The following is a 55169-nucleotide window of genomic DNA, read 5'->3' as shown; positions in this document are numbered from 1 at the left end:
GCTACTGGGTGACCGAGATGCATGTCGACGGGTTCCGCTTCGACCTCGCCGCCACGCTGGCCCGGCAGTTCCACGAGGTCGACCGGCTCTCGGCGTTCTTCGACCTGATCCAGCAGGACCCGGTGATCAGCCGCGTCAAGCTGATCGCCGAGCCGTGGGACGTCGGCGAGGGCGGCTACCAGGTCGGCAACTTCCCGCCCCTGTGGTCGGAGTGGAACGGCAGATACCGCGACGCCGTACGGGACTTCTGGCGCGGTGAGGAGCACACCCTCGGCGAGTTCGCCTCCCGGCTGACCGGTTCCTCCGACCTCTACCAGCACAGCCGGCGCCGCCCCCGCGCCAGCGTCAACTTCGTCACCGCGCACGACGGGTTCACCCTGCGCGACCTGGTGTCGTACAACGACAAGCACAACGAGGCCAACGGCGAGGACAACCGGGACGGCGAGAGCCACAACCGGTCCTGGAACTGCGGCGCCGAGGGCAGCACGAAGGACCGGGCCGTCCTGCGGCTGCGCGCCCGGCAGCACCGCAACTTCCTGGCCACGCTGATGCTGTCGCAGGGCATCCCGATGCTCCTGCACGGCGACGAACTGGGCCGCACCCAGCGCGGCAACAACAACGCCTACTGCCAGGACAACGAGATCTCCTGGATCGACTGGCGGACCGACGGGGAACAGCGCGCCCTGCTGGACTTCACCCGGCGGCTGATCGCCCTGCGCGCCGCCCACCCGGTGCTGCGCCGGCGCCGCTACTTCCGTGGCGAGACCGCGACCAACGCCGACCAGCCGCTGCCCGACCTGGTGTGGCTGCGGCCGGACGCACGGGAGATGACCGACGAGGACTGGCAGCGCTCCGACGCGCGCGCCGTCGGTGTCTTTCTCAACGGCGACGCCATCGCCGAGCCCGACCCGTGCGGCCGTCCGGTCGTGGACGACTCCTTCCTGCTGCTGCTCAACAGCCACTGGGAACCCGCCCGCTTCCGGCTGCCGGACGTCGCCTACGGCGAGCGCTGGACCACCCTGATCGACACCGCCGAACCGGACGACGCACCCGACGAGACGGAGCACAAGGCGGGCACGCCCCGCACCGTCGAGCCGCGCAGCCTGGTCCTGCTGTCCCGGCCGTGCCGCAGCGGCCGGCCCGCCCGGTGAGGTCAGGGGGTCCGGCGTGAGGTCACCGTGAACTGCGCGCCGTCCCGGTCGCGGAGCACCGCCTCGTCGGCGTTCTCGGAGAGCACGCTGCCGCCGTTCAGCTCCGCAGCCCGGGCGCAGGCCTCGACGTCGTCGGTGTAGAAGTGCACCTGCCAGTGCGGCCGGATGGTCGGGTCGGGCGCCGACTCCAGCGCGCCCGACTCGATCCGCGCCACCACGTCGCCCCGGCTGCGCAGCACCACCTCGTTGCCCTCGTAGTGGACCTCGCAGCAGCCCGGCAGATCCGAGGCCCAGTCGAGCACCTCCCCGTAGAAGATCGCGGAGTCGAACGCGTCGCGGGTGTGCAGCCGGATGAAGGCCGGCTGGGCCCGCCGCCAGGTCTCCCAGTCGGTGAACAGCTCGCCCTCCCAGACGCCGAAGGTGGCGCCGTCCCGGTCGGCCAGCAGTGCCGCGCGCCCGGGCGGCAGGGAGATCGGCCCGACCGCCGCCGTGCCGCCGCGCTCGGACACCCGGGCCGCCGCCTGGTCCGCGCTGATCACGGCGAAGTACGGCGTCCATGCCACCGCCATCTGCCACATCGCGGCGACCGCGGCGATCCCGGCGACCGGCGCGCCGTCGGCCAGTGCGATGCGGAACCGGTCGCCGAGCCGGGCCGGCCGCCAGCGCCAGCCCAGCACGGCCGAGTAGAACTCCTCGGTGGCCGTCAGGTCGCGGCTGGTCAGGCTCACCCAGCAGGGGGCGCCGAACACGGACCGAGTGGAGAGGACGTTCTTCGTCCTGGAGCCGGCGGGTGAGGTCATGTCGTCGTTCATCACTGTCGCGTCCTGGTCTCGTCCACCGGCAGCCACCGGTTCCCCACCAGTGTCCGGCCGGAAGGGCCGCGGGCGCCTGCCGAGTACCCCGACGGCACCAGCGAAACGGCGGCGGAACGGCCCGGACGGCCCAGTGCCGGGCCCCGTGCACGGCCCGGCCGGCGTACCCGGTGGCAGGCGGCGCGGGAAGTGACGACGATGGATGCGACGGGGCGACACCCGCGCGGCACAGGCAGCGGCGCCACGCCGCACCCGGAGGTGACCATGCCCAGGGACGGGGGCTCGGACGAGCTCGTGGAGCTGCAGGAGCAGGTGCGGCAGCTGAAGGAGGCGGTGGTCTCGCACGCCGTCGTGGACCAGGCCATCGGCATGATCGTCGCCCTCGGCCGGGTCGCACCGGACCAGGCGTGGGCGGTGTTGAAGGACGTGTCCCAGCACACCAACGTCAAGCTGCGCAGTGTCGCGGAGCTGATCGTCGTCTGGGGCCGCACCGGACTGATGCCGGCGGAGATCCGGACCGAACTGGAGGACGCCCTGGACCGCCACGGCCCCACCCAGATCCCCGGTGTCCCGCCGGACCGCTCCTGAACCAGGCGGGTGCGGACCCGGCGGACCCGGCGGGTGCGGCGGTCAGCGGGACTCGGTGAGGATCTCCTCGCGCAGCTGGGCGAAGCAACCGCTGAGCAGCCGGGAGACGTGCATCTGGGAGATGCCCAGCTGCCGGGCGATGGTGCTCTGCGTCATGCCTCGGAAGAACCGCAGGTAGAGGATCATGCGCTCGCGCTCGGGCAGCGCCTCCAGACAGGGCCGTACGGCCACGCGGTCCACGACGGTGTCGAACGCCGGGTCCGGCCCGCCCAGCGCGTCTCCGAGCGCGTAGCCGTCGGTGCCAGGCATCTCCGCCTCCAGCGACAGGGCGGAGAAGCACTCCAGTGCCTCCATGCCGGTGCGCACCTCGAGCGGGGTCAGATGGGCGTGCTCGGCGATCTCCTCGACCGTGGGGGCACGGCCCGGCGTGGTCTGGGCCAGCTCCTTCGTGGCCCGCCGCACCCGGTTGCGCAGGTCCTGGATCCGGCGCGGCACGTGCAGCGTCCACATGTGGTCGCGGAAGTGCCGCTTGATCTCACCGGTCACCGTCGGCACCGCGTAGGCCTCGAAGGCGTGCCCGCGGGCCGGGTCGTAGTGGTCGACGGCCTTGACCAGGCCGAGGGCGGCCACCTGGTACAGGTCCTCCAGGTTCTCACCGCGCCCCCGGAAGCGGACCGCTATGCGCTCGGCCATGGGCAGCCACAGCCGGATCAGTTCGTCCCGCAGCGCAGTGCGCTCCGGGCCCTCGGGCAGCCGCGCCAGCCGTTCGAAGGCCTCGGCCGTGTCCGGGGCGTCGTCGTGCGGGTGCTGCCTGGTTCTGCCGGCGATACGCATGAGGCGCACCTCCCTCAGCAGGGGTGCTGGACGGCCAGACGCCATAGGAGGCGGGGGACGCGGAGCACGCGGAGGGCACCGGGGCCCGGGTTCGCCGGCTCCCACGGACGTGCCTCCGGTCCGAAGCACGTTCCTGCCCTTCCGGGCAGGACGATGTCACAGCAGTCCTCAATATACCTGGACGAACCCCGCAAAGAACCCTCAGAGGAATGATCCCGGCGCTGTGGAACCGGGCGGTCACGGTGCGGAACGTGATGTGCGGCACGCCCCGGAAAGGGGTGCCGCAGGACCCCGGCGGATTCCCGCTGCGCATCGCTTGATCACCGGTCGACGGGGGTGAACGCCCTGGCCATCGCCCATTCTGCTCATTTGACAGTGCACTGAGCACACAGATAGGAAGCAGCTCTCAGAGGTCGAGAGGTGCAGAGTGTACGAGCCGAACGTGGTCGGGGACTGGCAGGAGTACGACGAACACGCCGGTCTGCGGGTCCGCGTCCACCGGGTCGAGCCCGCCGAGCCGCCCCGCGGACGGGACGACGCCGCCGAACAGCTCACGTACTTCAGCCTCCGGGTGACCGTGGAGAACCGCGGGGACCGGCGCGTCTGTGTCCATCTGGAGGACGGCCAGATCGACGTACGGATCGGTCCGGACGGCGAGGGGGCCTTCCTCGACTGGCGCAACTCCCAGTTCATCGAGGGGTTCGAGATCTATCCGCTGCGCCGTGCCACCGCCGTGCTCTACGCGGCCGGTCCCCAGGCCCAGCTGGACCAGGTGGACGTGCAGGTGCAGCTGCGGGTCGACGACGAGTGGACCGAGCGGCGGCTGTGGGCGGGCGGTACCGGGCTGGACGAGCCGGCGGCGGGCGGCGCCCAGGGCGGATGCCGGGAGAACGGCCTGGCGCACCAGGTGAGCGTCTTCCTGCGGGACCAGGCGGGCGAGGGCACCGTCTGAGCGCAGCCTCGCGCGCAGTGCGGGACGGCTGCGCGGTGCGAACTGCGGCTCGGTGCGGGACGGAGTCGATGATCTCGCGGGCGCCCTGCCGCGGCAGCGCGACGGCCACCGAGGTGCCCGGCGTCTCCGGGTGGAGCCGGCCGGCCCACTGGCGGGCGTTCGGCCGGGTCTTGCCGTCGGGGTGAACACACAGCCGCGCAGCGAGAGTTCGCCGCTCGGGTCCACCCGTCGGTAGCCGGCGATCGGGCTGGTGCAGTGGCCCTGCAGCACATGCAGGAACATCCGCTCGGCGGCGGCCTCCCGGTGGGTGTCCGGATGGCCGAGGGCGCTGACCGTGTCGATGGTCCGGGTGTCGTCGTCGATGGTCCGGGTGTCGTCCGCGCGGCACTGCAGGGCCAGGACGCCCGCGCCGGCCGGCGGCGTCATCACCTCGGGGGAGAGGATCCCGCTGATCACGTCGGTGCGGCCGAGGCGTGCCGGCCCGCAGGCCGTGAGCAGCAGGACGTCCGCCTCGCCGGCCGCCGGCCCGCGTCGCCGCGGAACGGCAGGCGCTCGAGGTGCGGGTGGGTGGCGGCCAGTCGGGCGATGCGGCGTACCGGGAGGTGCCGACCCGGGTGCCCGGCGGCAGCTCGTCCAGGGCGCGGCCGGCCGGGCGACGAGCGCGTCGCAGATGTCGTCCCGCTCCAGGAACGCCGCGAACACGGTGCCGGCGGGCAGCGGCCGGTCGGCGGGCACGTCCTTGAGACAGTGCACCGCGAGATCGGCCCGGCCGGCTGGGAGCGCGGCGTCCACCTCCTTGGTGAACTGCGCCCTTGCCCTCCACCCGGGACAGCTTGCCCAGCCACCGGTCCCCGGCCGTCCGCACCGGCACCACCTCGGTACGCAGGGCGGGGTGAAGGGCGGTCAGCCCGGCGCGGCCCCGCTCCGCCTGCGCGAGGGCATCGGCGAGTCGTGGGAGACGATGCGGATCGTTTCCGGGGCGGCGGACATGCGCACACCCTGGTGCCGCGCAGGCCCGCCGAAGTGCCGTTCCCGGGTCAGGCGTAGGGGTCGAACGGGATGCCGGCGGGCTTCGCGGACGCCAGGTGGGAGGTGAAGCTGCCGTCCTTCAGGCCGAAGTGGGCGCTGCCGAAGTCGTGCCCGCTCAGCTTCTCGCGCAGCCCGCCCGGGTAGCCGTTCCAGCCGACCAGCGTCGGGTACTGCCAGTGGCCCTCGTGGTTCTCCGGCGGCTCGTCGCCCGCGCCCGCCAGGCGGAAGCAGTGGGTGCCGATGCCGTCCTTGTGGTAGACGACCTTCGGGTGGGTGCCCTCGAACCGGACCGACGACCGCGGGTGCACCGCGAACGAGCCGTGCTCGGAGGTCGACACGTACCGGACGGTGCCGTCCTGCACCCACACCACGACGTGCTCCCAGTCGTGCCGGTGGCCGCCGAGGCCGATGCCGGGCAGCGCCTGGTCCTTCTCGAAGTACAGGCCGTACAGGTACGCGCACCAGCCGTTGCTGCACTTGGTGCGGGAGTAGCTGTTGGTGTTGGCCAGATCGGAGGCGTCCCGGCAGTTGCCGTTGAGGGCGCCGGTCGGCTTCAGGCCGCCGTTGACGGCGCCGTCCGGGCCGATGGCCGGTGTGGGGTAGCAGCCGTCGGTGTCGTAGTCGAAAGCTGGCTGGTACGCCCGCTCCCGGGCGTCGGCGTTGCCGGGCAGGGCCGGGGGAGGGGCGGCGAAGGCCGGGGTGGCGAAGGCGACGACGAGCGCGAGGGCGGCCGGCGGCACGGCGAGCCATCTGCGGCGGCGGGTTCGGGACGGGCGTGACGGCACTGCGTCCTCCTGGGGGTCCGGAAGCAGCCCAACGGCTGTGAGAGGCAGGGGAGTTCAGCTTCCCCGCCGATCCCCTCCGGGCCAAGGGGGCACGGGCGTCCCGGTGGTGAAGGACGACCCGATACTTGACGTCACGTCACGTCACGTCACGTCATGCCACGCCACGCCACGGCGCGGCGGACGGCCGCGCGCCGGTCACACCAGGTCGTCCGGGATGTCCGCGGCCGACTCCTCGGGGGCCAGATCCGGGCGCAGCCGCAGCCAGGAGGGCTGGCGCAGCATCCCCTCCCGGGTGCGGGTGCTGAAGCGGACCTCGCCGACCAGCCGGGGCACCACCCAGTGCGCCCCGGGCGCGGTGGGCACCGGATCGAACGGGCAGACGTCGCTGGCGGCGCCCCGCAGCAGCGCGGCCAGCTCGGTGCGCTCGGCGGCGCTCCAGCCGGTGCCCACCCCGCCGACATATCTCAGGCGTCCCGCAGCGCGCTGCCCCATGAGCACCGCCCCCGGCAGCCCGGCCAGGCGTCCCCTGCCGGGCAGCCAGCCGCCGACCACGACATCCTCCGTGCGCATATTGCGGATCTTGATCCAGGAGCGGGAGCGCACCCCCGGCTCGTACACCGAGTCCAGCCGCTTGCACACCAGGCCCTCCAGGCCGTGCTCGCGGGTGGCCCGCAGCGCCTGCGGACCGTGGCCGACCAGCGCCGCCGGCGTCGACCAGTGCGGTCCGTCGAGGCCGAGCCCCTCCAGCCGGCCGCGACGCCGGGTGTAGGAGAGCGGCACCAGGGACTGCCCGGCCAGGTGCAGGGCGTCGAACAGCACCAGGTGGACCGGGACCCTCGCGGCCCGGTGCGCGGCCCGGGCCGGGGCGTGGGCCAGGCCCATCCGGGACTGCAGCAGCTGGAAGTCGGCGCGGCCACGCTCGTCGAGGGCCAGGATCTCCCCGTCCAGCACCGCCGCGGTGGAGCCGAGCGCGGTGGCCAGCGGGCCGAGTTCCGGATAGGCGGCCGTGATGTCCTGCCCGGACCGGGCGCGCAGCCGCAGGCTGCCGTCACCGGGCAGGTAGACCACCACGCGCTGGCCGTCCTGCTTGGTCTCGTACGCCCAGCGCGCGTCCTGCGCGGCGGGCGGCAGCCGGCCGGGTGTGGCCAGCATGGGCGGGATCAGCGGCAGCTCCACGGGTCAGTTGTCGACGCGTCCGGCTGCCCTCACGCACCCCGCACGCAAGGTTCGCCTGAACGGCGCGCCGGTCCGGGCCCTGAGCGGAACCGCCGCTTGCGGGGCCGACGGGGGCCGCCTGCCGGAGTCGCGCAAAGGGACAGTAAAGTGACGGCATGTCCACCTCATCGCGTCGGGAGGGTGCCGCTCCCGCCGCTTCCCCGGAAGTGACGGAGATCGAGCGCGCGCTCGCCCGCATCACCTATCTGCGCGCCCGGCACCGGCAGCACGACCGCCTGATGGCCCTGGCGGAGGTGTCGCTGGACCGGGCCGCCGTGGCGCTGCTGCGGCAGGTGGCCGACTGCGACGCGGTGCGCCCGGGGGAGCTGGCGGCCCGGCTGGGTGTGGAGGCCTCCCATGTCACCCGCATGGTCCAGCACCTGCAGCGGTCGGGGTACGTGACCCGGGTTCCGGACCCCGACGACCGCCGTGCCCGGCGCATCGGGCTCACCGAGGCGGGCCGGTCGGCCGTCGAGCGGGTCCGGGCCGCGAGCGCGCGGAGCATGCAGGCCGCCCTGGCGGACTGGTCGCCCGAGGAGCTGCAACAGCTGGCGACCCTGTTCCACCGCATGGTGGACGACTTCTCCGCCCAGGCGGCCGAGCGGGAGACGGCCCGCGCCTGACCCTGGCCCCACGTGGCTACCGTCCAGTAACATCGCTGGCCCCGCCCCCGGAGGAGGAACCGTGACCCGCTCCGCCCGCCCGTCCCTGCCGCCTGCCGGTCCGCCGTCCGGCGTGGGTCCCGCCCCTGCCGCCGAGGACCGCCGGTGAGCGGGGGCCCGGCCGTCGGCGACACCGTGGACGACTTCGCGCTGCCCGACGAGACCGGTACCGTGCGCCGACTGTCCGGACTGCTCGCCGACGGACCCGTCGTGCTGTTCTTCTACCCCGCCGCCCTCACGCCCGGATGCACCGCCGAGGCCTGCCACTTCCGCGACCTGGCCGCCGAGTTCGCCGCGGTCGGCGCCCGGCCCGTCGGCATCAGCGGCGACCCCGTCGAACGGCAGAGCGAGTTCGCCGGGCGGCACCGTCTCGGCATGCCCCTGCTGTCCGACGCGGACGGCACGGTCCGGGAGCGGTTCGGGGTGAGACGGGGAATCGCCCTGGCGCCCACCAAGCGGGTCACCTTCGTCGTGGACCCGGACCGCACCGTCCTGGAGATCGTCCGCAGTGAGCTGCGGATGGCCGCCCACGCCGACCGCGCCATCGCCGCGCTGCACGCCCGCCGGCGGTGAGACCGCTGCCGCGGGCCGTGGGACGGTCGCCCCGTTCCGCAGCATTTGATACCGGAACGTAAACGGATAATCCTGGACGACATGGAGCACGCCTCCGCTGCGGCGATCCTGGATGCCCACGGCACGGTGACGGGGTGGAGCGAGGGCGCCCGGAGGCTGACCGGATTCCCGGCCGAGGAAGCGGTGGGCCGGCCGGGCCGCGAGCTGCTCGCCGAGGACCTGTCGTCCGCCGTCCGGTCCGCGCTGACCGGTACCGCGGTGCTCCGGCACCGGGACGGCTCCGCCGTCCCCGTGCACCTGACGGCCTGCCCGCTGCTCACCGCAGACGGCGCACCGGACGGCTATGCGGTGACCGCCCGGGCACCCGGCGGACCGGAGCCCACCATGGCGGGCCAGGCCTTCGCCCAGGCCTCGATGTCGATGTCGGTCTTCGACACCGAGCAGCGCTACACACGCGTCAACGACGTGGGCTGCGAGGTGATGGGCGTACCCGAGGAGGCACTGCTCGGGCGGCACTTCCCCGACACCGTCGACGACGCCGCACCCCACGGCGGCTTCCTGGACCACCTGCGCCAGGTCGCCGAGACCGGCCGGCCCGTCCACTACGAGAGCTTCACCCGCGCCCCCTCCGGGAGCCGCTACCACGCCTGGAGCATCGAGATGTGGCCGGTGCGCGCCCCCTCCGGTGCAGTCCTCGGCACTGCCCTCGCCGCGTTCGACAACACCGAGCAGCACTGGGCCCGGCAGCGGCTGGCCGTGCTCAACGAGGCGGCCGCCGCCATCGGCACCACCCTGGACGTGGTGCACACCGCCGAGGAACTGGTCGAACTGCTGGTGCCGCGGTTCGCCGACTTCGCCGGTGTCGACCTGCTCGACTGGGTGCTGGGCGCGGACGAACCGCTGATCGTCCCCTCCGAGGACGTCGAACTGCGCCGGGTGGCCCACGGCACCGCCACCGAGGGCACCCCGCGCCCCGCCGTCCACCTCGGCGAGAGCGACATCTATCCGCCGTACTCCGCTCCGGCCCGCGCGCTGCGGGAGGGACACGCGGTGCTCCTCGGCCCCGGCGACCCCGACTTCGACCGGTGGATGCGCGAGCGCGACGCACTGACCCCGCACAACCGCGCCTACCGCGCCCGCGTCCGCTCCACCCTGGCGGTGCCGCTGCGGGCCCGCGGCACCACCCTGGGCGTGGTCGTCGCCGTCCGCGCAGCGCCGCAGGAACCGTATGTCGCCGAGGACGTGGTACTGCTGGAGGAACTGGCCAGCCGGGCCGCCGTCTGCGTCGACAACGCCCGCCGCTTCGCCCGCGAGCGCACCACCGCACTCACCCTGCAGCAGAGCCTGCTGCCCCGTGGCCTGCCCGGCCAGGCCGCCGTCGAGGTCGCCCACCGGTACCTGCCCTCCGGATCGGCGGCCGGCATCGGCGGCGACTGGTTCGACGTCATCCCGCTCTCCGGCAGCCGCGTCGCCCTCGTGGTCGGCGACGTCGTCGGCCACGGCATCCCGTCCTCGGCGACGATGGGCAGGCTGTGCACGGCCGTACGCACCCTCGCCGATGTGGACCTGCCGCCCGAGGAACTGCTCACCCATCTCGACGACCTGGTCACCCATCTCGCCGCCGACGAGCTCGGCGACGAGGTCGCCGAGCTCGGCGCCACCTGCCTCTACGCCGTCTACGACCCCGTCACGCGCGGCCTCACCGTGGCCGCCGCGGGTCACCCGCCGCCCGTCCTCGTCCTGCCCGACGGCACCGCCCGGCTGGTCACCATGGCCACGGGACCGCCGCTCGGCGTCGGCGGACTGCCGTTCGAGGCCACGGAGCTCACCCTGCCCGAGGGCTGTGTCGTCGCCCTGTACACCGACGGGCTCGTCGAGGACCGCGTCCGCGACCACGACCTCGACCACGCCATCGACGAACTCTGCCGTGCGCTCACCGCCCCGGCGGGCTCCCTCGAGGCCCTGTGCGACTCGGTGGTCAAGGCCGTGATGCCCGAGGACCCCAGCGACGACGTGGCCCTGCTGCTGGCCCGCACCCACGCCCTGGGCGACGGACAGGTCGCCACCTGGGACGTCCCGCACGACCCCGCACAGGTCGCCGCCACCCGGCAGTCCGCCGCCGAACAGCTCCAGGCCTGGGGCCTGGACGAGTCCGCGTTCGTCACCGAACTCGTCGTCAGCGAACTGGTCACCAACGCCATCCGCTACGGCGAACCGCCCGTCCAGCTCCGCCTCATCCGCGACCACAGCCTGATCTGCGAGGTCTCCGACGGCAGCTCCACCTCACCGCATCTGCGCCGGGCGAACGCCTATGACGAGGGCGGCCGCGGACTGATGCTGGTCGCCCAGCTCACTCGGCGCTGGGGCAGCCGGCAGACCTCCGAGGGCAAGATCATCTGGGCCGAGCAGCCGCTGCCCCCGGGATGATCCGGACCGCCACGCCCCGAGGGACCCGGGCCCAGCGGCCCCGCTATTCCCGGCTGCCGGCCGCCGCCACCTGGGCGAGCGTGCGCCCGGTCCGGGCCGAGCGCGCCCGGCGCGGATCCGGGGTGCCGTGCCCGCTCCCGGCAGTACCCGCCCTGACCAGCAGCCACGCCTCCTCGCCCGCCCCGTCGTCCGTGCCGCGGAACCGGGTCAGGGCGTACTCCCCGTGCAGCTTCGCGCCGTGCAGCCGGAAGGTGGCGTGCCCGCGGTCCAGCGACTCGGCGAAGCCGACCGGCCGCCTCCTGCGGTCGTGGCTGAGCGGCTCGTAGGTGCCGCGGTCCCACACGATCACCGTGCCGCCGCCGTACTCGCCGGCCGGGATCACGCCCTCGAACTGCTCGTACTCCAGCGGATGGTCCTCGGTGGGCAGCGCCAGCCGCTTGTCCCGCGGATCGCCGGACGGCCCCTTCGGCACCGACCAGGACCGCAGCACGTCGTCCACCTGCAGCCGGAAGTCGAAGTGCAGGGTGCTCGCGTCATGGATCTGCACCACGAACCGGGGCGCCCCGTCCCGCCCGGCCGGATCCCCGCGCCCCTCGGGCTCCGCGGTCCGGCCGAAGTCCCGCTTGCCGCGGTACTCCCGCAGCCCGCTCCGCTCACTCACCGTGGGCTCCTCTCCGCGGCGAGCCCCGCCGCCGCCCGTGCCGTCGCGGTCCGGGTACCCCGCTCAGAACTCCTCGTGCACTCGCGGATCCCCGCCGAGCCGTCGCGGTGTGCGGTCGGCGAGGGCCCGCATCTGGGCGTCGTCCAGCACGAAGCCGAACACCTCGAGATTGGCGCGCTGCCGCCCCGGGTCCGCGGACTTCGGGATGGGCACCGCGCCCAGCTGGGTGTGCCAGCGCAGCACGGCCTGCGCGGGCGTCACACCGTGTGCCGCGGCGACGGCGGCGACGTCCGCGTCGTCGAGCAGGTCGCTGCCGCGGCCCAGCGGACTCCAGCTCTCGGTGCGGATGCCTTTGCGCTCGTGGAAGGCGCGCAGCTCGTCCTGCGGCAGCAGGGGGTGCAGCTCGATCTGGTTGACCGACGGCAGGACTCCGGTCTCCTTCTCCAGCCGTTCGATGTGCTCGGCGGTGAAGTTCGACACTCCGATCGACCGGACCAGGCCGTCCTCGCGCAGCCGGATCATCGCCTTCCAGGAGTCGACGTACCTGTCGAGGCGGGGCAGCGGCCAGTGGATCAGGTACAGGTCGACGTAGTCCAGGCCGAGCCGGGCGCGGGACCCCTCGAAGGAGGCGAGCGTCTCCTCGTAGCCGTGGTGCCGGCCGGGCAGCTTGGTGGTGACGACGAGCTCCTCGCGGGGCACGCCGCCGCCGGCCACGCCCCGGCCCACACCGGTCTCGTTGCGGTAGTTGGCGGCGGTGTCGATCAGGCGGTAGCCGGTCTCCAGGGCCGTGCGGACCGCCTGCTCGGCGGCGGTGTCGTCCAGCGGCCAGGTGCCCAGCCCCAGGGCGGGCAGCGTCGTTCCGTCGTTGAGTCCATGCGTCGGGATGCTGATCACGGGCGGACCTTCCCTCGACCGAGTGCGACTGTGTGCCGTCCCTCCAGCGTCACGGACGGGCGCACAGTGATCAACCCGAGCGGCGGGGCGGGCCGGGGGCGGTGAAGGCCCTGTCGCCAGAGGCGTCGAACACTGACACGATCTCCGGTGGAGCCGACCACGGACGACCGACGGAGTACGCATGACGACGGACAGGCCCACGGCGGGGCGGGGGCCACGGAAGGCGGAGCGCGCAGCAGGAGCCGAGGTCAGGCCCGTGGCCGGACACATCGGGGCCGAGATCACCGGCGTCGACCTGGCCGCCGGGCTCGACGAGGCGCAGGTCGCCGCGGTCCGCGCGGCCGTCCTGCGCTGGAAGGTGGTGTTCTTCCGGGACCAGCGCCTGGACCACACCACCCAGGTCGCCCTCGCCCGGCGGTTCGGCGAACCGGTCGTCCTCCGGCGGCGCGGCTCGGCGTCCCCGCCCGGTGTCCCCGAGATCGAGACCACCGCCGACCGGCTGGAGCTCGGCGGACGGTTCGGGATGGAGCACGACGAGTGGCTGCGGCGCCGCCGCCACACCCTGCTGCGCGGCTGGCACTGCGACCACGGCGCCCGCGTCGACCCGCCGGCCGCGACGATCCTGCGCGCCGACACCGTCCCGCCGTACGGCGGCGACACCACCTGGGCCAACCTCGCGGCCGCGTACGCCGGACTCTCCCGCCCGGTACGGGACTTCGTCGACGGACTGCGCGCCGAACACCGGCTGGGCGTCGGCTACCAGCCCCGGCCGGGCGAGGACGCCTACCTCCGGCATCTGCTGGAGCATCAGATCGCCACCGTGCACCCGCTGGTGCGGGTCCATCCGGAGACGGGGGAGCGGCTGCTGTTCGTCAACGGCTACTACCTCGAGCAGATCGAAGGCCTGTCCCGCCCGGAGAGCCGTGCGGTCCTCGACATGCTGCTGGAGCAGGCGACCCGGCCCGAGTACACGGTGCGCTTCCGCTGGGAGCCGGGCAGCGTGGCCTTCTGGGACAACCGGGCCACCGTCCACCTCGCCCCGGGCGACACCGCGCACCTCGACCACCCGCGGATCATGCACCGGGTGATGCTCGCCGGGGACGTGCCGGTCGGCATCGACGGCAGCCCCTCGGAACCGGTCACGGGCAGCGCGCCGGGACTCTGGTGAGGCGCCCCGGCTACTCGAAGCGCGAGGTGTCGCCCGCCCCGTGGCGCACGATCTCGGCCTCCCCTCCGGAGAAGTCGACGACGGTCGTCGGCTCGGTGCCGCAGTCCCCCGAGTCGACGACCGCGTCCAGCACATGGTCGAGCCGGTCCTTGATCTCCCAGCCCTGCGTCATCGGTTCCTCCTCGCCGGGCAGCAGCAGCGTGCTGGACAGCAGCGGCTCACCGAGCTCGGCGAGCAGGGCCTGGGCGACCACATGGTCGGGGATACGCACACCGACGGTCTTCTTCCTCGGGTGCTGCAGCATCCGCGGCACCTCGCGGGTGGCGGGCAGGATGAAGGTGTACCGGCCGGGTGTCGAGGCCTTGATCGCCCGGAACACGTCGTTGTCGATCCGCACGAACTGGCCGAGCTGCGCGAAGTCCTGGCAGACCAGCGTGAAGTGGTGCCGGTCGTCCAGCTGACGGATCGTCCGGATGCGGTCGACACCGCCGCGGCTGCCCAGTCGGCAGCCCAGGGCGTAGCAGGAGTCCGTCGGGTACGCGATCAGCGCGTCCGCGCGGACGCCCGCCGCGACCTGGGCGATGCTGCGCGGCTGCGGGTTGTCGGGGTGCACGTCGTAATACTTCGCCATTGGCCGAGCCTATGCCCGGCCGGGCGGCGGCGGGGTGCAGGGCGGCGGCGGGGCGCCGGCCGGGGAGGACGCCGTCGCGGGCGCGCCGCGCCCGGGCGGGTGAGGTAACGTCCCGGGCCGGGGCCGGCGGTGAGGCCGGTGAGCGAGCGCGAGGAGCGGGCCGACGTGGCGGGCCGAGCGGACGGGACACGACGGGGAACGGCGACGGAGACCGGACAGGACGCGGCGTGGGCGGCCGAACTGCTCGGCCGGCTGCGGCCGGCCGACGGAGACATGCACCGGGTGGTCGGCTGGCTCGGCGACGCGGTCGACGCCACCGTGACCCTGCAGGACGGCACCGGGCGGCTGCTGGCCGGTGACCGCACCCCGCTGGACGAGGAACTCGTCCGGGCCGTCACGGACGGCCGCATCGCCTCCGCAGCCTGCCAGGAAGCCGGGCTCCACGTGCGCCTGGTCCGGGTGGACCGGGCCCGGCCGGCCGCACCCGCGGTACTGGCGGTGGCCCGCACCAGCCCCTTCGACCGGGCGGCCGGGGACATCGTCACACACACCGCCCAGGTCCTGGCCCTCCTGCTGGCCGTGCACGGATCGACCGCCGCCGAGCGACGGCTGCGGCGGGCCGCCGCCGACCTGCGGCTGGCCATCCTGCAGCTGCTGATGGTCGAGGACACCGTCTCCGCGCGCCGCGTCGCCGCCGGACTGTGGCCGGGACTGCTCGACACCGACACCGCCGGGGTGTACGTGGTCGAGACCCGCCCCGAGGACCGCGACCGGCTCGCCGAGGAGTGCCTGGCCGCGACGGACGAACGGGCCCTGGTCGTACGGTGCCCCGCCATGGACGGACACGTGATCGTCCTGGCGCCGGCCGAGTCCACCGGCGAGACCCTGCGGGCCCTGGTCGCCCGGCGGCCCGGCACGTTCCTCGGCGGCAGCGCCCGGCACGGCCTCGCCCGGACCGCCACCGCCTACGGGCAGGCCGTGAGCGCCCTGGCCGTCGCCCGGTTCCGCCCCGACCGGGCGTCCCGGTACGCCGAGCGCACCGGCCCCGAGCGGCTGATGGACCCGGCGGCGCTGCACGGCTGGACCGCCCGGCTGCTGGGCCCGCTGGACACGCTGCCGCACCACACCGCCGCCGAACTCCTTGCCACCACGCGGCTGGGCCTGGAGTTCACCGCCGTCAGCGCGGCCCGGATCCTCGGCGTCAGCCGCAACACGGTCCGCGCCCGGATGGACCGGGTCCAGGACCTGCTGCGCACCGACTTCGCCGACCTCGGCGCCCGCGCCGCCGTCCACCTCGCCCTGAGCGCCCAGGCGGGCCTGGACCGGAGACCGGCCGGTGCGGCGCCCGGCCGTCCGTCCGGCGTCCCCCTGGCCGACCTGCTGGCCGGGCCACCGCTGCGCACCTGGGCCCACGACCTGCTCGGACGGCTGGAGGACGACGCCCGTGACCTGCGCGGCACACTCCGCGCCTGGCTGGCGGCCGGGGGCAACGCCCAGCGGGCCGCGCAGACCCTCGGAGTCCACGCCCAGACGGTGCGCGAGCATGTGCGCAGCGCGGAACCCGTCCTCGAACGCCGGCTCCTCGACACCGGCGGCGACCTGTACGAGGTGGTCCTGGCCCATCTGGCGCTGGGAGAGCTGGACCAGCCGGTCCTGCACGGGACGTAACCGGGCCATCCGGACGCACCTGTGCACCGGTGAGTCCGGACGGCCCGGCAGCGGGCACCGGCACGATTCACAGCCGCCGGGCCGTCCGCATACCTTCGTCGGGCCGCGGGGGCACGACCGGAACGGGGGACCGGTCGCGCCCCCGACGGGCGACGGACGCGGGGGCTGTGTGTGCCCCCTCGCCCCGCGGGTACCCGACCGCTCCGAAGAGACCGAGCACCGCGAGGCGAAGGAGGCGGCCCGGATGACCAGCGCCACGGAGACCGGCGGCGTGACCGGCACGCGAGACATGAGCTACGACCTGATCTGGTACGTCGAGTCGTGCCTGGACAATGCGCTGCGCCTGGAGACCTACATCCAGGACGCCGAACGCGAGAGCGACAACGAGGTCGTCGAACTGTTCCGCAAGGCTCAGGCGGACAGCCGCAAGGGAGCCGAACTGGGCAAGGGGCTGCTGCGCTCCCGGCTGGACGGCGGCTGACGACCACGTGCCACAGGCCCGGACACCGTGACGTACCGGTGTCCGGGCCTGTACGTCGGAGGGCGGCGCCCCCGGCCCTCACCGCTGCGGAGACAGCTCCGCCATCGGCCCCCACCCCTGCTGGTCCGGGACGTTGACGTTGATGATCTCCGGCGTCGCCGCGATCGCACCGGCCATCGTGACCAGCCCCGCCCGGAAATGCTCGGACTGCACATGGGCCGCGCCCGCGGCGTCGTCGGCGAAGGCCTCCAGCAGGGTGAACCGGTTGGGGTCGTCGACGTCGCGGGACCAGTCGAAGAAGAGGTTGCCCGGTTCGGCCCGGGTCGCCTCGGTGAACGGGCGCACCAGGGACAGCCAGTCCTCGGCGCGCTCGGGACGGACGGTGAAGCGTACGGCGATGAAGATCATGGCTCCACGATGCGCTGCGCGCCCGGCCGCGGCCAGTCGCGCCCACCGTGATTCCGGCCCTGCCGGAAAACCCGGCCGCGGACCGGCGGCTACCGCGCGGCGGCGAGCGAGGCCGCGGCCAGGGTGAGGAGCGTGCCGGTCTCGTCCCGGCGGCGCCGGAACGCCTCCAGGGGCAGGGACACCGACAGCGCCCGGCCGGGGAGATGCGGCAGCGGCACGGCCAGGCAGGTGTACGCCGGGTCGGCCTCGCCGACGGAGACCGCGAGACCCCGGTCCCGGACCACGGACAGCTCGGCCTCGAACCGCTCCTCGTCGGTGATCGTGCGCTCGGTGAACCGGGCCATGCCGTGGTCGGCGAGATACCGCCGTCGCGCACCCCGTTCCAGCCCCGCCAGCAGCGCCTTGCCGTGGGCGGTGGCGTGTGCCCGGGTCTCCGGGCCCGGTGGGAAGGGATGGGCGGTGTCGGCGAGCGGAGCGGTGGTGTCGACGACGGTGATCCGGCCGTCCCGGTACGCCGTGAAGTACGCCTCGCCGCCGGTGGCCCGCCGCAGCTGCGGCAGCAGTGCGGCCACCTCGGCCCCGGCGTCCAGATGCCGCCGTACCGCCCGGTGCAGTGCGGGCACCCGCGGACCCGGGCCGTAGCCACGGGGCCCCCGCACCACGTATCCGCGGGCGGTCAGCGGCCCCAGCAGGTGGTACACGGTGGACAGCGAGCACCCCACCCGCCGGGCGAGCGCCTTGGCACTGAGCGGCCCCGGCGCGTCCGCCACCGCGTCCAGCACGGCCAGCGCACGGTCCACGGACTGGGGGCCGGACATGGGGCATCCTTTCGGGCGGCTGTCGGACCTGGCGCCGGTTCGGGCGCGCAGCCGAGGGTACCGCCCGCCCGGGCGGCCCCCGACCGGCCTCCGCCACCTCGCGCCGCGCACGACCGCGGGCCTCACCGGCTTCACCGGCGGCGTGCGGGATGCAGGGCCGCCCGGACGGCCCCGGCAGCGAGCCGGGCGAGTCGTCGCCGGGTGGCGGCGGCGTGGGCCCGGGCGGCTGACCGGCCTTCGTCACGCCGCGCCGTGCCGCTCGGCGGTCCCTGCGCCACCCGGTCGACGACCAGTCGGTGCGGATCGTCTCCGTACACCGACGGCAGCCGGACGGCTCCGGCACCGGCGAGCCGGCGCAGCTCCGCCGCCTCGGCGCGGGCGGCGCCGTCGCCGTCGCCGCGTTTGACCATCACCACCCGGCGGTCGTCCAGGGTCACCTCGGTGAGTCCCGCAGACAGCCGGCGCTCACCAGCGACCGCCCGGCCGGTCAGCCGGGCCGCCGCGGCAGCGGGCGTCTCGCCGTCGCCGCAGGGGGAGTTCGTGGCACACACGGCGCCCAGCCTACGGGTCCCGCCGGCCACTGCTCCCGGTCCGTCAGCGCCACGACCGCATCCCGCCGACCCGGTGAAAAAGCGGGGTCGGGCCGAGGGAGTCCCGGCGTGCCGGGGGACCGATGGGAACATGAACAGTTCTGCGTTCCACCGCACCATCACCCTCCCCGCCCCGGTGTGCGAACAGGCCGCACAGCACCTCGAGCGCGCGGTGCAACGGGCCATCGACGGCGCCGCCGCCCCCTGGCGCGCGTTCCGCGGGGCCTCGGGCGACGACATCGCCCTCCCCCTCCCCGTCGTCGAAGAGGCCGCCGCCTGCCTGCTGGTGCTGGCCGCCGACAGCGCGCAGAGCCTGCGCCCCTCCGCGCTGCGCGCCCTCATCGGCGTCGCCCTGCACCTGAGGGACGCAGCCGAGGCCGTCCGCCGTCCCACCGTCCCCGTCCCGGCCTGGTGACACCGGGGAGGCCCCCGCCCGGAGACGTCCTCCGGTTACCGGGAAAAGGACGTGCTGAGCAGGCGGGGACTGTGCTGCACTCTCCGGCATGGATTTCCCGCGTCTGCTCGACCGTCTGGCCGCCGACTTCGCCCGGCTGCGCTCCACCGCCGCGACCGATCCGACCGCGCCGGTGCCGACCTGCCCCGGCTGGACCGTCGCCGACCTGGCCCGGCACGTGGGCGAGGTGTACGTCCACAAGACCGTCGCCATGCGGGACGGCATCGAACCCGAGCCGTGGCCGCCCGCGGAGTTCGCCCGGGAGGAACCCCTGGCCCTCCTCGACCGCGGATACGCCGGGCTGCGCGAGGAGTTCGCCGTCCGCGCCCCCGAGGACCCGGCAGCCGCCTGGTACGCCCCTGACCAGAGCGTCGGCTTCTGGATCCGGCGCATGGCGCAGGAGACGGTCGTCCACCGCATCGACGCCGAGCTGGCCACCGGGCAGCCCGTCGCGCCCGTACCGGCCGACCTGGCCGTGGACGGCATCGACGAGCTGCTGAAGGTGTTCGTCGCGTTCTCCGTCGCCGAGTGGGCCGAGGAGTTCACCGATGTCCTCGCAGCCTCGCCCGGCCGTGACTTCCTGGTGCGGACCGACGGCGCCGCCTGGCGGGTGCGGACCGGCCCGGACCGGTTCACCGTCACCGACGGCCCCGGCGACGGACCGGCCGACGTGACCGTGAGCGGCCCGCCGCAGACCGTGCTGCGATGGCTGTGGAACCGCGGCGGCGACCCCGCCGTGCAGGGCCCCCAGGAGGCGGTGGAGGAGCTGCGGCGCTGCGTCGTCGTGGCGACCTGGTGAGCGGCCCGGCGGGCCGGACGGTCGGCCGGGCAGGCGGCAGCACACCCGTACCGGCCCGTGGACGCCCCGCCGTCGACGAGGACTGCATCCGCACCGCACCCGCAGGGCGGGACGACCGGCCCGGCTGCACCGACCCCGCCGTCCTGCCCGCGGTCTTCGCGGCGCCCCGCCTCCACCTCGACCCGGGCCGGCCTTCGTCCCGGACGACGGACACGGCCGGGCGGTCGGACAGGCCCCGGCACGGCCGACACCCCGCGGTCGGCCGCGGAGTTCCGCACCCGCCTGCTGCCCACGGCCGCCGGCCGTCACCCGGCACCCACCGGCCCGCCGGGCACCCCGGACGAGGCGATGCGGGCGCTGCCGCACCGCCCCTGACACCACAGGGGAGTGACGGCCGGATCCGGGCACCCGGGAGATATGGACACGCACCGCACACAGCAGACCGGCGCCGAGGAGCGCGGCACCGTCGAGCGGCTGGTGGCGGCCTGGCTGGCGGAGACCGAACGATACGACCGGGCCGCGGCCGGCGAGGCCCGGGCCGGCTGGGAACGCGGCTCGCTGTCACCCCGGGCCGCCGAGGAGCTGGCCATCTGGGTCACCGCCCGGGTCACCGACACCGGCTTCAACGAGGACGAGGGCCGGCAGGTCGAGGCGCCGGTGCGGATCACCCCGGCCGACAAGGACACCGTGCACGGCTGGCTGCGGGCGCAGGGACACCGGGTGTGAGGCCCGCCCACACCTCCTCCCGGGGGTGCCACTCCGGCTCCGATCCGCTCAGCCTGCGTGGACGCTCCGCCTGAGCGGTGGTTCATGGCGGGTGGGGCCGTGATCATCCTCGCTGGCGGCGTGCTGGCCTTGGTGCATGCCGGGAACCCGGCTCTCAGGTACCTGCCGCTGGTGACGAGTCTGACGGGTGCACTGATCACCGTGACGGGTGCGAAAGGCCGCCGGAGATCCACGGGAGGCCGCCGTGGCCGGGTCGACGTCCAGGAGGGCGCCCGCCCACGTCCACGGCATCCACACCCGGACGGGCTGGGGGGCGACTTCCGGCACGCACCGGTCGCCGACTTCGAGGCGACCACCGTCCGGGCCGTCGAGAAACTCCACGGAGCCACGCACCCGGGGTGAGGGCCGGGCGGCCGAACCGGGGCCGAACGGCGCAGTGTTCCCAGCTGCCCGGTGCCCGTACCGAAAGCGCAGGTGAACCGGGTCGCCGTCACCCGAATGGCCGTCGAACGGTACGGGTGACCGGCCGGCGCGGTGTCTCCTGGAGAGTGACAGCGGCGTCCACTCCGGGAGGCCGGAATGTACGAGATGTGCGTGGGCCCGGAAAGGCCGGGCGGAGCATTGGTGTGGCATGTCATGGCGAAACAGGCAGCGGCCACGTTGTGCGGACAGAAGCTGCGCGAACGGGTCGCCTCGACCGAAGGCGAGCGGGCACGGCACTGCCCTGACTGCATGGCGTCGTTCGAGAAACTCATGGCCACGACTCCCTGCTGACGGGTGTCGGGCAACCGGGGCCGCCCCGCCGCACCCGACGGCGGGGCGGCCCCCGGCCGTGCGGTCGGGGTGACGGTCGGCCGGGTGCGTGGTCCTAGGGCTGCGCTGTCCCGGTGATCTTTCGCACGGGGGTGCGCCGCGGCTTCTCCGCGGGGCGCTGCTGCCGATTGACCGGCGCAGCGGCCGGCACGGCGCGGACCCCTGCCGCCGGTCCCCCTGCCGCCGGTCCCCGCCGGACGCCGACGAGCGACGGGTCCTGCTGAACGAGCCGCCGGAGTCGCCGCCCTCGGCGCAGACGCTGGTCCTGGTCGTCTGGTGCATCGCGCCCTGGCGGTAGTTGACGGGCTCGTTCCTGGCGAGCACCGTGCCGCAGCCCCAGTGGGTGGTGGAACCCGAGCGGCAGACCGAGGTGCCGGCGGGGGCCTCGGCCGGGCCCCGCGCCAGCCGGTCCGGCACGGTGCCCCAGCCGCTGCACTGTCACGCAACTCCGTCGCGTCGCGCACGGGTCCGGCCGCCCCTCCGTCCTGTGGGGTGGTGAAGGAGCGGCCGGCGTCGGCGGGGCGTCCGGTCAGGGCTGGAAGGGCATCGTCCAGCAGTTGGATCCGGCGCGCTTCCCGGTGAGACGGTCGGTGAGCCAGTCCAGGGCCTCGCCCTGGTCGGCCAGGAGCGGGGCGAAGTGGTTGAGCAGTCCGTTGCCGACGCTCGGGACGAGCACCGCGTCGTAGGTCACCCGGGCGCCCTTGCGGCACCAGTCGACGGCCAGCCGGCGGGACTGGGCGTGCGGGACCAGGTCGTCGGCCACCCCGGTGGCCACCCGCACGGGGCTCGCGGGCTTCCGGTCGCCGATGCGCTGCCGGTCGAGGAAGGACTGCAGCGCCGGTTCGGAGCGGATGATCTCGGTCACCGACTGTCCGGTGGTGGTCCAGTCCGTGCTGCGCGTCGAGCGGTAGGAGAACAGTGCGTCGGCGACGCACATGGTGGACAGGTCCTGCAGCGCCTCGCGGCCGGCCTGGTTGAGATACCGGTCGGCGACCGGGCGCAGGGCCGGGTCCGTCTGCAGGAAGCCGTTGAGCGACCAGCCCAGCGCGCCGGCCAGGTCGCTGCCGTCGATCGCCTTGGTGACCTCGGTCAGATCGGCGGGCGGGGCGCCGGCATAGGTGCCCGCCAGCCGGACGTCGGGGGCGTAGGACGGCTGGAGCTCGGCCGCGGCGGCCGTCGCACCGCCGCCCTGGCTGTAACCGAAGAGCCCCACCGGGGAGGCGTCGGTGACGGACGCCTGCTCCAGCGCCCGGGCGGCGCGCACGGCGTCCAGCACCGCGTGGGCGCCGTCGACGCGGTTGACGTACGTGTGCAGCCGGTCGGTGGTGCCGAGGCCGGCGTAGTCGGTGACGACGACCGCGATGCCGCGGGCCAGCAGCCGGTGGATCACCAGGTCCTCGTAACCGACCGACACCGTCTTGCCGTTGAACAGCAGCGGACGCTCCAGTCCCAGCGAGGCGGCGCACTGGTCGCCCTGGCCCATCGTGCCCGGGGCGACCGCGACCAGCGGGCGCGGTCCGTCGCCGCGCCACCGCGCGGCCGGCTCCAGATAGGCGCCGGTCACCGCGACCGGACCGCCGTTCGCGTCCGTCGACTTGTACATCAGCCGGGTCGCCCGGCCCGGCAGCGGTCCGTCGAGGCCGGGCAGGCTCAGCGCGAGGCGCAGCGGTTCCGTGCGGACGAGCGCACCGTCGGCCGCGGGCAGCGTGGCGGGCGGGGTGTAGAAGGCCGGGATCTCGACACCGCGGGAGACCTCGGTGGCCGTTCCGTCGGAGGCGGCTGCGGGAACGGCCTGGGCGCCGACGGCGAGCACCGCGGCGACAGCCGTGGCGAGCAGACGCGGGCGTACGGGCATGGCGGGACCTCCTGGGGAGGAAGGCGGACCGTCGTCCACGGTCCGGTGGGGTGGTTCGCGCTGCTCCTGTGGGGTTACGGGACGGTAACCGGACAGGAGTTACCCGAGGTAGCGTCATGATGGTTACGGTTCAGTAACTTGACGCTCCGTCTAACAGGCGCCACCGTACGAGGCATGGGAACGGGCGGCTCCTCCGCCCTGAGCGGTCAGTCCGACCGCTCCTGCGGCCAGGCGCCCCGCTCCATCAGGTCCAGCACCAGCGCCGCGACGTTCCAGGCGTCGTCCACGCCGCGGTGGTGCCGCCCCTGCAGCGGCAGCCCGGCGATCTCCAGCGCCTGCGCCATGCCCGGCCGGCGCGGCAGTCCGTACGCCTCGGTGAACACCGCCTTGGCATTGGTGTGCGACCGCTCCGGCGCATGCCCGAACGGCACCGCCACGCCCGTGGCCCGGCACTGGCGCACGAACTGCCGCCGGTCGTAGTCCACCCAGCTCGCCCACGGCCGCGCGCCGGCGTCGTGCTCGCGGGCCAGGACCCGGCAGGCCTCGGCGAAGCCGACGCCGGAGCCGGCCTCCCGGGCGGTGATGCCGGTGAGCTCGGTGCAGAAGGAGCTGACCGCCGACCGGTCCGGCCGCACCAGGATGCGATGCCGGGCCACCCGCTCACGGGCCGTCACGTCGACGACGGCCAGCCCGATCTCGATGATCTCGCTCACCGAGCCCGGCGGCGGCTGCCCCGCCCAGCAGGTGGCCTCCACGTCGATGACGTTGAGCAGCTCCCGATGGCCACCTGCGGCGGCGTGTCCCTCCATGGCCGCACCGTAGAAGGGACACGCGAGCGCCGTCACCCGGTTTTCCGCCGGCCGCGTGGGGCTATCGCCGGGTGCGGACCAGCAGGTACAGGAAGTACGGCGTCCCGATCACCGCGGTCATCAGACCGGCCCCCAGCTGTGCCGGGGCGATCACCGTACGGCCCAGCAGATCGGCCGTGCACACCAGCGTGGCGCCCAGCAGGAGCGCGACCGGGACGACCCGCACATGCCGCCGGCCCACCAGTGCCCGTGCCGCGTGCGGAGCCACGAGCCCGACGAAGCCGATGGTGCCCGCGCAGGCCACCGCCGTCGCGCTGAGCAGCACGCTCAGCACCAGGAAGCCGAGCCGGCCCGCGCCCAGCCGCAGTCCCAGCAGCCGGGGCGTGTCCTCGTCGAGGGAGACCAGGTCCAGCTCGGTGCGCCGGGCCACCGCAACGGCGACCCCCACCGCAAGCACCAGCGCGACCGGCAGCACATCGGGCGTCCTCCGCCCGTAGGTGGAACCGGACAGCCAGGTCAGGGCCTTGGTCGCGTTGAACGGGTCGGTGAGCACGATGAGCAGGCTGATCAGGGCCGTGGACGCGGCGGCGACCCCGATGCCGACCAGGACCAGCCGGTTCTGCCGGAAGCCGCCGCGGGCGGCCAGCCCGAAGACCAGCACCGCGGCCACCCCGGCGCCCCCGAAGGCCGCTCCGGCCACGCTCCAGGTCGCGGCCACCGGCACGGTCGTCACCAGGATCACGGCACCGAGCGCCGCACCCCCGGACACGCCCAGCACGCTGGGCTCGGCCAGCGGATTGCGGGTCACCGCCTGCACCAGCGTGCCCGCCAGCGCGAGCGCCGCACCGGCGCACAGCGCCGCCAGCACCCGCGGCACCCGGGTGTCCAGGACGAACGAGACGGTCTGCCCGGCCTGCCCCCGCGCCCAGTTGACGACATCGCCGAGCAGCAGCTTGGTGTCGCCGACCAGTACCGCGGCGATCACGATGCCGACGAGCGCGGCCACCAGCACGGCGACGGTGGCCACGAACGCCGCCCGGCCCGGGATCCGCAGCCGGTCCGGCGCCGGGACCCCGGCCGTGTCGCGCAGCCGCACGGCCATCACGACCAGGAACGCGGCGCCGACCAGGCTGGTGACGACGCCCGTGGGCACGGCGACCGCGGTGTCCGACGGGACGAGCGCCCGCAGCAGCACGTCCGAGCCGAGCACCAGCGCCGCCCCGGTCAGACCGGCCGCGGGCAGGACCACCCTCGACCGTGCGAAGCCGCGGAACCGGCGGGCGAGCGGGCGCACCAGGGCGGGCGCGCACAGACCCACGAACCCGATGGGCCCGGCCAGGGTGACGGCCGCCGCGGACAGCAGCGCGGCCAGCAGGACCACCGTGACCCGGGTGGTCCGCACCGGGACGCCGAGCCCCCGCGCGGCGTCGTCGCCCAGGGCGAGCGCGTCCACCCGGCGGCCCGTCAGCAGCAGCCCCGTCAGCCCGGTCAGCGCCAGCGGCAGCATCCACAGGACGCCCTCGAAGCCGTTCTGGCCGATGCTGCCCTGGTGCCACTGGTACAGCCCCTGCGTCTCCTCGGGGAAGAGCAGCAGCAGGCCCTCGGTCACCGAGTTCAGGCCCAGCATCAGCGCGGTGCCGGCCAGGACCAGCCGGACGGTGCCGGTGCCGAGCCCGGACAGCCCGAGGACGACGGCCGCCGCCGCGGCCCCGCCCGCGAAGGCCACCCCGGAGGAGGCGAGCACGGGCAGCGACACGCCCGTCGCGGCGACTATGCCGAGCGCCAGATAGGAGCCGGCGTTCACCGCCAGGGTGTCGGGGGAGGCCAGTACGTTGCGGCTGACCGCCTGCAGGACGGCGCCGGCCGCGCCGAGGACGACGCCGACCAGGATGCCGGCGGTCATCCGCGGCAGCCGGGAGGCGATCACGACGGAGGAGTCGGCCGGATCGGCCTGCCCGGTCAGTGCCTTCCACACCTCGGCCGGGCCGACGGCGGCGGTGCCCTGGGTGATGTCGACGACGGCCAGGACGGCGACGAGCAGCACCAGCCCGGCCGTCACCGCGGCCGTGCCCGACCGGGTCGTGACCGCCGACGGGCGGGGGGCGGGCCTGGTCGCGGTGACGGCCATGGCCTCGCTACTTCGTCAGCGCGTCGACGGCGGCGTCGACGTACGCCTCCATCGACTCCGGACCGCCGAACATCCAGACGCCGTCGGGCAGCCGGTGCACCTCGCCGGCCTTCACGAACGGCAGGTTCTTCCAGACGGAGTTCTCCGCCAGGGCGCCGGTGAACGGGTTGCTGTTCTTGTCGCCGTCGTTGCCGATGTAGGCGAACCGCACGTCCTTCGGCAGGTCGGTGAGGCCCTCGACGTCGGTGGAGGCCAGCCCGTAGGCGGCGTCGCCCTCGACCGTCCAGGAGTTCTTCAGACCGAGCTCCTCGTTGACGGCGCCGATCAGGGAGCCGCTGGTGTACGGGCGGATGGAGACCTGGTTGGAGACGACGTAGCCGTCGGCGAAGGCGTACTGCGCACCGGCCAGCCCGGCGTCGGCCAGCGCCTTCCTGCCCTCGGCGACCTTCGCCTCGAAGCCCTCGCGGGCCTTCTCGGCCTTGTCCGTGGTGCCGGTGGCCTTCGCGATGAGGTCGAGGTTGGTGAACATCTGCCCGATCTGGTCGGAGGCGACGGCGGACTTCACCTCCAGGACCGGGGCGACCTCGCGCAGCTGCTTCACGGCGGCGGGCGGCAGGTCGTCGGTGGCGACGATGAGGTCCGGGGCGAGCGAGGCGATGGTGTCCATGCTCGGCTCGCCGCGGGTGCCGATGTCCTTGGGGTCGTTCTTCAGCGGGACGGCGGTGTCCCAGGTCTTGTAGCCCTTGACGTCCGCTACGCCGACCGGGTCGATCCCGAGCGTGATCAGGCTCTCGACGACGTTCCACTCGGTCGCGACCACCTTGGTGGCCGGTCCGTCGAGCTTGACCTCCTTGCCCGCGCCGTCGGTGAGGGTGATGGCCTCGGCGGGCTTCTTCGAGCTGTCGGAGCTGTTGTCGGCGGCGGGTTCGGTGGTGCCGCAGCCGGCCAGGGTGAGTGCCGCGGCGGTGGCGGTCGCGGCGGTGAGCAGGAGGCGTCTCATGAGGTGGTGCCGAGCCTTTCGGGTCGTATGTGATGGCGGCCGATCGCGCGGGTGCGCAGCCGGTCGGTGAGGGGGTCGGTGTCGACCTCGATGCGGATGCCGTAGACGGCGGTGAGGCGTTCCGCGGTGAGCACGTCCTCGGGGCGGCCGTCGGTGACGATCCGTCCCGCTTCGAGCAGCGTGATCCGGTCGGCGACGGCAGCGGCCTGGTCGAGGTCGTGCAGCACGACACCGACGGCGATGCCGTGCACGTCCGCCAGATCGCGGACGAGGTCGAGGAGTTCGATCTGGTAGCGGAGATCCAGGTGGTTGGTCGGCTCGTCGAGGAGCAGGACCCCGGTCTCCTGGGCGAGGCAGCTCGCGAGCCACACCCGCTGCAGCTGGCCGCCGGAGAGGTGGTCCGCGGCGCGGTCGGCGAGGTCCGTGACGCCGGTCAGCGCCAGCGCCCGGTCGACCGCTTCCGGGCCGTGCGGATCGGGTCGGCCCCAGCGGCCCCGGTACGGGTAGCGGCCGAACTCGACGACGTCCCGGACGGTCAGCCCGCCGGGCGTCGGCCGTCCCTGCGTCAGCAGGGCGACACACCGGGAGAACTCACGGGCGGTCAGGGCCAGCCCGTCGGTGTCCCCGTCGATCCTGAGCGCGGCACCGCGGGCCCGCTGCAGCCGCGCCACGGCCCGCAGGAGGGTCGACTTGCCGCTGCCGTTCGGCCCGACCAGGACCGTCACTTCGCCGGGGCGCAGTTCGACCGCCGCGCCGTGCACGACGTCGCTGCCGTCGTAGGCCACGGTCACATCCGTGGCCGACAGCTCATGACCGCGCAGACGGGAGGCCCCGGCCCCTTCTTCACCAGATCTCACGCGACGAAGGTTAGCCTAACCTAAAATCCCCTGGTGAGAGTGGGCCGCTGTGCCGCGCGTCACGTCGATCGCGCCCGGGACGGTCAGGGGATGCGGGCCACCGCCGCGTAGATGCCGCTGTCGTCCGGGGCGGGCGGCTGCTGGTCCGGGGCGTGCCACTCGGTCGTCGTGACCAGCCCGGGCGGCAGCAGTTCCAGCCCGTCGAAGAAGCGGGCCACCTCGGCCCGGCTGCGGAAGGCCAGGTGGATGCCGGCCCGTGCGTACTGCGTGACGGCCTGCTCCGCCAGGTCCGGGAACAGGTCGGCCGTGGCGTGCGTCAGCACCAGATGGCTGCCCGGCGCCAGCGCACCGACCAGTTCCCGGACGATGCCGTGGGCGTCCTGCTCGTCCGGCACGAAGTGCAGCAGGGCGATCAGCGACAGCGCGACCGGCCGGCCGAGGTCCAGCACCTGTCCGGCGTGCCGCACGATCGCCTCCGGCTCGCGCACGTCGGCGTGGACGTAGTCGGTCGCGCCGTCCGGATGACTGACGAGCAGCGCCTCCGCGTGCCGCAGCACGATCGGGTCGTTGTCGGCGTAGACCACCCGGGCCGCCGGAACGGTCCGCTGGACGATCTGGTGCAGATTGGGCTCGGTCGGGATGCCCGCCCCGATGTCCAGGAACTGGTCGACCCCGCACGCGGCCAGATGGGCCGCGGCACGGTGCATGAACGCGCGGTTCTGCCGGGCCCCCGTCCGCGCCTCGGGCGGCAGCTTCTCGCCGACCGCCTCGTCGACCGGGTAGTTGTCCTTGCCGCCCAGCAGCCAGTCGTACACCCGCGCCGGATGCGCCCTGCTGGTGTCGATCACGGGCGGCCGGGAAGGGTCCGTCGTCATGGCAGGCTCCAGCGTCGGCGGGCGGTCGGGTCCTCCGTGCGGTTCCCGATCATCGTACGGTGTCATGTGCGGGCCGGGCCACGGGAGTTGGGCTTCCGCCGCACCCCGACGGGACGGGGCGTCGCGGGGGCTCAGGCGGCCCGGGAGCCGCGGGGCCACCAGTGGTGCTCGCAGAACCAGCACCCGACCAGGGCACCGCCGTACACCACGAACCCGACCCCGATGAACCACGACTCCACCACCAGTACGATGCCGACGGCGCCGTAGCTGATCGCGTTGTCGAGGATGAGCGGCGTGAACACCAGGTGGGAGAAGCCGCGCAGCCCCGCCAGGCCCGCCATGGTGGCCAGCGCCCCCGGCAGCAGGTCGAGCCAGCGGACCTGACCCCCCAGCAGGAAGTGCTGCGCCCACCAGAAGAACAGCAGGCCGGTCACCGTGGACAGCAGGATCCGCAGCGATCCGTGCAGCGCGGTGCGGGTCTGCACCTCCTGGTAGAGATAGGCGGTCAGCGCCGCCACCCAGGTCAGCTGACGCCAGACCCGGTGCCACGGGCCCGAGGGCAGCCCCCAGATCCGCTCGTAGCCGTTCTGCACGCTCGCCGCGAACGCCACGCCGAACACGGCCAGTGCCAGACCGCCCCACACACTGGTCGTTCCGATCACCTCGGGCGGCGGGCTGATGATGTCGGTCAGCACCTGCGCCGACCGGCCCGACAGCCCCATGCCGTCGGCCAGCCAGGACGCGAAGCCGCCGCGGCCGAGCGGATCGGCTGCGGCCACCACGATCAGCAGCGGGGCCAGGGTGACCAGCGCGAGCGTGGCGAACCCCATCGCCCGGTGCATCAGCTCCAGGTCACGCCCGTGCCGGACCAGCGCGGTGCCGGCCAGCCGGGCCCACAGGGTGCGGAGCCTGGGCGGGAACCGGGTCACGGATGCGCTCCTCGGGGCGGTCCTCGGGACGGCTCCTGGACGCGGGTGCGGCGGCCCCGGGCCGGTTGCACCAACGTAGCCCGAGGCCCGGCGGCCCGCGCGCTGCGGACGGTGTGCCGGTCGGCCATGTGCGGTACCCGGGCCGCGGCAGCACCACGGGGGCGGGTGACGGTGACCGGCGCCGGCCGCGTCGCCGGGGTGCGGGGCGGACCCGGGCGGAGGAGTCTGAGGGGCATGCAGGGCAAGGGCACCCGGCGCGGCGGCGCCGCACCGGACGTGGAGGCGATGCTCGACGAGCTCTACACCACGCCGCCGCCCGGCTTCGTCCCCCGCCGCGAGGAACTGGCCGCAGCCGCCAGGACGGCGGGCCGTGCCGAGGACGCACGGCGGATCCACGCGGCCCGCCGGCCCACCCTCGCCGCATGGGCGGCGAACCTGCTGCTGCGGGACCGGCCGGAGGAGGCCGGGCGGCTGCTGGAGCTCGGAGAGTCGCTGCGCGAGGCCTACCGCACTCTGGACGCCGGCGAGCTGAAGTCGCTGTCCGCGCAACGGCGCATCGTCGCCGCGCTGACGGCCCAGGCCGCCCGGCTGGCGGAGGAGGCCGGCCAGCCGCTCTCGGCCGCCGTCCGCCAGGACGTCGAGACCACCCTGCAGGCCGTGCTCGCCGACCGGCACGCGGCCGACCGGTGGGCCACCGGCCGGCTGACGGGCGCCCTGACCCCGCCCTCGGCCTTCCCCGGCACCACCGCCGTCGAGCCCCGGAGGCCGGCGCCCGTACCGGCCCGTCGCACCACCGCACCCCCGCCGAAGGACCAGCTCGCCGAACAGCGCCGCAAACGGCGCGAGCGGCTCGAACAGGCCCGGGCAGCGGCCGGGACCGCCGCCGGCCTGCTCGACGCGCGGCGGACCGAACGGGCCGCCGCGCAGGCGGGCCTGCAGGCGGCCCGCGAGCACCGGGCCGAGGCCGAACAGGCGGTGACCGACGCGGAGCAGCGGCTGCGTCTGGCCCGCGAGGATCTCACCCGGGCCGACCGGGAGCGCCGGGGGGCCGAGGAACGCGACCGGGCGGCCCGGGAAGCCCTCACCACCGCCGAACGTGCGGCCCGCGCGGCGGAACGGGAGGTCGAGCGCCTGACCCGGCGCGACGGATAGCCCGCGGACGCCGCGGACGGGCGATCACCGCGGGCCGGGGATACCGTGTGGATCACTCGGCAGCCCCGAGCGCACGAGGAGTGGACGGCCATGGCACGCGCGATGTGGACCGGCGTGATCAGCTTCGGACTGGTCAGCGTGCCGGTCGGCCTGTTCACCGCGACGGAGGACCACAGCGTCCGCTTCCACCAGTTGCAGCGCGGCACCGCCGACCGGATCCGCAACCGGCGCGTCAACGAACGCACCGGCAAGGAGGTGTCCTCCCAGGACATCGTCAAGGGCTACGAGCTCGCCGAGGGCGAGTACGTCGTCGTGGAGCCCGACGAACTCGACGCGGTCGCGCCGGGCCGCTCCCGGACCGTCGAGATCACCGACTTCGTCGACCTCGCCGACATCGAGCCGGTGTACTTCGACCGCACCTACTACGTCGCCCCCCGCGGCCAGGAGTACGGGAAGGTGTACGAGCTGCTGCGCGCCGCGCTCGCGGAGACCGGCAGGGCCGGCATCGCCACGCTCGTCATGCGCGGCAGGCAGTACCTCACCGCGCTCCGGGCCGAGGACCGGCTGCTGGTCCTGCAGACGCTGCACTGGGCGGACGAGGTGCGCGACCCGGCCGCGGAGCTGCCGGACCTGCCCGGGCGGCGCGCCGGACGCGGGAAGGAACGCACCATGGCGGTGCAGCTGATCGATGCGATGAGCGGCCCCTGGGAGCCCGGCCGGTACCACGACACCTACCAGGAGAAGGTCCGCGAGATGGTGCGGGACAAGGCCGGGGGCAAGGAGATCGCGGCGGCCGGGGAACCCCCGAGCGCCACCGAGGTGGTCGACCTGATGGCCGTCCTGGAGGGCAGCCTCGACGAGGCCCGCGTCAGGAGCCGTGGCAAGGGCCGCGGGAGGTCAGCCGGACGGGGCGGGGAACGGCCGGGGAAGCGGACGGGCCGGCGGAGGGGCGCCGACCGGGACGAACTGCGGCGGCTGAGCAAGACGGAGCTGTACGAGCGCGCCTCCCGGCAGGACGTCCCCGGCCGCTCGAGGATGAGCCGTGACGAACTCGTGGACGCCCTGGTCGGCGGCGGACGGCGCCCGAAGAGGACGAGCGCCGCCTGACCCCCGGACGGTGGCCGCCGTCGCGGCGACCACCGCACCCGGGGGCGGTGCGTGTGTGCGCTAGCGCTGTGCGGACTTCTGCAGCGCCTTGTCCAGGGCCTGGGCGAAGCCGTGGGCCCACAGCTGGTTCACCCGGGCGCGCTCGCGCGCGTCCGGGTAGGGATTGGTGCAGGACGGACCGGGGCCGCCGCCCGACATCAGCTCGCTGCACGGACCCGAGTAGTGATCCGGCAGGCCGAGCACATGACCGGTCTCGTGCGCGGTGACCCGGGTCGAGTCGTACACCTGGTTCTGCCGGTGGTCGAGGAAGATGTAGCCGTTGCCGTGGCCGTCGGTGGACGCGTACGAGCCGCGCGGGTCGTTGCCCTGGTAGTACCTGAAGTCGGCACCCGAGCTCGACTCCTGCAGCCGCACGTTCGACACCGAGCTGTTCCAGATCTGGGTGCTGCGGGCTATCTGGGTGCGGAAGCTGGGCGCGCCCGCGGTGCTGTAGTACACGGTGACGGCCGCCGCGGAGTCCGGGGCCGCGGCGCGCTTCTCCGCGACGGATTCCAGCACCGCCTCGAAGAACGCACGGGTGTCCTGGGCCTCCTGACCCGACGGGTCGGCCGACGGCTGGTAGGCGGCGTACGTGCCCTGGTGCCGGGGAGCGGACTCGGGCTGGGGAGCAGCCGCCGTCGCCGTCGGGCCCGCGCCGAGGGCGGTGGCGGTCAGTCCGAGTCCGACTACGGCGGACAGCATGGGCAGGGACAGTCGCATCGATGACTCCTTGGGTGTGGGGGAGAAGTCGTCACCGGCGAGTCTGCGGTCCGTGCCCCTGTGCTGTGATGATGGCAACCGGCGATAGACCGGGGCTATCGCCGCGGCGTGAAAGCCCCGACCAAAGTGCTTGAACTCGCCCTGTTCCGCAGCCTTTTGTTCACCTGGCGTCGTCCCGCGTTCCGCTCTACGCTCCCCGCATGGAGCTCGAGGTGAGGCATCTGCGCGCGCTGTGCGCCATCGCCGACGCCGGGAGCCTGCACCGCGCGGCACGCCAACTGGGCGTCGCACAACCCACGTTGAGCACTCAGCTGGTGCGGATCGAACAGGCCCTGGGCGGCCCGCTGTTCGTCCGCGAGCGTACCGGCTGCCGGCCCACCCCGCTCGGCAGGACCGTGGTGGGCCGGGCCCGCCCGCTGCTGGCCGACATGCGCGCCCTCGTCCGCGAGGCGCGGGCCGCTGCGGCCGGCGGCGGCAGCCGGCTGCGCATCGGCTCCACCGCCAGCCGCGCGCTGGCCGGCTGGCTGCGCCGGCTCCGGCGCCCGGGCCGGGAACCGACGCTGCAGATGGACGTCTCCGCGAACGCGCTGCTGCGCGGAGTCGCCGCCGGGCAGCTCGACATCGCCTTCGTGCACGAGGTCGAGGGCTGTCCGCTGCGGGTCCCCGAGGGGCTGCGGCTGCGCGTCCTGGTCGAGCGGGAGCCGCAGTTCGTGATGGTGCCCGCCGCCCACCCGGCAGCCGCCCGGCAGGTCGTCCACCTCCGCGACCTGGCCGCCGACCGCTGGATGGTCGACCCCACGGTGGACGGCGAGTGGGACGGCGTCCACCGCATGCTGCGCACGGCCGGCCTGGACCCGCGGGTCCTGCACGGCGACTACCACACCGCCGCCTCCCTGGTGGCCACCGGTGACGTGGTGACCGTCTGCCAGCCCAGTTCCCAGTCCCGCCCCGACACCGCCGTCCGCCGCATCCACGGCGACCCGCTCGGCGTACGCCTGCTGCTGGCCGCCCGAACCCGTGCCGAACTGGACGCGGTCTACCCGGCACTGGAGGAGGCGTACTGGGAGGTGGCCCGGCAGTCCCCCGCCTACCGTGATCTGCTGGAGCCCCCGGGCCCGGCCGCACCGCACCGGCCCCTCGCGGCACCGGCGCCCTGATTCCGGCGGCCCACCCGGGAAGACCCCCTCCACCGCAACACCGGACACGGTCACCCCGACCACGGCCGCCCGCCTCCCCACCCCGCGAGCCACCGCCTCGCCCCCGGGCCCCCGCAGGCCCGACGTGCCCGAACCCGCCCGTCCTGGCGCCGCCGCACCCCTCCGGACACCGTCACGCGGCCACTGCGGCCCGTTGGCTGTCGGCCTGCTCCCCGTTGTGGAAGCCGTCGGCCCGGAAGCCGGCGCCCCGGCAGTCACCGACCCGGAAGTCGCCCGTCCGCGCCCGGGGCCGCCGTCGCGGGCACTGTCAGTCCGACGTGCCCGAGCCCGCGTACCCCTGCCCGACCACCCGGAAGGTCGCCGGGCCGACCGCGAGCACCCCGTCGCTCAGCGGCGTGCACCGCACCCCGCCCCCGCCGCGCAGCGCACGCTGCGCGCCCGGACCGACCGTGACGTCCATCCACGCACAGGGACGGGCGGGACGGTTCACCGCGAGCAGCACCGGACCGTGACCGCAGTCGAGGGCGACCGTCGCGCCGATGTGCGCGTCGATGTCGACACCGCGCAGCAGCACGTTGCGACGCGTGTGCCGCAGATCGGCGTCCGGGGCGATGTCCACCGGCAGCCGCTCCACGGCCATCACGGTCACCGCCGCGTCGCGGTGGGCCGCCCGCCCGAAGTACCGGTCGCCCACCAGTCCGAGACCGGCCCGCACCTCGACCCGCGCCACCCGCTCGTCGGCGGGGCCGGGCGCCGGCCCGTCCGCGGGCCTTCCGGCCAGCCGGTGCACGGCCGAGACCAGCAGCTGCACCACCTCGACCTCGGTCACACGCCCACCCTATGCCGCCCGCCCCGGCCCCGCGGGGCGGTGGTCACACCCCCGGTGGGCACAGGGGAAGATGGGACCGCGAGCCACCTGGACCACCGACGAGGAGGAGCTGGCCCATGCGACACGACCGCGCCGGCAAGCCGGCCGGAGCCGAGGACCTGATCGACGTCGCCCGGCTGGTGACGGCGTACTACGCGCTGCACCCCGACCCGGCCGAGCCGGGGCAGCGAGTGGCGTTCGGCACATCCGGCCACCGCGGATCGTCCCTGGCGGCGGCCTTCAACGACGACCACATCGCCGCGACCAGCCAGGCCATCTGCGAGTACCGCAAGGCACAGGGCACCGACGGGCCGCTCTTCCTCGGCGCGGACACCCACGCCCTGTCCGAGCCCGCCCGGACCACCGCCCTGGAGGTCTTCGCCGCCAACGACGTGACCGTGCTGATCGACACCGCCGACGGCCACACCCCCACCCCGGCGGTCTCGCACGCCGTCCTCACCCACAACCGGGGCCGCGCTTCCGGCCTCGCCGACGGCGTGGTGGTCACCCCCTCGCACAACCCGCCCGCCGACGGCGGCTTCAAGTACAACCCGCCCAGCGGCGGCCCGGCCGGCTCCGAGGCCACCTCCTGGATCCAGGACCGGGCCAACGACATCATCGCGGCCGGTCTGAAGGACGTGCGGCGGGTCCCGTACGCCCGCGCGCTCGCCTCGCCCGGCACCGGGCGGTACGACTTCCTCGACCGCTATGTCTCGGACCTGCCCGGCGTCCTGGACCTCGACGCGGTCCGGGCGGCCGGGGTGCGCATCGGCGCCGATCCGCTGGGCGGGGCGTCCGCCGCCTACTGGGGCCGCATCGCCGAGCAGCACCGCCTCGACCTGACGGTGGTCAATCCGCTCACCGATCCGACCTGGCGGTTCATGACGCTGGACTGGGACGGCAGGATCCGTATGGACTGCTCGTCGCCGCACGCGATGGCCTCCCTCATCGCCCAGCGCGACCGCTTCGACATCGCCACGGGCAACGACGCCGACGCCGACCGGCACGGCATCGTCACCCCCGACGCGGGCCTGATGAACCCCAACCACTACCTCGCCGCCGCCATCTCCTACCTCTACGCCCAGCGCGCCGACTGGCCCGCCGGAGCGGCCGTGGGCAAGACACTGGTCTCCTCCGGCATGATCGACCGGGTCGCCGCCGGACTCGGCCGCCGGCTGGTCGAGGTGCCCGTCGGGTTCAAATGGTTCGTCGACGGGCTGGCCGACGGCTCGCTCGGCTTCGGCGGTGAGGAGTCCGCGGGGGCGTCGTTCCTGCGCCGGGACGGCTCGGTGTGGACCACCGACAAGGACGGCATCGTCCTGGCCCTGCTCGCCTCGGAGATCACCGCCGTCACCGGCCGCACCCCCTCCGAGCACTACGCCGCGCTCACCGAGCGGTTCGGCTCCCCGGCGTACGCCCGTACCGACGCACCCGCCACCCGCGAGGAGAAGGCCCGGCTGGCCAGGCTGTCCCCCGCCCAGGTCACCGCGGACACGCTGGCGGGGGAGGCGGTCACGGCCGTTCTCAGCGAGGCGCCGGGCAACGGCGCCGCCATCGGCGGCATCAAGGTCACCACCGAGAACGCCTGGTTCGCGGCCCGCCCCTCGGGCACCGAGGACGTCTACAAGGTGTACGCCGAGTCGTTCCACGGTCCCGACCACCTCCACCGGGTCCAGGAGGAGGCCCAGCAGGTCGTCCTCGCCGCGCTCGGCGGCTGACCGGCCCGCGCCGCACCCGATCCGCGGGGGCACAGGATGTCGGGTCCGGCGGCTCGCCGCCCGCCTGGCGTGACGGCCGTACGTGGGGCAGGAGACCGGGCCTGCTGGACCGGCTCAACCAGGCCATGGAGCACGTCGAGCGGCATCTCGACCGGACCGGCGACGTCGCCGAACCGGCCCGGACCGCGGCCACCTCGGAGTACCACCTGCGCCGGATGGTCTCGGCACTGGCGGGCATACCGCTGTCCGAGTACATCAGGCGCCGCCGGCTCACCCTGGCGGGCGCCGAGGTCCTCGCCGGGCGCGAGACGCTGCTGGAGATCGCGGTGGGCTTACGGCTACGGCTACGGCTACGGCTACGGCTCGGGCGAGGCGTTCGCGCGGGCGTTCCGCGCCATGCACGGCGTCGGACCGGGCGAGGCCCGGCGCACCGGCGCCGAGATCGCTCCCAGCCCAGGATGGCCTTCCGGCTCACCATCGAAGGGAGCAGCAGTATGCGCTACCGCGTCGTCGACCGGCCGTCCTTCACCCCGGTCGGACCCAAGGCCCGGGTACCCCTGGTGCACGGGGCCCCGAACCAGGCCGTCGTGGACATCCCCCGCGGCCGGACCACGGGTCCTGGAGGACCGGGTCCTGGAGGACCTGGAGAGAGCTGTCCGACCAGGAGCCGCACGGCGTCGTCGCGGTCTGCGACGACCTGGACCCGAGCCGCGCGGAGGGCACCGAACTCGACTACTACCAGGCCGTGATCACCTCCGCGGCGGCCCCCGACGGCGCCACCGCACTGCCCGTCGATGCCGGCACCTGGGCGGTGTTCAAACCTCGGGTCCGGCCCCGCAGGCCATCCAGTACCTGTGGCGGGACGTGTTCACCCAGTGGTTCCGGTCGAACCCCTACCGCAGTCGCCCCGGCCCCGAGCTCCTGCGCACCACACCGTCGCAGGACGGGACCGAGGCCGACGCCGAACTGTGGCTCCCGGTGGAGCGGGAGCAGAGTCCGGCGCCGCACCGACACCGGAACGCCGGGGCGGGCGTCCCGCGGCCGTGGCCGGGACGCCGTGGCTCCGCCCGGCCCTCCGGCCGGTCAGGCCGTGGCCGGGCCGCCCGGCTTGCGGCCCACCCCGCCGAACATCGCCACCTCGGCGGGCGACGGGTCGTCGCCCGGTTCGGGGCGCCACCGGTTGCAGGACACCACGCCAGGGGAGAGCAGCTCCAGGCCGTCGAAGAACCCAGCTACGGCCTGCGGGGTGCGCTGCGTCAGCTTGGGGGTGCCGTGCTCGTTCCAGAACGCCACGGCCGCGTCGACATCGGGCATGTCCGGCCGGGTGATGGTGTGCGACAGCACCAGATGACTGCCCGCCGGGAGGGCGTCGAGCAGGCGCCGCACGATCCCGTACGCCTCGGTGTCGTCGTCGATGAAGATGACGACACCGAGCAGGATCAGCGCGACCGGCCGGCCGAGGTCCAGCGTCCGGGCGGCGTGCTCCAGGATCGCGTCGGCATTGCGCAGATCCTCGTCGAGATAGTCTGTCCGGCCCTCGGGGCTGCTGGTGAGCAGCGCCGCGGCGTGGGCGAGCACGATCGGGTCGTTGTCCACGTACACGATGCGTGATTCGGGCGCGATGCGCTGGGCCACCTCGTGGGTGTTGTCGGCGGTGGGCAGCCCGGTACCGATGTCGAGGAACTGGCGGACCCCGCAGTCGCGGACCAGATGGCGTACGGCGCGCCCGAGGAACTGCCGGTCGGCGAGGGCGTACTCGCCGATGCCGGGGTGCAGTTCGCGTATCCGGTCGCCGGTCTCCTGGTCGACCGGGTAGTGGTCCTTGCCGCCGAGCCAGTAGTTCCAGATCCGGGCCGTGTGCGGCTGGTCCGTCTTGATTCTGTCGCGCAGCTCGCTCGACACGGTGCTGTCGGTCATGCGGTGTCCTCCGGTCCGGGCGTGATCCCTTGCGGAGAACGGTAGTTGACTCCGCGGACGGGCGCGGAGCCCCCGGACAGGACCGGCCCCGCGGAGCCGGGCTCTGCTCCGTCCGGCCTACGGGCGCGACCCTGCGATGCGTACGCTCCGTCAGATCGTGTAACAGTCTGCATATGATTATGTGCCAGAATGATGACAGGACCGGCCGCCTGGGCGGGGCCGGTGGCCTGGGCGGGGCCGGTCGGCGCGGTGTCCGGAGCCGTGCCCTCCGCGCCGCCCTGGTGACCCTGACGGCGGTGGCGGCGCTCGGCGCCCCCGCCGCGGCGGCGCCCGCGGCCCCGCTCGGGCCCGACTGGGACGCCATCGCCCGCTGTGAGTCGGGGGGCAACTGGCGGGCCAACACCGGCAACGGCCACTACGGCGGGCTCCAGTTCTCGCAGTCCAGCTGGATCGCGGCCGGAGGGCGCAGATACGCCCCACGCGCCGATCTGGCCACCCGCAGGGAGCAGATCGCGGTGGCCAGGCGGCTGGCCGCGCTGCAGGGCATGTCGGCCTGGGCCTGCGCCTGAGCCTGCGGCGCGGCGAGCCTGCGGACCCGGCTCAGGGCGCCGGCTGCAGACACCGGGGCGCGGCGCGCCCCGCGGCGGCGGCCCGGTTGGGGACGTCCGGCTTGGCGAGGACGTGCTCGACACGCACCGCACCGGCCACGCCGGCGATCGAGCGCACGGCGGGCGGGGTGAGGCCGAGGGGGAGCGGCGGCCTGGTCATCCTCCCGAAGGCGCAGCCGTGCAGGTGCGCGTCGTTGATGCCGGGCAGCAGCGTGCCGCCGGCGAGGCCGACGATGCGTGTCCCGCGGCCGGCACGGCCGTACCACGTCCGCGTGGTCGCCGACGGCCGTGACGGCACCTCCGGCCACCGCCAGGGCGGAGGCCACGGTGAAGTCCGCGTCGACCGTGAGCACGGAACCGTTGACGAACACGAGATCTGCAGGGCGTACGGCGTCCAGGACGGCGTCCTTTCCGATGGGACGGATGGTGCGGCACGCACTCTGCCCGCCCCGGACCCGGCCGGCATCGGTCATCCGACCGAGGGAGCGCACCCGGTCCCCTCGGTGGCGTCGCGCCTGCGGCATGCCGTCGTACGGGCCGATTGACGGATTCGGCGGCAGGACCGCCGGGCAGCAATGAGCGATATGTCATGTGCACGACTGCCCTTCCCCCACAAGGAGGTCGACCATGCACGTCCGAACGCTCACCGCTGCCGCCGCCGCGGTCCTGGCGGTCGCCGTCCAGACGGCGGGTGCCCAGGCCGTGGCCGCGCCCGCCGAGGCCGACCGCGTGCCGGCGGCCCGGATCCTCACCTACGACGCCCGTGGCGCCGCGGAGTTCCGCACGGCGGTCGACCGCGGCGCGCAGGTCTGGAACGACACCGTCGCCTCCGTCGAACTGCGTCCGGCCGCGGCCGGACGGTGGGCCGACATCCGGGTCCTGGCGGACAACGGCTGGCCCCGCGCCCTGACCACCTCCCTGGGCAACGGCACCGTCTACATGGGACGGCAGGCCGTCCAGCAGGGCTACGACACGGTTCGTATCGCCGCTCACGAGTTCGGACACATCCTCGGTCTGCCGGACCGCAAGCCGGGCCCCTGCTCCAGCCTGATGTCCGGCTCCACGGCCGGGACCGCGTGCACCAACCCCTACCCCGACGCGGTGGAGCGCGCCCGGGTCGAGGCGAACTTCGGCGGTAGCGCCGCGGCAGCTGCGGCCGAGCCGCCGGTCGCCGCGATCGTGGACTGAGTCCGGCCGGGCAGGGCGCGCCCGCGGGCCGACGGCACGGGGCCGCGGTACCCGACCGCGGTCCGATGCCGTCCGGTGCGGCGGAGCGCGGACTGACGTCCACGCCGGTGCCCGTGCATGGTGAGTGCCGAGGGTGGTGCCGGTGCCGGTGCCGGTGCCGGGGGCGCGAGACCGCGGGCCGGCGCCGGACGGTTCCGGACACGCTCACGACCGGGCTGCGAGCTCCGCGACCAGACCCGTGGTGACCGGCACCGGGACGCCGTGCCGTGCGGCGGCCCGCAGCAGTGCCCCGCCGATCGCGTCCAGCTCCAGGGGGCGGCCCGCCTCGGCGTCGCGCTGCATGGAGGACCTGCTCCGGGGCGGGAAGGCGTCGTAGCGCGCCAGCATCTCCGCGGTGCCGGGGGCCGTCCCGCAGGCCGCCCGGCTCACCGCGGCAGCCTCCTCGACCAGAGCGGCCAGCTCCGCCCGCAGCTCGGTGCGCAGCACCCCGACGGGCACCCGGTGATACGTCGTCAGCAGCGCGAACGGCGCGAGAAAGGCCAGTTTGGCCCAGAGCAGGGCGTCCGCGTCCGCCATCACTCGGGTGCTGACGCCGGCCGCCGTCAGCGACTCCACCGTCCGGTCCACCTGCTCGGCCGGGCTGGCCAGGTCGACCTCGGTGAACGGACTGCCGTGCTCGATCAGACCCGGCGCCGTGCGGGCGGACTCGACGCGGATCACCGCCGGGATCACGTTCTCCGCACCGTAACGCGTGCGCAGGGACGGCACGTGGTCGACGCCGTTGAGCAGCGGCAGTACCGGAGCGCCGCCGAGGGCACCGGCCGGGATCCGCCGCAGCGCCGACTCCAGTGCGGTGTGCTTGACCGTCACCAGGCAGAGCCCGACGGCCTCGCGCAGCACCGTGTCGGCCTCGACCCGCGCCGTGAAGTCGCCGTACTGGCGGCTGCGCACCCGCAGCCCGTCCGTACGCAGGGCGCGAACGGTCTCCGCGCCGGCGATGCAGACCACCCGCTGTCCGGACCGGGCCAGCAGGGCGGCGAGCAGACCGCCGACCCCTCCGGGGCCGAGAACGGCGACGGTCCCGCCGCCGGGGGGCGGCGCCGCCGGGGATGCGGCAGCCGGGGCAGGGGCGGCCGTGGCGGCGGTCGCCGCGGAACCGGCAGCGGGTGAGGGGTCGGGACGCATCGTCGGGGGAGTCCTCTCAGGTAGCGGGTCGGCACCCGTCGCCGCCGCCTCCCCCGGGCCCGGACCCGGGGGAGGACGCCGGGACGGGTTGCCGCCCTGGGCCCGAATCGATCATCGTCGGATCGCGAAGGCCCAGTCAATCCTCGGGTTTTCTTGGTGACACCCCAGGAATTGCTTGGATCGGGTCTCGCCTACCGTGTCGCCCGTGCCCATGACCTTCGACGACCTGCGGGTCTTCGTGGCGGTGTGCCGGGCGGGCAGCCTGAGCGCCGTCGCCCGGGACCTGTCCTGCACCCAGTCCGCCGTGAGCCAGCACGTGAGGCGGCTCGAACGCGCCACGGGGGTACGCCTGCTGGAGCGGCGCCCCCGAGGCGTCGTCCCCACCCCGGCCGGCGAGGTGCTGCGCGCGGCGGCCACCGAGGGGCTGGCCGGACTGGACCTCGCCCTGCGCCGGCTCGGCGAACTGGCCTGCGGCGACGCGGGATCGGTGCGCGTGACGACCGGCGCGACGACGGTGCGGCACTTCATGGCGGAGGCCGTCGTCGCCTTCCGCGCCCGGTACCCGGGAGCCACCCTGGACTTCCGCACCGAGACCTCCAGCCGCAACTGCTTCGACGCACTCGCCGACGGCTCCGTCGACCTGGCCTGGGTGACCATGGGCGGCCCCGTCCAAGGCATCGAGCAGCGCCCCGTCGTGGAACTGCCGTGGGTCCTCGCGGTCCGTGCCGACGACCCGCTGGCCCGGCGCTCCCGGGTCGAACCCGCCGACCTGGCCGCGATCCGCCATATCCGGCTGCCGGAGAACTCCTCCTCGCGCGCCCATCTGGACGCCGCCTTCGCCGCCGTGGGCGTCCGCCCCGCCTCCGACACCGGGGTCGCCGACTGGGACACCGCCGTCCTGCTGGCGGAGCTCGGCGTCGGACACGCCGTCGTCCCCGCCCTGCCCGGCCAGGCGTCCACCGGCACCCTGGCGTTCCTGCCGCTGCCGGACCTGCCCCCGCTGCCGGTCGGCTGGGCGGTCCGGCGCTGGAGCGCCCTGTCCCCGCTGGCCCGCACCTTCGCCGCCACCGTGGCCGACGCCCACGGCCCGGCTCCGGCCTGAGGAACTCAGGCTTGCCGTTCGGACGGGCGTCCGCGGACCGGCGGCCGAGCGGCAGTGGGGGACTCGTCATGCGGCTGCTCCCGCGGTGTCCGGATCCGCGGGCCTGCGGCCGGGGTGCCGAGCCGGGCGGCGGGACACGAGAGGTCCGAACGCCCGGTAGATGTGGGCTTCGGGCGTGGGACCTCGGGCCTTCCTGGTCCCCCGGGTCGCGTAGGGCCCCGACCAACGGTTCGTGAAGTAAAGAACGCTTTACATCGTGTCTGGCCTTCTTTACATTGAGGCCATGGCACTGGAAGAGAAGCGCGCCTGGATCATGATGCTCACCGCCGTCGTCTCGTACGCGGTCTACCTGGCCGTCGTCCTCGGCCGGGCCGTGGACGCCACCCCGCTCACGGACGTGTCGTACGTACCGCCGCTGTTGTGGGCGGTCGGTGTCTCGATCGCCGCGTCGATCGTGCTCGGCATCGTGGTGTCGATCGCCGCGCCGAGGTCGGACGGCAGGCGGGACCAGCGGGACAGGGAGATCGGCCGGTTCGCGGAGCACATCGGCCTGAGCTCCGCCGCCGTCGGCGGGGTCGCGGCACTGGTCATGGCGATGGCCGAGACGGACCACTTCTGGATCGCGAACGTGATCTACCTGGGGTTCACCTTGTCGCAGATCGTCAGCTGCGTCGCGAAGGTCGGCTTCTACCGCTGGGGCTTCCAGCCGTGGTGAAGCCGCCGAACAGAATCACCAACTCGATCCGGTCCCTCAGGTTCGCGCACGGAGAGATGACCCAGGCCGAACTGGCCGACCGGATCGGCGTGACCCGCCAGACCGTCATCGCCATCGAGAAGGGCCGCTACTCGCCCTCCCTGCAGATGGCCTTCCAGATCGCCCGGGTGTTCAAGGTGCCGCTCGACGACGTGTTCCAGTACAACGACTGCGAAGGAGAAGCCCCATGAAGGCAATCGTCCAGGACCGGTACGGCACGGCCGACGTCCTGGAGTTCAGGGACATCGGCAAACCGGTGGCCGACGGCGACGAGGACGTGCTCGTACGCGTCCACGCGGCCGGCGTCGACGCGGGTGCCTGGCATCTCATGACGGGCCTGCCCTACCCCGTCCGGCTGATGGGCTTCGGGCTCCGCAGGCCCAAGCACCCGGTGCGGGGCTGGGACTTCGCGGGGACCGTGGAGGCGGTCGGCGGGAGGGTGACCCGATTCCGGCCCGGTGACGAAGTGTTCGGAACATCCGACGGCTCCTGGGCCGAGTACACGTGTACCCGGGCCGACCGGATCGCACCGAAACCGCCCGGCGTCACCTTCGAGCAGGCGGCAGTCCTGCCCGCCTCCGGCTGCACCGCGCTCCAGGCGCTGCGCGACGCGGGAAAGGTGCGCCAGGGTCAGCAGATCCTGGTCATCGGCGCGGGCGGCGGGGTCGGGACGTACGCGGTACAGCTGGCCAAGAACGTCTACGGCGCGACGGTCACCGGGGTGTGCGGCGGCCCGGCGAAGGCCGAACTGGTCCGCTCGCTCGGCGCGGACCACGTCATCGACTACACCCGCGAGGACTTCACCGAGGCCGGCCGGCGCTATGACCTCATCCTCGACACCGCCGGCAACCGCCCGCTGTCGCGCCTGCGCCGCGCCCTCGCCCCCCGCGGCACCGTCGTCCTCGTCGGCGGCGAAGAGGGAGGCAAGCTGCTCGGTGGCATGCAGCGCAACCTGGCGGGGGCGGTGCTGTCGCTCTTCGGCGGCCAGAACTTCCGGGGTCTGATGGCGGCAGCGGCACCGGAGGACCTTCAGTTCCTGGCCGAGCGCACCGCGGTCGGCGAGATCGCCCCGGTCATCACCCGGACGTACCCGCTCAGCGATGCCGCCGACGCCGTCCGCCACTGGGAGAGGGGCCACATGCGGGGCAAACTCGTCATCACTGTCCAGTGACGCCGGTCCGACTCCGCGATCTGCAGGTCTCCGCTCCTGGTCAGGCGCGGTCTCACCGCGGCGAACCGCCGGCACGTCCGTCCCGTGGCCCTGGCTCGGAACCTGGGCTCGGCGAGCGGACCGCACCTGCCGGCCTCTTTCGGCGCGGCCCCCAGCAGTCGTGCGACCGTCGGCACCCGCCCACACCCCGCCCCGGTGCCGAGCGCTTCGCGGGCACCCGCCGGCACCCTTTCGCGGGCAGTCGCCGCCCGGCGCCGGGCGCGCCGCAGCGCAGGGCGCCGTCAGGTGCCGCCGCCGTGCCTACGATGGCGCCATCGCGTCATCCCGGCGCGGCCGGGCGCAGCAGGACCTGGAGGGCCCATGCCGTTCCCCATGCCCCTGCGCGGCGTCGTCCCGCCCGTCCTCACCCCGCTCACCCCGGCGGGAGAGGTGGACCTCCCCTCCGCCCGCCGGCTCACGGAGCACCTCGTGGCAGCCGGCGTGCACGGCCTGTTCGCGCTCGGCTCCAGCGGCGAGGCCGCCTACCTCACCGATGCCCAGCGGCGGACCGTGCTCGAGGCCGTCGTGGACACCGCCGCGGGCCGGGTCCCCGTCCTCGCCGGGGTCATCGACATCACCACCGCCCGGGTACGGGACCGCGCCGCCGACGCCGTCCGTGCGGGCGCCGACGCCCTCGTCGCCACCGCGCCCTTCTACACCCGCACCCACCCGGTCGAGATCGCCGACCACTACCGTCGCGTCCGCGGGGCCGCCGACCTGCCGCTGTTCGCCTACGACATCCCGGCCGCGGTGCACACCAGGCTGCCCCGCGACGTGGTGCTCCGGCTCGCCACCGAGGGCACCCTCGCCGGGCTGAAGGACTCCAGCGGTGACGACGGCTCCATCCGGCGCCTCCTGGTCGAACTGCGCCACCGCTCCCCGGGATTCTGTGTGCTCACCGGATCCGAACTCACCGTCGACGGTGCGCTGCTCGCCGGCGCCGACGGGGTGGTGCCCGGGCTCGGCAACGTCGACGCCCACGGCTACGTCCGGCTGCATGCCGCGGCCCGCGCCGGGGACTGGGCCGCCGCCCGGGCCGAACAGGACCGGCTGGCCACCCTGTTCGAGCTCACCGAGGCCGGTGACCCGGCCGCCATGGGCCCCAGCTCCTCCGCCCTCGGCGCCTTCAAGGCGGCGGTGCATCTGCAGGGCCTCATCGACTGCCCGGCGACCGCCGCGCCGCAGGTCCCGCTCGACGCCGCCGCCGTGGAACGCGTCCGCGCCCGGCTCGTCGGAGCCGGCCTCCTGTGACCCGGCGCCGGATCCGGCGCCCACCCGGTGCCCCGCCCCGCACCCGATCCTGCGACTCCGGGACCATCAGCGATGCCCCCTGCGCACACCGCCCCGCCGACGCCCCCGCCCTGGTACCGCGAGATCGGCCGGGAGAAGTGGAAGTCCTTCTTCGCCGCCTGGCTCGGCTACGTCCTGGACGGATTCGACTTCGTCCTGATCACTCTCGTCCTGACCGAGATCGCCGACGACTTCGGCCTGACCGGTGTCGAGTCGGCCGGCCTGGTCTCCGGCGCCTTCATCACCCGCTGGCTCGGCGGCGCCCTGCTCGGCGCGCTGGGTGACCGCTTCGGCCGCAAGAGCGCCATGGTGGCCAGCATCCTGCTGTACTCCCTGGGCACCTTCGCCTGCGGCTTCGCCTGGGACTACACCAGCCTGTTCACCGCCCGCCTCCTGATCGGCATGGGCATGGCCGGCGAGTACAGCGCCGGCGCCACCTACGTACTGGAGACCTGGCCCACCCGGCTGCGCAACCGCGCCTCCGGATTCCTCATCTCCGGGTTCTCCCTGGGCGGAGTGCTGGCGGCCGAGGTCTACGCCCAGGTCGTTCCCGCGCACGGCTGGCGCTGGCTGTTCTACATCGGGCTCTTCCCGGTGGTCGTGGCACTGTGGATGCGCCGCGCGCTGCCCGAGGCCGACGACTGGGCGGAGCGGGTGAACGCCGGCGGGCCGCGCCCGAACCCGTTCCGGCCACTGTTCGCCGGCCGCACCCGGACATGGGTCAACGCGCTGCTGGCGGTGGTCGCCACCGGGGCCCTGTTCGCGCTGTTCACCCCGCTCGGCACCGGGGCGGTGCCCGCGCTCGCCGCCCTGGCGGCCGGCTGTCTGACCGCGTTCGCCGTCCAGTTGGGCGGGCGCAGGCGCTGGCCGCTCCTGGTCGCGCTGTGCGCCACCGTGTTCTGCGCCTTCCTCTACAGCTGGCCCGTCCAGGCCCTGCTGCCGACCTATCTGAAGACCGAACTCGGCTACACCCCGGCACAGGTCGGCGACGCGCTCTGGTTCGCGGGCTTCGGCACCATGGCCGGCTGCATCGCCACGGGCTTCCTCGGCGACCGGTTCGGCACCCGCCGCGCCTACGCCTGCACCCTGCTGGCCGGCGTCGTCTTCGTCTTCCCGGTCTTCGCCGTCCGGGAAAGCCCGGTCGTCCTCGGCATCCTGCTCTTCCTGATGCTCGCCTGTCTGCAGGGCGTCTCGGGTCTGCTGCCCCGGTTCATCGCCGGGCACTTCCCGACCGAGACCCGTGCCGCCTCGCTGGGCTTCACCTACAACGTCGGCGCGCTGGGCGGCGCCGTCGCCCCGGTGCTCGGCGCGCAGCTGGCCTCGACGATGTCCCTGGGCCGCTCGCTCGCCGTCCTCACCTGCACCCTGACCCTCGCCGTCGTCCTGCTGATCGGCCTCGACGTCCCCAGGCGCCTCAACCGCCTCGTCGACCCGGTGGCGGTACCGGACCACCTCGTCGTCGGGGCGGCGGGCACCGCCCGGGGGTCAGCGGGCAGCGGCGCGCAGGGGCTCGCCGACGCTCCTGAGGTGGCGCAGGGCCTCCCGGTGGGAGGCGAGCAGCCCGGTCTGGTGGTACGGGACGCCCAGCTCGGCGCAGTACCGCTGGGTGATGTCCTGGGCCCGGCGCAGCGCGGGCGTCGGCATGCTCGGGAAGAGATGGTGCTCGATCTGGTAGTTGAGGCCGCCCATGAGGGCGTCGACCAGGACGCCGCCCCGCACATTGCGGGAGGTGAGGACCTGCCGGCGCAGGAAGTCGAGCCGGGTGCCCTCCTCGATCATCGGCATGCCCTTGTGGTTCGGGGCGAAGACCGAGCCGAGGTAGATCCCGAACACGCCCTGGTGCACCGCGACGAAGGCGAGCGCCTTGCCGGGCGACAGCACGCTGAACAGGCCGCCGAAATAGACCAGGAAATGCAGCACGAGCAGCGTGCCCTCCAGAACCGGCCGTTTCACCGAGGGACTGCGCAGCGCCCGGAAGCTGCTGACACTCAGATTGAGCCCCTCGAGGGTCAGCAGCGGGAAGAACAGGACGGCCTGGTGGCGCCCGACGAGGCGCGGCAGGCCCCGGGCCCCGCGGGCCTGGCGCCGGGACCAGACGAGGATGTCGGGGGAGACGTCCGGGTCCTTCCCCTCGTGGTTGGGGTTCGCGTGATGGCGGGTGTGCTTGTTCATCCACCAGCCGTAGCTCATGCCCAGCAGTACGTCGGCGACCAGCAGCCCGACGGCCTCACTGGGGCGCCGGCGGGAGAAGACCTGCCGGTGGGCGAGATCGTGCGCGGCCAGTCCCAGCTGGCCGAAGACCAGCGCCGCGAACACGGCCACGCACAACTGGCCCCAGCTGTCGCCCAGGACCAGGAAGACGGCGACGGCTCCCGCGAGCGCCAGCGCCACCGCCCCGAGGCGCAGGCTGTAGTAAAGCGGACGGCGGCGCATCAGCCCCGCCTCGGAGATCCGGCGGGACAACTCGGCGAAGTCGCTTCCCGACCGCCGGAAGACAGGTGCGGACGGGGGCTGAGAAAGCACGGTGGGATTGGCCATGCACCTCAGTTTCCGAGGGTTGCCCCGCCTGCAGAATGCGGCTTGCACCCCAACCGGGGTGGAGGTACCACCACCCGCCGGAGGGGTGGTGGCCGCCGCTGACGGGTCGGTGCCGGTGCGCCGGCCGGCATCCGCCCCTCCGTCAGTACCGGTACGGCTGCTGCTGCGGCTGCCCGTGGGACGGCCCGCCCGAGCCGTCCGCGGCCTGCGCCTGGAGCCGTGCCGCCTGCTCCGCGCTCACCTGCTGCTCCGCGCCGCAGAACGTGCACTGGGTGGCGTACTTGGTCGAGAACGGGAACAGCGGGACGAAGAACAGCGTGAACTTGGTGACGCGCTTCCTGAGCGTGTGCGCGGCCGGGTTGCCGCACCGGCCGCACACCAGCGTCAGTATCGCGAGCTGGTACAGATACCCCTTGGTACCGAAGATGATCATCTGTTCTCCCCGTCCTTCCCGGTGGGTGCCTGTTCACACAGTGCCAGAGGGCCGCGACACGGCGTCGCGGAGGGCCGGTCGCCGTGCTCCCGGGCCCGGACGTGGCGACAATGGAGTGCGTACCGCGCACCGACCACCTGCACCGCTTTCCGAGCGGCTGTCACCGAGGAGGTCACCGTGGCAGAGGCGCATCCCCCGGAGTACGGGCACCGGACGGTGCGGATCGCCGAGGCCGGCGGGGAGCACGCCGTGCTGGTCCTCTCCGGCGATCTGCGTGGCGCACCCGCGCTGCGCGAACTGGAGGAGCGGCTTCTCGACCAGCGGCTGGGCCGGGCGCGGTCCTGGGTGCTGGAGACGGCCGCCCTCGACCACCTGGACCTGGCGTGCGGCTATGCCCTGCTCCGCGCCGCGACCGGCGGCCCGCAGCCCGTCACGCTCACCGTGCGCGGCGCCCGTCGCGGCGTCCACCGGACACTGCACCAGGCGGGTGTCGACAAGGTGGCGGTCTTCGAGGGATGACCCGCGGTCGCCACCGGACACGCCCGGTCACCGGATCACTCGCACGCCACCGGAATTGAATCCCTCGTTTCCTTGAGTCATTCGGGTTATGGCGTTAGGTTCACTGTCATGAGGGCACCGAAGACGCCGAACCCCGCCGAGGATCTCCGGGGGGCGGGACTGCGGGTCACCGCCGCCCGCGTCGCGTTGCTCGAGACCGTCCGGGAAGGCGACCACCTCGACGCCGAGTCGATCGCCTCCGGGGTGCGCCGCCGCGTCGGTCACATCTCCCTGCAGGCCGTGTACGAGGCCCTGCACGCGCTCACCGCCGCGGGCCTGGTACGCCGGATCGACCCGCCCGGCTCCCCGGCCCGCTTCGAGGGCCGCGTCGGGGACAACCACCACCACGTCGTGTGCCGGTCGTGCGGCGTCCTCGCGGATGTCGACTGCTCCGTCGGCGACGCCCCCTGCCTGACCGCGTCCGACGACCGCGGCTTCGCCATAGACGAGGCCGAGGTCATCTACTGGGGCCTGTGCCCCGACTGTTCCACCGCCCGCAGCACCTGAGCACCGCGACAGCACCAGCAGCAGAGCACGGCGATCCGCCCAGTTGGAAGGAACGGAACCCCATGTCCGAGAACCACGACGCCATCGTCACCGATGACAAGACCGCGGAGGCAGGCGGCTGCCCGGTCGCGCACGGGCGTGCCCCCCACCCCACCCAGGGCGGCGGCAACCGTCAGTGGTGGCCGGATCGGCTCAACCTGAAGATCCTGGCCAAGAACCCGGCCGTGGCCAACCCGCTCGGCGAGGACTTCGACTACGCCGAGGCGTTCCAGGCCCTCGACCTCGCGGCCGTGAAACGCGACGTCGCCGAGGTGCTGACCACCTCGCAGGACTGGTGGCCGGCCGACTTCGGCAACTACGGCCCGCTGATGATCCGGATGGCGTGGCACAGCGCCGGTACCTACCGGATCAGCGACGGCCGCGGCGGCGCGGGCGCGGGCCAGCAGCGCTTCGCCCCGCTGAACAGCTGGCCGGACAACGCCAGCCTGGACAAGGCCCGCCGCCTGCTGTGGCCGGTCAAGAAGAAGTACGGCCGGTCCATCTCCTGGGCCGACCTGATGATCCTCACCGGAAACGTCGCGCTGGAGCAGATGGGCTTCGAGACCTTCGGCTTCGGCGGCGGCCGCGAGGACGTCTGGGAGCCGGAGGAGGACGTCTACTGGGGCCCGGAGACCACCTGGCTCGACGACCAGCGATACAGCGGCGACCGCGAGCTGGAGAACCCGCTCGGCGCCGTCCAGATGGGCCTGATCTACGTCAACCCGGAGGGCCCGAACGGCAACCCGGACCCGATCGCCGCGGCCCGCGACATCCGTGAGACCTTCCGCCGGATGGCGATGAACGACGAGGAGACCGTCGCCCTCATCGCCGGCGGCCACACCTTCGGCAAGACCCACGGCGCGGGCCCCGCGGACGCCGTCGGCCCGGACCCGGAGGCCGCCCCGATGGAGCAGCTGGGCCTCGGCTGGCACAGCACGCACGGCACCGGTGCCGGCAAGGACGCCATCACCAGCGGTCTGGAGGTCACCTGGACCACCACCCCGACCCGGTGGAGCAACGGGTTCTTCAAGAACCTCTTCGAGTACGAGTACGAGCTCACCCAGAGCCCGGCCGGCGCCCACCAGTGGGTGGCCAAGGATGCACCGGAGATCGTCCCGGACGCCTTCGACCCGTCGAAGAAGCGCCGCCCGACGATGCTCACCACCGACCTCTCGCTGCGCTTCGACCCGATCTACGAGCCGATCGCCCGCAGGTTCCACGAGAACCCGGAGGAGTTCGCGGACGCCTTCGCCCGCGCCTGGTACAAGCTGACCCACCGTGACATGGGCCCGAAGTCGCTGTACCTCGGCCCGGAGGTCCCCGAGGAGACCCTGCTGTGGCAGGACCCGCTGCCCGAGGCCGAGGGCGAGACCGTCGACGCCGCTGACATCACGGCGCTCAAGGCCCGGATCCTCGACTCCGGTCTGACCGTCCCGCAGCTGGTGAGCGCCGCGTGGGCGTCGGCGTCCACGTTCCGCGGCAGCGACAAGCGCGGCGGCGCCAACGGCGCCCGGATCCGTCTGGAGCCGCAGCGCGGCTGGGAGGTCAACAACCCCGACGAGCTCGCGCAGGTGCTGCGCACCCTGGAGGGCATCCGGAGCGAGTTCAACAACGGCGCCAGGAAGGTCTCCCTCGCCGACCTGATCGTCCTCGGCGGCAGCGCCGCGGTGGAGAAGGCGGCCAAGGACGCCGGCGTCGACATCGAGGTGCCCTTCGCCCCGGGCCGGGTCGACGCCTCCGAGGAGCACACCGACGCCGAGTCGTTCGCCGCGCTGGAGCCGACCTCCGACGGGTTCCGCAACTACCTCGGCAAGGGCAACCGCCTCCCCGCCGAGTACCTGCTGCTCGACCGGGCCAACCTGCTCACGCTGAGCGCCCCCGAGACGACCGTCCTGGTCGGTGGCCTGCGGGTGCTGGGCGCCAACCACAACGGTTCCAAGCACGGCGTGCTCACCAGGACCCCGGGCCGGCTGACCAACGACTTCTTCGTCAACCTGCTCGACCTGGGCACGACCTGGAAGTCCACCTCCGAGGACCAGACCACCTTCGAGGGCCGCGACGCCGCCACCGGCGAGGTGAAGTGGACCGGCACCCGTGCCGACCTCGTCTTCGGCTCCAACTCCGAGCTGCGGGCGGTCGCGGAGGTCTACGCGAGCGACGACGCGAAGGAGAAGTTCGTGACCGACTTCGTCGACGCATGGGTGAAGGTGATGAACCTGGACCGCTTCGACCTGGTCTGACGCCCGATCCGTCCTTCCCGACCTGCGGTCCCAGGCCGGCCGGCCCCGTTCCGGCCGGCCTGGCGCATGTCCGGAGCTCCATGGTCCGAGCCGCGCTCCAGGCCGGCCGTGATGCTCATTGTTGATTGAAGTCGCTTGTCTCTGAACACATATTGACATGTAAATGGCGATGCCCGCAGAGTCGTGCCTCGACAGGGATGCAGGGCCACCACCCCCATCGAGGAGCGTTGCCGCCATGTCAGAGATCCCCGCTGTCTCCCGCCGGTTGCTCCTGGGCGGCGCCGCCGCGACCGGAGCGCTCGCGACCGGCCTCGCCGGATCCGCCCAGGCCGCCCCGGCCGCGACCGGGCACACCCCCCGCCGCAGACCCGGTCAGCGGTCGATGACCGGCGTCCCTTTCGACGCGCACCGCACCGTCCGCGTCGCCGTGATCGGACTCGGCAACCGCGGCGGCGGCATGGTCCTGGGCTGGGCCGCCGTCCCGGGCTGCACCGTGACCGCCGTCTGCGACATCCGCGGCGACCGCGCCCGCCGCGCCGCCGACCGGCTGGAGAGCAGGGGCGAGCCGCGTCCCGCCGCGTACTCGGGCTCCCCGGACGCCTACGCCCGGATGCTCGAGCGCGACGACATCGACCTGGTGTACGTCGCCACACCCTGGGAGTTCCACCACGAGCAGGGCCGGGCCGCACTGCGCAGCGGCAGACACGCCATGGTCGAACTGCCCGTCGCGACCGGACTGCGGGAACTGTGGGACCTCGTCGACACCTCCGAGCGCACCCGCCGCCACCTGATGCTGGCGGAGAACTGCTCCTACGGCCGCAACGAACTGGCCCTGCTGCGCATGGCGCACGCCGGACTGCTCGGGGACATCACCAACGGCCACGGAGGCTACCTCCACGACCTGCGCGCACTGCTCTTCTCCGACACCTACTACACCGACGCCTGGCGACGGCTGTGGCACACCCGCAGCACCGCCTCCCTCTACCCGATGCACGGCCTGGCCCCGATCGCCGCCGCCATGGACATCAACCGCGGCGACCGCCTGACCACCCTGACCGCCACCGCGTCCGCCCCGAAGGGCCTGGCCGACTACCGGGAACGTTTCGTCCCCCGGGACCACCCGTCCTGGAACGAGACCTACATCAACGGCGACCGGGTCACCTGCATGATCGAAACCGCCCACGGCAGGCTGATCCGCGCCGAGCACGACGTCAGCTCGCCCCGCCCCTACAGCCGCATCAACACCCTCGCCGGAAGCCGCGGCATCGTCGAGGACTACGCCGGACCCGGCCCCACCGGCGCCCGCATCTATGTCGAACCCGACCATGGCGGCCACACCTGGCGCGACTTCGACAGCTACCGCAAGGAATTCGACCACTGGCTGTGGCTCGAGGTCGGCGACGACGCCGCCGGCCACGGCGGCCACGGCGGCATGGACTACGTCCTGCAGTGGCGCACCGTGCAGCTGATGCGCGCCGGTCTGGTGCCCGACATCGACGTCTACGACTCGGCGGCCTGGTGCGCCGCGGTCCCGCTCAGCGCCGCATCCCTGGCCAGGAGGGGCCGCCCCGTCGAGGTGCCCGACTTCACCCGGGGCGCCTGGCGGAAGCCCAGGCCGGGCCTGGACTCGCCGGAGTCCGGGATGCCGCCCGTCGGCTGAGCCCGGCCCGCGCCCGGGACGCGCTCATACTCAGGGGCATGATACTGGGGCCCGACGACTGGCGGGACTGGCGGGAGCTGCGGCCGGCCGCCCTGGCCGATGCGCCGCACGCCTTCGGCTCGCGGCTCGCCGACCGGCAGGGCGAGGGCGACCGCGAGGAGCGCCGGCGGGCCCGGCCGGCGATCCCCGGCTCCTGCAACCTGGTCGCGCGCGTCGACGGGCACCCGGCCGGGATGGCGAGCGGCGTGCCGGACGAGCAGCCGGGCACGGCGGAGCTGATCTCCCCCTGGGTCGGACCCGCCGCCCGCGGCCACGGCGTCGGATCCCGCCTGGTCGCGGAGGTCGAGCGGTGGGCCGTCCACGTCGGAGCCGGCCCACCGCGGCTGTCGGTCAGACCCGGTAACGGGCCGGCCCTCGCGCTGTACGAGCGGCACGGGTTCCGCCCCACCGGCGAGCCGGGCGACCTGTTGTCCGACGGGGTCGGCCGGGAGACGGTCCTGGCCAAGCCGCTCGTCCGGACATGAGACCGGTCGTTCCGTGGCACGGGGGCGCCCGCCGAGGTGCGCACGCAGGAGAGTGCCCGCGGATCCGGATGTGCACAGACCGTGCGACCGGCCGCCGGCGGAGGGACGCTGGAGCTGAGGGGCGGGCGGCCCTCGCCCCGGAGCGGGCCCGCCGGACCCCGGGAGCTTGGGAGGTGCCGCCATGGTGGACCCGGTGGTGGTCGGGGTGGACGGCTCGCCCACCAGCCTGGCGGCGGCGGAGACAGCCGCCCGCGAGGCACAGCTGCGCGGGGCCGGGCTGCGGCTGGTGCACGCCTTCGGCCGGCCCCGGCCGCACCTGCCCCCGCGCCTGCCGCCGTGGAACCGCGCCGCCACGGGGCTGCGCGAGATGGCGGACGGCACCCTCGCCGAGGCCGAACGCCGCGCCCACGAGGTGGCCCCGCAGCTCGCGGTGGAACGGGAGGTCGTGGTCGGCGAACCACTGACCGTGCTGGAGATCGAGTCGCGCACCGCCTCCCTGACCGTGATCGGCAGCCGCGGCCTGGGTGCCTTCACCGGACTGCTGCTCGGCTCGACCGCCGTCCAGCTCAGCGCCCACGGCCGCAGCCCGGTCCTGGTCGTACGGGGCACGCCCGACCCCGCCGGGCCGGTCCTGCTCGCCGCGGACGGTTCCCCTGCCTCCCGGGGCGCCGTCGAGTTCGCCTTCGCGGAGGCGTCCCTGCGCGGGGCGGACCTGATCGCCGTCCATGTATGGAACACCCACACCGAACGGGTCTACGACGGACCCGCCGACCCGCCCTTCGTGACCTACGACGAGAACCACCTCCACGACGAGGAGGAGGGCGCGCTCGCCGAGGCCCTGACCGCCCCCGCGCAGCGGCACGCGGACGTCGTCGTGCACCGGCGGCTGCTGCGCGGCCGGGTCCGTGCGACGCTGATCGGGGAGAGCGCCGGGGTCGCGCTCGTCGTGGTCGGCGCACGCGGCCGGGGCGGCTTCACCGGCCTGCTGCTGGGATCGGTCAGCCAGGCCGTCCTGCACCACGCGCACTGCCCGGTCGCCGTGGTCCGCACCGAGCACCCGTGA

The 55169-nt window shown here is 74.0% G+C and carries 53 protein-coding genes and 4 pseudogenes (1 of these 57 running past the window's edge); 31 read left to right on the top strand and 26 right to left on the bottom strand.

All coding sequences use genetic code 11. The features are described 5' to 3' along the window. Window positions 1-1151: the 3' portion of a glycogen debranching protein GlgX gene (glgX, locus tag V5O46_RS28195; RefSeq protein WP_332887539.1), read on the top strand. It extends 976 nt beyond the left edge of the window; only the last 1151 of its 2127 coding nucleotides appear in the window; the start codon falls outside the window, past its left edge; its stop codon occupies window positions 1149-1151. 2 nt (window positions 1152-1153) lie between these two features. Here glgX and V5O46_RS28190 read toward each other — a convergent pair whose 3' ends face one another. Further along, a complete protein-coding gene (locus V5O46_RS28190) occupies window positions 1154-1963 on the bottom strand; it encodes a VOC family protein (RefSeq protein WP_332887531.1) in 810 nt (269 codons plus the stop codon). Between the two features lie 264 nt (window positions 1964-2227). On the opposite strand from V5O46_RS28190, the gene V5O46_RS28185 reads away from it, so the two are divergent. Beyond that, window positions 2228-2551, top strand: coding sequence for an ANTAR domain-containing protein (locus V5O46_RS28185; protein ID WP_332887530.1), 324 nt, complete (start codon window positions 2228-2230; stop codon window positions 2549-2551). A gap of 42 nt (window positions 2552-2593) precedes the next feature. Here V5O46_RS28185 and V5O46_RS28180 read toward each other — a convergent pair whose 3' ends face one another. Then, window positions 2594-3385 carry an RNA polymerase sigma factor SigF gene (locus tag V5O46_RS28180; RefSeq protein ID WP_332887529.1) on the bottom strand — a complete coding sequence of 264 codons (792 nt, stop codon included), beginning with the start codon at window positions 3383-3385 and terminating at the stop codon, window positions 2594-2596. A gap of 427 nt (window positions 3386-3812) precedes the next feature. Here V5O46_RS28180 and V5O46_RS28175 point away from each other — a divergent pair, with 427 nt between their 5' ends. Further along, on the top strand, window positions 3813-4337 hold the full coding sequence (locus V5O46_RS28175; protein WP_332887528.1) for a hypothetical protein: 525 nt from the start codon (window positions 3813-3815) through the stop codon (window positions 4335-4337). A gap of 234 nt (window positions 4338-4571) precedes the next feature. Here V5O46_RS28175 and V5O46_RS32030 read toward each other — a convergent pair. The 3 genes and pseudogenes from V5O46_RS32030 to V5O46_RS28160 form a co-directional block, all read right to left on the bottom strand. Continuing rightward, window positions 4572-5090 (bottom strand): annotated as a pseudogene (locus tag V5O46_RS32030) (hydroxymethylbilane synthase); the annotation flags it as partial. 284 nt (window positions 5091-5374) lie between these two features. Then, window positions 5375-6151, bottom strand: coding sequence for an NPP1 family protein (locus V5O46_RS28165; protein WP_332887527.1), 777 nt, complete (start codon window positions 6149-6151; stop codon window positions 5375-5377). Between the two features lie 195 nt (window positions 6152-6346). Continuing rightward, the gene (locus V5O46_RS28160; protein WP_332887526.1) at window positions 6347-7327 is read right to left on the bottom strand and encodes an ATP-dependent DNA ligase; all 981 of its coding nucleotides are present in this window, start codon (window positions 7325-7327) and stop codon (window positions 6347-6349) included. A gap of 155 nt (window positions 7328-7482) precedes the next feature. Here V5O46_RS28160 and V5O46_RS28155 point away from each other — a divergent pair, with 155 nt between their 5' ends. The 3 genes from V5O46_RS28155 to V5O46_RS28145 all read left to right on the top strand — a co-directional run bounded on the left by V5O46_RS28155 (window position 7483) and on the right by V5O46_RS28145 (window position 11028). Then, the gene (locus V5O46_RS28155; RefSeq protein WP_332887525.1) at window positions 7483-7989 is read left to right on the top strand and encodes a MarR family winged helix-turn-helix transcriptional regulator; all 507 of its coding nucleotides are present in this window, start codon (window positions 7483-7485) and stop codon (window positions 7987-7989) included. A 144-nt stretch (window positions 7990-8133) separates the two neighbouring features. After that, window positions 8134-8601 carry a peroxiredoxin gene (locus V5O46_RS28150; protein ID WP_332887524.1) on the top strand — a complete coding sequence of 156 codons (468 nt, stop codon included), beginning with the start codon at window positions 8134-8136 and terminating at the stop codon, window positions 8599-8601. An 81-nt stretch (window positions 8602-8682) separates the two neighbouring features. After that, window positions 8683-11028, top strand: a complete 2346-nt coding sequence (locus tag V5O46_RS28145; protein ID WP_332887523.1) for a SpoIIE family protein phosphatase — start codon at window positions 8683-8685, stop codon at window positions 11026-11028. A gap of 43 nt (window positions 11029-11071) precedes the next feature. Here V5O46_RS28145 and V5O46_RS28140 read toward each other — a convergent pair whose 3' ends face one another. Together V5O46_RS28140 and V5O46_RS28135 are read right to left on the bottom strand one after the other, a co-directional pair. Continuing rightward, window positions 11072-11689 (bottom strand): DNA polymerase ligase N-terminal domain-containing protein, encoded by a 618-nt coding sequence (locus tag V5O46_RS28140; RefSeq protein ID WP_332887522.1) that lies wholly within the window; start codon window positions 11687-11689, stop codon window positions 11072-11074. 63 nt (window positions 11690-11752) lie between these two features. Then, window positions 11753-12583 (bottom strand): aldo/keto reductase, encoded by an 831-nt coding sequence (locus tag V5O46_RS28135; protein WP_332887521.1) that lies wholly within the window; start codon window positions 12581-12583, stop codon window positions 11753-11755. 181 nt (window positions 12584-12764) lie between these two features. On the opposite strand from V5O46_RS28135, the gene V5O46_RS28130 reads away from it, so the two are divergent. Then, window positions 12765-13751 carry a TauD/TfdA dioxygenase family protein gene (locus V5O46_RS28130; protein ID WP_332887520.1) on the top strand — a complete coding sequence of 329 codons (987 nt, stop codon included), beginning with the start codon at window positions 12765-12767 and terminating at the stop codon, window positions 13749-13751. A 10-nt stretch (window positions 13752-13761) separates the two neighbouring features. Here V5O46_RS28130 and V5O46_RS28125 read toward each other — a convergent pair whose 3' ends face one another. After that, window positions 13762-14382: an L-threonylcarbamoyladenylate synthase gene (locus V5O46_RS28125; RefSeq protein WP_332887519.1), complete on the bottom strand. Its 621-nt coding sequence runs from the start codon at window positions 14380-14382 to the stop codon at window positions 13762-13764. Window positions 14383-14547: 165 nt separating this feature from the next. Between V5O46_RS28125 and V5O46_RS28120 the strand changes: the two genes are divergently transcribed. Together V5O46_RS28120 and V5O46_RS28115 are read left to right on the top strand one after the other, a co-directional pair. Beyond that, window positions 14548-16050 (top strand): helix-turn-helix domain-containing protein, encoded by a 1503-nt coding sequence (locus V5O46_RS28120; RefSeq protein WP_332887538.1) that lies wholly within the window; start codon window positions 14548-14550, stop codon window positions 16048-16050. A gap of 244 nt (window positions 16051-16294) precedes the next feature. Further along, window positions 16295-16531: a hypothetical protein gene (locus V5O46_RS28115; RefSeq protein ID WP_332887518.1), complete on the top strand. Its 237-nt coding sequence runs from the start codon at window positions 16295-16297 to the stop codon at window positions 16529-16531. A 78-nt stretch (window positions 16532-16609) separates the two neighbouring features. Here V5O46_RS28115 and V5O46_RS28110 read toward each other — a convergent pair whose 3' ends face one another. From V5O46_RS28110 to V5O46_RS28100, 3 genes are all read right to left on the bottom strand, one after another. Beyond that, complete coding sequence (locus V5O46_RS28110) at window positions 16610-16939, bottom strand: putative quinol monooxygenase (protein WP_332887517.1); 330 nt, start codon at window positions 16937-16939, stop codon at window positions 16610-16612. A gap of 89 nt (window positions 16940-17028) precedes the next feature. Then, entirely contained in the window at window positions 17029-17757 is a 729-nt protein-coding gene (locus V5O46_RS28105) for an IclR family transcriptional regulator (RefSeq protein ID WP_332887516.1), read from the bottom strand. A 131-nt stretch (window positions 17758-17888) separates the two neighbouring features. Next, on the bottom strand, window positions 17889-18308 hold the full coding sequence (locus tag V5O46_RS28100; protein ID WP_332887515.1) for a hypothetical protein: 420 nt from the start codon (window positions 18306-18308) through the stop codon (window positions 17889-17891). Window positions 18309-18438: 130 nt separating this feature from the next. Here V5O46_RS28100 and V5O46_RS28095 point away from each other — a divergent pair, with 130 nt between their 5' ends. From V5O46_RS28095 to V5O46_RS28085, 3 genes are all read left to right on the top strand, one after another. Next, complete coding sequence (locus tag V5O46_RS28095) at window positions 18439-18762, top strand: hypothetical protein (protein ID WP_332887514.1); 324 nt, start codon at window positions 18439-18441, stop codon at window positions 18760-18762. 88 nt (window positions 18763-18850) lie between these two features. Beyond that, window positions 18851-19600, top strand: a complete 750-nt coding sequence (locus tag V5O46_RS28090; protein WP_332887513.1) for a maleylpyruvate isomerase family mycothiol-dependent enzyme — start codon at window positions 18851-18853, stop codon at window positions 19598-19600. Window positions 19601-20017: 417 nt separating this feature from the next. Continuing rightward, on the top strand, window positions 20018-20326 hold the full coding sequence (locus tag V5O46_RS28085; protein WP_332887512.1) for a hypothetical protein: 309 nt from the start codon (window positions 20018-20020) through the stop codon (window positions 20324-20326). Between the two features lie 960 nt (window positions 20327-21286). On the opposite strand, the pseudogene V5O46_RS28080 reads toward V5O46_RS28085, so the two are convergent. From V5O46_RS28080 to V5O46_RS28045, 8 genes and pseudogenes are all read right to left on the bottom strand, one after another. Then, window positions 21287-21568 (bottom strand): annotated as a pseudogene (locus V5O46_RS28080) (trypsin-like serine protease); the annotation flags it as partial. Window positions 21569-21668: 100 nt separating this feature from the next. After that, complete coding sequence (locus tag V5O46_RS28075) at window positions 21669-22994, bottom strand: lipase family protein (RefSeq protein ID WP_332887511.1); 1326 nt, start codon at window positions 22992-22994, stop codon at window positions 21669-21671. A 206-nt stretch (window positions 22995-23200) separates the two neighbouring features. Then, window positions 23201-23803, bottom strand: coding sequence for a 3'-5' exonuclease (locus V5O46_RS28070; RefSeq protein ID WP_332887510.1), 603 nt, complete (start codon window positions 23801-23803; stop codon window positions 23201-23203). 61 nt (window positions 23804-23864) lie between these two features. Beyond that, on the bottom strand, window positions 23865-25931 hold the full coding sequence (locus V5O46_RS28065) for an iron ABC transporter permease (protein ID WP_332887509.1): 2067 nt from the start codon (window positions 25929-25931) through the stop codon (window positions 23865-23867). 7 nt (window positions 25932-25938) lie between these two features. Continuing rightward, window positions 25939-26931 carry an iron-siderophore ABC transporter substrate-binding protein gene (locus V5O46_RS28060; protein ID WP_332887508.1) on the bottom strand — a complete coding sequence of 331 codons (993 nt, stop codon included), beginning with the start codon at window positions 26929-26931 and terminating at the stop codon, window positions 25939-25941. Further along, window positions 26928-27788, bottom strand: a complete 861-nt coding sequence (locus tag V5O46_RS28055) for an ABC transporter ATP-binding protein (protein ID WP_332887507.1) — start codon at window positions 27786-27788, stop codon at window positions 26928-26930. Before V5O46_RS28055 ends, V5O46_RS28060 begins: the two co-directional genes overlap by 4 nt. 83 nt (window positions 27789-27871) lie before the next feature. Then, window positions 27872-28663 carry an SAM-dependent methyltransferase gene (locus tag V5O46_RS28050; RefSeq protein ID WP_332887506.1) on the bottom strand — a complete coding sequence of 264 codons (792 nt, stop codon included), beginning with the start codon at window positions 28661-28663 and terminating at the stop codon, window positions 27872-27874. A gap of 131 nt (window positions 28664-28794) precedes the next feature. Further along, window positions 28795-29592, bottom strand: coding sequence for a ribonuclease BN (locus V5O46_RS28045; protein ID WP_332887505.1), 798 nt, complete (start codon window positions 29590-29592; stop codon window positions 28795-28797). A 234-nt stretch (window positions 29593-29826) separates the two neighbouring features. On the opposite strand from V5O46_RS28045, the gene V5O46_RS28040 reads away from it, so the two are divergent. Together V5O46_RS28040 and ku are read left to right on the top strand one after the other, a co-directional pair. After that, a complete protein-coding gene (locus V5O46_RS28040; protein ID WP_332887504.1) occupies window positions 29827-30744 on the top strand; it encodes a hypothetical protein in 918 nt (305 codons plus the stop codon). A gap of 90 nt (window positions 30745-30834) precedes the next feature. Continuing rightward, window positions 30835-31851 carry a non-homologous end joining protein Ku gene (gene ku / locus V5O46_RS28035; protein ID WP_332887503.1) on the top strand — a complete coding sequence of 339 codons (1017 nt, stop codon included), beginning with the start codon at window positions 30835-30837 and terminating at the stop codon, window positions 31849-31851. 60 nt (window positions 31852-31911) lie between these two features. Here the strand turns inward: ku and snpA are convergent, their stop codons facing one another. After that, window positions 31912-32610: a snapalysin gene (gene snpA / locus V5O46_RS28030; RefSeq protein ID WP_332887502.1), complete on the bottom strand. Its 699-nt coding sequence runs from the start codon at window positions 32608-32610 to the stop codon at window positions 31912-31914. Window positions 32611-32810: 200 nt separating this feature from the next. Between snpA and V5O46_RS28025 the strand changes: the two genes are divergently transcribed. Next, the gene (locus V5O46_RS28025; RefSeq protein ID WP_332887501.1) at window positions 32811-33767 is read left to right on the top strand and encodes a LysR family transcriptional regulator; all 957 of its coding nucleotides are present in this window, start codon (window positions 32811-32813) and stop codon (window positions 33765-33767) included. Window positions 33768-34074: 307 nt separating this feature from the next. Here the strand turns inward: V5O46_RS28025 and V5O46_RS28020 are convergent, their stop codons facing one another. Beyond that, window positions 34075-34596: a molybdenum cofactor biosysynthesis protein gene (locus V5O46_RS28020; protein WP_332887500.1), complete on the bottom strand. Its 522-nt coding sequence runs from the start codon at window positions 34594-34596 to the stop codon at window positions 34075-34077. Between the two features lie 116 nt (window positions 34597-34712). On the opposite strand from V5O46_RS28020, the gene pgm reads away from it, so the two are divergent. Continuing rightward, window positions 34713-36353 (top strand): phosphoglucomutase (alpha-D-glucose-1,6-bisphosphate-dependent), encoded by a 1641-nt coding sequence (gene pgm, locus V5O46_RS28015; RefSeq protein ID WP_332887499.1) that lies wholly within the window; start codon window positions 34713-34715, stop codon window positions 36351-36353. A 101-nt stretch (window positions 36354-36454) separates the two neighbouring features. After that, window positions 36455-37346: pseudogene (locus tag V5O46_RS28010) on the top strand (AraC family transcriptional regulator); the annotation flags it as partial. A gap of 90 nt (window positions 37347-37436) precedes the next feature. On the opposite strand, the gene V5O46_RS28005 reads toward V5O46_RS28010, so the two are convergent. Next, a complete protein-coding gene (locus tag V5O46_RS28005) occupies window positions 37437-38270 on the bottom strand; it encodes an SAM-dependent methyltransferase (RefSeq protein ID WP_332887498.1) in 834 nt (277 codons plus the stop codon). A 173-nt stretch (window positions 38271-38443) separates the two neighbouring features. Here V5O46_RS28005 and V5O46_RS28000 point away from each other — a divergent pair, with 173 nt between their 5' ends. After that, window positions 38444-38839, top strand: coding sequence for a transglycosylase family protein (locus tag V5O46_RS28000; RefSeq protein WP_408649074.1), 396 nt, complete (start codon window positions 38444-38446; stop codon window positions 38837-38839). Window positions 38840-38870: 31 nt separating this feature from the next. On the opposite strand, the gene V5O46_RS27995 is transcribed toward V5O46_RS28000, so the two are convergent. Beyond that, window positions 38871-39176: a hypothetical protein gene (locus V5O46_RS27995; RefSeq protein ID WP_332887497.1), complete on the bottom strand. Its 306-nt coding sequence runs from the start codon at window positions 39174-39176 to the stop codon at window positions 38871-38873. Window positions 39177-39505: 329 nt separating this feature from the next. On the opposite strand from V5O46_RS27995, the gene V5O46_RS27990 reads away from it, so the two are divergent. Continuing rightward, window positions 39506-40066: a snapalysin family zinc-dependent metalloprotease gene (locus tag V5O46_RS27990; RefSeq protein WP_332887496.1), complete on the top strand. Its 561-nt coding sequence runs from the start codon at window positions 39506-39508 to the stop codon at window positions 40064-40066. Window positions 40067-40270: 204 nt separating this feature from the next. Here the strand turns inward: V5O46_RS27990 and V5O46_RS27985 are convergent, their stop codons facing one another. After that, window positions 40271-41251 (bottom strand): ketopantoate reductase family protein, encoded by a 981-nt coding sequence (locus V5O46_RS27985; RefSeq protein WP_332887495.1) that lies wholly within the window; start codon window positions 41249-41251, stop codon window positions 40271-40273. Window positions 41252-41462: 211 nt separating this feature from the next. Between V5O46_RS27985 and V5O46_RS27980 the strand changes: the two genes are divergently transcribed. From V5O46_RS27980 to V5O46_RS27955, 6 genes and pseudogenes are all read left to right on the top strand, one after another. Further along, window positions 41463-42353 carry a LysR family transcriptional regulator gene (locus tag V5O46_RS27980; protein ID WP_332887536.1) on the top strand — a complete coding sequence of 297 codons (891 nt, stop codon included), beginning with the start codon at window positions 41463-41465 and terminating at the stop codon, window positions 42351-42353. Window positions 42354-42636: 283 nt separating this feature from the next. Beyond that, entirely contained in the window at window positions 42637-43068 is a 432-nt protein-coding gene (locus tag V5O46_RS27975) for a hypothetical protein (protein ID WP_332887494.1), read from the top strand. Next, complete coding sequence (locus V5O46_RS27970; protein WP_456300729.1) at window positions 43062-43298, top strand: helix-turn-helix transcriptional regulator; 237 nt, start codon at window positions 43062-43064, stop codon at window positions 43296-43298. The genes V5O46_RS27975 and V5O46_RS27970 overlap by 7 nt, the downstream gene beginning before the upstream one ends. After that, window positions 43295-44278 (top strand): NAD(P)-dependent alcohol dehydrogenase, encoded by a 984-nt coding sequence (locus V5O46_RS27965; protein WP_332887493.1) that lies wholly within the window; start codon window positions 43295-43297, stop codon window positions 44276-44278. The genes V5O46_RS27970 and V5O46_RS27965 overlap by 4 nt, the downstream gene beginning before the upstream one ends. Window positions 44279-44638: 360 nt before the next feature. Continuing rightward, window positions 44639-45568, top strand: coding sequence for a dihydrodipicolinate synthase family protein (locus V5O46_RS27960; protein WP_332887492.1), 930 nt, complete (start codon window positions 44639-44641; stop codon window positions 45566-45568). A gap of 72 nt (window positions 45569-45640) precedes the next feature. Continuing rightward, window positions 45641-47104 (top strand): annotated as a pseudogene (locus tag V5O46_RS27955) (sialate:H+ symport family MFS transporter); the annotation flags it as partial. Here V5O46_RS27955 and V5O46_RS27950 read toward each other — a convergent pair. After that, window positions 47093-48145, bottom strand: a complete 1053-nt coding sequence (locus V5O46_RS27950; RefSeq protein WP_332887534.1) for a fatty acid desaturase family protein — start codon at window positions 48143-48145, stop codon at window positions 47093-47095. The pseudogene V5O46_RS27955 and the gene V5O46_RS27950 overlap by 12 nt on opposite strands. A gap of 142 nt (window positions 48146-48287) precedes the next feature. After that, entirely contained in the window at window positions 48288-48578 is a 291-nt protein-coding gene (locus tag V5O46_RS27945; RefSeq protein ID WP_332887491.1) for a zinc-ribbon domain-containing protein, read from the bottom strand. 177 nt (window positions 48579-48755) lie between these two features. On the opposite strand from V5O46_RS27945, the gene V5O46_RS27940 reads away from it, so the two are divergent. The 6 genes from V5O46_RS27940 (at window position 48756) to V5O46_RS27915 (ending at window position 55169) form a co-directional block, all read left to right on the top strand. Next, complete coding sequence (locus tag V5O46_RS27940) at window positions 48756-49097, top strand: STAS domain-containing protein (protein ID WP_332887490.1); 342 nt, start codon at window positions 48756-48758, stop codon at window positions 49095-49097. Window positions 49098-49205: 108 nt separating this feature from the next. Continuing rightward, window positions 49206-49643 carry a Fur family transcriptional regulator gene (locus tag V5O46_RS27935; protein ID WP_332887489.1) on the top strand — a complete coding sequence of 146 codons (438 nt, stop codon included), beginning with the start codon at window positions 49206-49208 and terminating at the stop codon, window positions 49641-49643. Window positions 49644-49705: 62 nt separating this feature from the next. Next, complete coding sequence (gene katG / locus V5O46_RS27930; RefSeq protein WP_332887488.1) at window positions 49706-51922, top strand: catalase/peroxidase HPI; 2217 nt, start codon at window positions 49706-49708, stop codon at window positions 51920-51922. A gap of 235 nt (window positions 51923-52157) precedes the next feature. After that, the gene (locus tag V5O46_RS27925; protein ID WP_332887487.1) at window positions 52158-53582 is read left to right on the top strand and encodes a Gfo/Idh/MocA family protein; all 1425 of its coding nucleotides are present in this window, start codon (window positions 52158-52160) and stop codon (window positions 53580-53582) included. Window positions 53583-53620: 38 nt separating this feature from the next. Further along, complete coding sequence (locus V5O46_RS27920; RefSeq protein WP_332887486.1) at window positions 53621-54106, top strand: GNAT family N-acetyltransferase; 486 nt, start codon at window positions 53621-53623, stop codon at window positions 54104-54106. A gap of 181 nt (window positions 54107-54287) precedes the next feature. Continuing rightward, window positions 54288-55169 carry a universal stress protein gene (locus V5O46_RS27915; RefSeq protein ID WP_332887485.1) on the top strand — a complete coding sequence of 294 codons (882 nt, stop codon included), beginning with the start codon at window positions 54288-54290 and terminating at the stop codon, window positions 55167-55169.

The organism is Streptomyces poriticola (genome assembly GCF_036689765.1).
Taxonomy (GTDB): domain Bacteria; phylum Actinomycetota; class Actinomycetes; order Streptomycetales; family Streptomycetaceae; genus Streptomyces; species Streptomyces poriticola.
Note: the sequence above shows the minus strand (reverse complement) of the source record. Positions and strands in the feature narration are given on the sequence as shown.

What these genes read in the sequence shown, in the direction of transcription:
- V5O46_RS28190 (WP_332887531.1), bottom strand. Translation starts at nt 1,963, where the DNA reads ATGAACGACGACATGACCTCACCCGCCGGCTCCAGGACGAAGAACGTC.
- V5O46_RS28185 (WP_332887530.1), top strand. Translation starts at nt 2,228, where the DNA reads ATGCCCAGGGACGGGGGCTCGGACGAGCTCGTGGAGCTGCAGGAGCAG.
- V5O46_RS28180 (WP_332887529.1), bottom strand. Translation starts at nt 3,385, where the DNA reads ATGCGTATCGCCGGCAGAACCAGGCAGCACCCGCACGACGACGCCCCG.
- V5O46_RS28155 (WP_332887525.1), top strand. Translation starts at nt 7,483, where the DNA reads ATGTCCACCTCATCGCGTCGGGAGGGTGCCGCTCCCGCCGCTTCCCCG.
- V5O46_RS28145 (WP_332887523.1), top strand. Translation starts at nt 8,683, where the DNA reads ATGGAGCACGCCTCCGCTGCGGCGATCCTGGATGCCCACGGCACGGTG.
- V5O46_RS28130 (WP_332887520.1), top strand. Translation starts at nt 12,765, where the DNA reads ATGACGACGGACAGGCCCACGGCGGGGCGGGGGCCACGGAAGGCGGAG.
- V5O46_RS28125 (WP_332887519.1), bottom strand. Translation starts at nt 14,382, where the DNA reads ATGGCGAAGTATTACGACGTGCACCCCGACAACCCGCAGCCGCGCAGC.
- V5O46_RS28115 (WP_332887518.1), top strand. Translation starts at nt 16,295, where the DNA reads ATGACCAGCGCCACGGAGACCGGCGGCGTGACCGGCACGCGAGACATG.
- V5O46_RS28110 (WP_332887517.1), bottom strand. Translation starts at nt 16,939, where the DNA reads ATGATCTTCATCGCCGTACGCTTCACCGTCCGTCCCGAGCGCGCCGAG.
- V5O46_RS28105 (WP_332887516.1), bottom strand. Translation starts at nt 17,757, where the DNA reads ATGTCCGGCCCCCAGTCCGTGGACCGTGCGCTGGCCGTGCTGGACGCG.
- V5O46_RS28095 (WP_332887514.1), top strand. Translation starts at nt 18,439, where the DNA reads ATGAACAGTTCTGCGTTCCACCGCACCATCACCCTCCCCGCCCCGGTG.
- V5O46_RS28090 (WP_332887513.1), top strand. Translation starts at nt 18,851, where the DNA reads ATGGATTTCCCGCGTCTGCTCGACCGTCTGGCCGCCGACTTCGCCCGG.
- V5O46_RS28085 (WP_332887512.1), top strand. Translation starts at nt 20,018, where the DNA reads ATGGACACGCACCGCACACAGCAGACCGGCGCCGAGGAGCGCGGCACC.
- V5O46_RS28075 (WP_332887511.1), bottom strand. Translation starts at nt 22,994, where the DNA reads ATGCCCGTACGCCCGCGTCTGCTCGCCACGGCTGTCGCCGCGGTGCTC.
- V5O46_RS28070 (WP_332887510.1), bottom strand. Translation starts at nt 23,803, where the DNA reads ATGGAGGGACACGCCGCCGCAGGTGGCCATCGGGAGCTGCTCAACGTC.
- V5O46_RS28065 (WP_332887509.1), bottom strand. Translation starts at nt 25,931, where the DNA reads ATGGCCGTCACCGCGACCAGGCCCGCCCCCCGCCCGTCGGCGGTCACG.
- V5O46_RS28060 (WP_332887508.1), bottom strand. Translation starts at nt 26,931, where the DNA reads ATGAGACGCCTCCTGCTCACCGCCGCGACCGCCACCGCCGCGGCACTC.
- V5O46_RS28050 (WP_332887506.1), bottom strand. Translation starts at nt 28,663, where the DNA reads ATGACGACGGACCCTTCCCGGCCGCCCGTGATCGACACCAGCAGGGCG.
- V5O46_RS28040 (WP_332887504.1), top strand. Translation starts at nt 29,827, where the DNA reads ATGCAGGGCAAGGGCACCCGGCGCGGCGGCGCCGCACCGGACGTGGAG.
- ku (WP_332887503.1), top strand. Translation starts at nt 30,835, where the DNA reads ATGGCACGCGCGATGTGGACCGGCGTGATCAGCTTCGGACTGGTCAGC.
- snpA (WP_332887502.1), bottom strand. Translation starts at nt 32,610, where the DNA reads ATGCGACTGTCCCTGCCCATGCTGTCCGCCGTAGTCGGACTCGGACTG.
- V5O46_RS28025 (WP_332887501.1), top strand. Translation starts at nt 32,811, where the DNA reads ATGGAGCTCGAGGTGAGGCATCTGCGCGCGCTGTGCGCCATCGCCGAC.
- pgm (WP_332887499.1), top strand. Translation starts at nt 34,713, where the DNA reads ATGCGACACGACCGCGCCGGCAAGCCGGCCGGAGCCGAGGACCTGATC.
- V5O46_RS28005 (WP_332887498.1), bottom strand. Translation starts at nt 38,270, where the DNA reads ATGACCGACAGCACCGTGTCGAGCGAGCTGCGCGACAGAATCAAGACG.
- V5O46_RS28000 (WP_408649074.1), top strand. Translation starts at nt 38,444, where the DNA reads ATGATTATGTGCCAGAATGATGACAGGACCGGCCGCCTGGGCGGGGCC.
- V5O46_RS27990 (WP_332887496.1), top strand. Translation starts at nt 39,506, where the DNA reads ATGCACGTCCGAACGCTCACCGCTGCCGCCGCCGCGGTCCTGGCGGTC.
- V5O46_RS27985 (WP_332887495.1), bottom strand. Translation starts at nt 41,251, where the DNA reads ATGCGTCCCGACCCCTCACCCGCTGCCGGTTCCGCGGCGACCGCCGCC.
- V5O46_RS27980 (WP_332887536.1), top strand. Translation starts at nt 41,463, where the DNA reads ATGACCTTCGACGACCTGCGGGTCTTCGTGGCGGTGTGCCGGGCGGGC.
- V5O46_RS27975 (WP_332887494.1), top strand. Translation starts at nt 42,637, where the DNA reads ATGGCACTGGAAGAGAAGCGCGCCTGGATCATGATGCTCACCGCCGTC.
- V5O46_RS27965 (WP_332887493.1), top strand. Translation starts at nt 43,295, where the DNA reads ATGAAGGCAATCGTCCAGGACCGGTACGGCACGGCCGACGTCCTGGAG.
- V5O46_RS27960 (WP_332887492.1), top strand. Translation starts at nt 44,639, where the DNA reads ATGCCGTTCCCCATGCCCCTGCGCGGCGTCGTCCCGCCCGTCCTCACC.
- V5O46_RS27950 (WP_332887534.1), bottom strand. Translation starts at nt 48,145, where the DNA reads ATGGCCAATCCCACCGTGCTTTCTCAGCCCCCGTCCGCACCTGTCTTC.
- V5O46_RS27945 (WP_332887491.1), bottom strand. Translation starts at nt 48,578, where the DNA reads ATGATCATCTTCGGTACCAAGGGGTATCTGTACCAGCTCGCGATACTG.
- V5O46_RS27935 (WP_332887489.1), top strand. Translation starts at nt 49,206, where the DNA reads ATGAGGGCACCGAAGACGCCGAACCCCGCCGAGGATCTCCGGGGGGCG.
- katG (WP_332887488.1), top strand. Translation starts at nt 49,706, where the DNA reads ATGTCCGAGAACCACGACGCCATCGTCACCGATGACAAGACCGCGGAG.
- V5O46_RS27925 (WP_332887487.1), top strand. Translation starts at nt 52,158, where the DNA reads ATGTCAGAGATCCCCGCTGTCTCCCGCCGGTTGCTCCTGGGCGGCGCC.
- V5O46_RS27920 (WP_332887486.1), top strand. Translation starts at nt 53,621, where the DNA reads ATGATACTGGGGCCCGACGACTGGCGGGACTGGCGGGAGCTGCGGCCG.
- V5O46_RS27915 (WP_332887485.1), top strand. Translation starts at nt 54,288, where the DNA reads ATGGTGGACCCGGTGGTGGTCGGGGTGGACGGCTCGCCCACCAGCCTG.